The sequence below is a fragment of the Sphingopyxis sp. LC81 genome (assembly GCF_000756375.1).
GTDB lineage: Bacteria > Pseudomonadota > Alphaproteobacteria > Sphingomonadales > Sphingomonadaceae > Sphingopyxis.
Genome location: NZ_JNFD01000019.1, coordinates 1 through 57,671, shown reverse-complemented (window position 1 = coordinate 57,671; position 57,671 = coordinate 1). Strand labels below are relative to the sequence as shown.

Sequence of the window (57,671 nt, the reverse complement as noted above, 5' to 3'; positions counted from 1 at the left end):
TGGATGCCGCCCGCGAGCGTTACCGAAGCCAATGGCACTATGATCGCCGCGGGTCCGCTTGCGGCGGCGCTCGACACGCAGCTTGCCTCCAGTCAATCGACGAATGCGGCGGTGCGGATCGGTCTCAGTTTTGAAGACAAGGCCGGCCGCTATTGCCGCAGTTTCGAAAGCCGGTCGCTGAGCGGCATCGGCTGCCGCGACGACGGCGGCTGGCATCTTGAAAGGACGATGCGGGGACAGGCGGGCACCGCTTATCGTCAGGCGTCGTCGGGCGAGCTCGCGGCCGCCGCGGCGGCGATGATGACGGGCGATCCGCTCGATGCTGCGGCCGAGCGACAGGCGCGCGACAAGGGCTGGGCGCGCCGCTGACGATCTTTCAGGCGCCGGCTGGCTCGTCGATGCCGAACAGCGCGGCGAAATTCGCGCGCTTGGCGAGCAGGTCGGCGAGGCTGTAACCGTCGAGCACCTTCATAAACGCCGCGAGCGCCTCGGCGAGCGCGCCCGTCAGCCCGCACGCGGGCGCGATGATGCAGCTCGCGCAATCGACGAGGTCGAAGCCTTCCTCGGTATGGCGCACCACCGCGCCGACGTTGATCTCGGCCGCGGGCCGCGCGAGCCGGATCCCGCCAAAGCGCCCACGCACGCTTTCGAGATAGCCCGCGTTCACCAGGTCGTTGACGACCTTCATCAGATGGTTCTGCGAAATGCCATAGGCGCGCGAAATCTCCGAGATCGGGCACAGCCGCGCGTCATCCTGCGCGCCCACATAGAGGAGCACGCGCATCGCATAGTCGGTGTAGCGCGTCAGGCGCATCCTGATCCTTCGAAAATGTCCGTCATCCAATAATATGCATTTTTGTTGCATGTTTCAAATCGCGATCATACATGCGCATCAGATGCATGATTGGAGCGAGTCGTGACGCAGGATGACCAGATCGATGAAGCCGCGCTCGAGCGCCTGATCCCGGCCTTTTACGACCGCGTGCGCGCCGACGCCGACATCGGCCCGCTGTTCAACGCCGCGGTGCACGACTGGCCCCGCCATCTCGAAAAGCTCGTCGCCTTCTGGTCGTCGGTGATGCTGACGAGCGGCCGCTACAAGGGCAGCCCGGTCGCCGAGCATCTGAAGCACAGGGACGCGATCACCCCCGCGATGTTCGACCGCTGGCTCGCGATCTGGGCCGACACCACGAACGAGCTGCTGGTGCCTGCCGCCGCGACCGCCTTGCAGGCGAAGGCCGCGCGCATCGCCGAAAGCCTCCAGCTCGCGCTTTTCTTCCGCTTGGACGACCCCGCCGGTCGCCGCGCGGCCTGAAACCTCCCCTCCCTCTCTGACCAAAGGATATCACATGCGTACCGCTTCCGCCCACGCGATGGAGATCGTCAAGGCCACCGCCCCCGCCCTCGAAAAGCACGGCCTCGCAATCACCACCGCGATGTATGCCCGGCTTTTCGAGAATAAGGATATCGAAGCGATGTTCGACCGCGCCGCGCAGACGAGCGGCGAGCAGCCGAAGCGCCTCGCGGCGGCGATCCTCGCCTATGCGAAGAATATCGACAAGCTGCAGAACCTCGGAACCGCGGTGTCGCGCATGGTCGCCCGGCATATCGAAACCGGGGTGAAGCCGGAGCATTATCCCCATGTCGCCGAAGCGCTGCTGCCCGCGATCCGCGATGTGCTGGGCGCCGAGGTCGCGACCGACGAAGTGCTCGCGGCGTGGGGCGAAGCCTATTGGATGCTCGCCGACATCCTGATCGCGGCCGAAGCGCAGGCGTATGAGGATGCCGAGGCGGCTTGAGCCTTTCGGCCAGTAAAAAGCCCGCCGGAGCCTGAGCGCCGGCGGGCTTTTGGTATTCGAAAGCTACGCGCTTACTCGGCGCGCGCCGGGATTCCGGTCATCAGCGTGTGAAGCTCGCCCGCTTCCCACATTTCCATCATGATGTCCGATCCGCCGACGAATTCGCCCTTCACATAAAGTTGGGGGATCGTCGGCCAGTCCGAAAATTCCTTGATGCCTTGGCGGACTTCCATGTCCTGCAGCACATCGACCGTTTCATATTCGATGCCGAGGCGGTCGAGCATCGCGATCGCGCGCGAGGAAAAGCCGCACTGCGGGAACAAGGGCGTGCCCTTCATAAAGAGCAGCACGGGGTTGTCGGCGACCAGCTTGGCGATGCGGTCGTGGGTGGTCGGGTCGGTCATAGTCAGTCTCCGGGCAGGCGCGTTGCCGCGCCCCAAAATATCCATGCCCCTTATGAGGGGATTGCGGTCGTCAATTGCAAGGCATGAAGTTCGCCGCCCATGCGCCCCCCCAAGGCTGCATAGACCGCCTTGTGCTGCGCGACGCGCGTCATTCCGCGAAAGGACTCGCTCACGACATGCGCCGCATAATGGTCATTGTCGCCCGCGAGGTCGGTAATCGCGACCTCGGCATCGGGGAACGCCGCGACGATCATCGCCCGCAAATCATCTTCGCGCATGCCCATCGTTATCGCCTCAGTTCTGGCTGTCGATGAACTGGCGCCGCGCCTCGGCGGTCTTGTCGTTCAGCACCGACCGGATTTCGGCGTCGCTGATCTCGACCTGCGCCGCGGTCAGGTCGCCCGCGAGCTTGCGGATGACGTCCTCGTCGCCCGCTTCCTCGAAATCGGCCTGCACCACCGCCTTGGCATAGGCGTCGGTTTCCTCGGGGGTCAGACCCATGCGCTCGGCCGCCCATTCGCCGACGAGCCGGTTCCGCCGCGCGGTGATCCGGAACTGCACCTCCTGGTCGCGTGCAAATTCTGCCTCGAAGGCGCGTTCACGATCGTCGAATCCGCTCATTTTGTCCTCGTGCGAAGGGAAAGTCCCCTTGCAGATAGGTCGCGCGTCCCCGCGGCGCAAGCCGCCTGTGCGGCAGATCACTTCCCTTTCGCTTACGAAGGGTTTAGGGTTTCGTCCCAAGGGAATGGGTCGCACCGCAGCAATGAAGACTACGCCTTGCCGGCGTCGCGTCGGCATGGTGTTTCGACGCCTGTGTTTGGGGGATTTGTGATGACCGTTCGACGTCCGCAACTTGTGCCGATTCTGGCGGCGCTGGCTTTTGCCGCGCCCGGAACCGCACTCGCGCAGGGCATGGACCCGACGCTGCGCGACAGTTTTTCGATCGGCGATCAGGGCGGCTCGCTCTGCGAGGTGCAGGCCACCGTCCGCGACGAGGTCGTCAAGGGCATGTTCGACCGCGCCTGGACGATCGTCTGCCGCGATGCGAGCCAGCCGGTCGGCTATGTCCGCATGCTGCGCGCGACGCCCGAGGAGGCGCGCGCGCGCATCGATAACGCCATCGGACGGACGGGCGCGATCACATGCGTCAAGGATGGCGGTTGCACCGTGCACGACACCAATATCGCATGGAAGACGCGGATCGAGGCGGCGGGCGGGACAGTCTATGCCGTCGAGGGCTTCGAGGCTTATGGCGACGCGCTCGACATCGCGCTCGAATCGATCCGCCAGCGCAAGGTCGTGCCCGGCGTCATCAAGGTCGCGACCATCTCGGTCGGCGGCAACGACGGCTTCGCCCGGACGATCGCCGGAACGATCGACGTCGACAAGGCGCTGGCCGAGGGATATCGCCGCAACCACAGCGGCGACTATGCCGAGGCGGCCGAATTTTTCGAAGCGCTGTCGCGCCGCGCCGCCGAGGAACAATCGGCGGCCGACATCGACCCGACCGAAGTCACGCTGAACCGCGCGCTGCAACGCTCGAACCTTGGCGAATTCGCCGAGGCCGAACGGCTGTTCGCCGAGGTCGAGGCGATCCCGACCGGCGACCCGGTCCAGCTGCGCCTCCGCCGCAATTTCCGGGCGATCAACGCGCTCAACCAGCGCGACTATGACGGCGCCGCCGCGCGGCTCCAGACGCCGATCCCGCCGCTCACGACCGGCGTCACCGTGGCGGGCGCAGCGGTGACGCTGACGCCGCAGATCGTCGCTGGGGTCAACAGCGGCGACAACGCCCGCGTCATCCGCCAGAGCAACGATCGCGAGCGCCTGTCGCCGCTCGAACGCGCGCAGATCATCGATGCGCAGGCGATCCACCTGCTCGGCACCGTCGAACGGCTGCGCGGCAATGCGCAGGCGTCGAAGACCGCGCAGCTCAAGGGGCTGAGCGACGCGATCGCGGTGCGCGAAGGCCGCGTCACCTCGATCATCCGTCTGCGTTCGCAGATGCTCGGCGAACTCGCGCTGGCCGAAGAGGCGAGCGGCGACAAGGCCGCCGCCGACGCACGTTTCCGTGAATCGGTGAACCTGCTCGCCGTCGAATATCCCGAAACCAACGCGCTCGCCTCGGCGCGCGCGCGCTACGCCGCCTTCCTCACGCGCGAGGGACAGGACGACAAGGCGATGGGCATTTATCGCGAGGTCGTCACCGCACTCGCCAGCACCCAGCGCTCGACCGCGGGCATGGCGAACATGATGGCGCCCTATTACCGGCTGCTCGCCGCGCGTGCGGCGACCGAGCCCAAGGCGATCGAGGATTTCTTCATCGCCAGCCAGCTTCAGATCCGCCCCGGTGTCGCCGATACGCAAGCGGTGCTCGCGCGCGAACTGTCGAGCGGCAGCAGCGACGGCGCGCGCCTGTTCCGTCAGGCGACAACGCTCAATCGCGATCTGGAACGCGCGCGGATCGAGGATGCGCGGCTCGCCCAGCTGCCCGAATCGCCCGAAGTCAACGCCTTGCGCGCCGATATCAAGGCGCAGCTCGGTAATTTGTCGGTCCAGCAGGCCGAAACCGTCGCCGCGCTGTCTGCCTTTCCGCAATATCGCGTCGTCGCGTCGGGCAAGCTCGATCTTGCCGAACTGCAGCAGGTTCTGCGTCCGGGCGAGGCCTATTTGAAGATGCTCGTCGTCGGCGACGCCGTTTATGCGATGCTGGTCGAGCAAGGCGGGGCGCAGCTCTGGAAATCGGACATCAGCGCATCGGGCCTCGACACCGCGGTCGATACGATCCGTTCGACGATTTCGCTCGTCGAGAATGGCCGCCGCGTCACCTATCCCTTTGATGCCGCCACCTCCTACAAGCTCTACGGGCAGTTGTTCGGCCCCGTAGCGGCGCGCCTTCCCACGATCGCGCACCTGATCTTCGAACCCGACGGCGCGATGCTGCGGCTGCCGATCAATCTGCTCGTCACCGCCGACACCGGGCTTGCCGCCTATGAAAAGCGCCTGCTCGATCCCGACGCCGATCCGTTCGACATGCGCCAGGTCGCCTGGCTCGGCCGGACCTCACGGCCGAGCACCGCGGTCTCGACGCTCGGCTTCCGCAACGCGCGGCAGGCGGCGCCGTCGAAGGCGGCCAACCAATATTTCGGCCTCGGCGAGAATCTGCCGGTCAGCGGACGGCTGCCCTCGCTCGGCACGCGCGGCGCCGTGGCGGGCGGCGTCGACGGCGATTGCCTGTGGGATGCCGCGCAATGGGCGCGCCCGATTTCGGCCGATGAGCTGGTGACCGCGCGCAACGCAATGGGCCGCGAGGCGGGCACCTTGCTCACCGGCGGCGCCTTCACCGACAGTGCAGTGAAAAATCGCGCCGACCTTGGCGATTATCGCATCATCCATTTCGCAACGCACGGCCTCGTCACCGCGCCGCGTCCCGCTTGCCCCGCGCGCCCCGCGCTCGTCACCTCGTTCGGCGGGCAGGATTCGGACGGGCTGCTGACCTTCCAGGAAATCTTCGACCTCAAGATCGACGCCGATCTCGTCATCCTGTCGGCGTGCGACACCGCCGGCGCGGCGAGCGTCGCGGCGACGCGCGAAGCCGGGCTTTCGGGCGGCGGCAATGCCCTCGACGGGCTGGTGCGCAGCTTCATCGGTGCGGGCGGCCGGTCGGTGATCGCGAGCCACTGGCCCGCACCCGACGATTTCGACGCGACCAAGCGGCTGATCGGTGGGCTGTTCGCCGCCAATCAGGGCACAAGCGTCGCCGACGCCCTATGGGGAACGCAGCTGCGCCTGATGGACGACCAGCAGACATCGCATCCCTATTATTGGGCGGGCTTCGCGATCATCGGAGACGGCGGCCAGGCGCTGCTCCACGACGGCGCGACCACCGCCGCGCGCGCGAAGGAGGCAGCCGGCCGCGCGGCCCGCTAAGTCGATGAACGCACCCGACGTTCTTGTTCCCGCGGCCGACGCGCCCGCGCAGGACGGCCGGCAGGCCGCGGTGCCGCTGCGCAAGCGGGTGCGCCGGCTGGTCATGCAGCTCGGCCCCTCGCGGATGGCGGCGACGATCGTCTTCCTGATCATCGCGGTTCTGATCGCGCGCTTCAGCTGGCAGATGCCGCTGATCGACGCGGCCGAACGCGCGCTTTACGACGCGCGCGCGACGCTGATGGCGCCGCATGTCGAACAGGATAAACGCATCACCCTCGTCACCTATAATGACGAAACCCTGTTCAACACCGGCATCCGCTCACCGCTCGACCGCACCTTGCTCGCCAATGCGCTCGGCAATCTCGACCAGATGGGCGCGAAGGCGATCGGCATCGATATCGCGTTCGACTCGCCGCGCCCCGACGACGATGTGCTGAAGGCGCAGCTGCGCGCGATGAAGACCCCGACCTGGCTCGCCTATGCCGAACAGGCGAGCAACCCGAACACGATCTTCTACGAACAGCAGAAATATCTCGAATCCTATATCGCCGACGTCACGACCGCGAAGACCAAGCCGACGAGCGTGTTGTTCCGCACCGACGACGACAGCGTGATCCGCAACTGGCCCGACCGGCCGAAGAATTTGCCGCCTTTGATGTCCAATGCGCTGGCGCCGGTCGACGCGGCGCATGCGAATTTCCGGGGCAATATCCGCTTTCTCGTCCCCGCCCGCGCCGCCGCGGGGCAGGAAGAGCCCGTCTTCGCCAACATCCCGATCGACACCTTCGCGATGCCGATGGATGCCGAGATGCGCGCCGGTTTTTCGGAGCTGGTCAAGGGCCGCTATATCCTGATCGGCGGCGACATCATCGACAACGACCAGTTCAACACGCCACTCAGCCGCTTTCCCGACGCGATCACCGGCCAGCATGAAACGATGATCGGGCTCGAGGTCCACGCGCATATGCTCGCGCAGCAGCTCGACGGGGCGTGGACGCGGCCGATCGCGGCGCCGGCGCTGTGGGTGCTCGCGGTGCTGATCGTTCTCGCGGGCGGGCTGACGAGCCTCATCGACCTTCGCGCGCGCTGGGTCGCGCTCGCCTTCCTCGGGCAAATGGCCTTCTTCATCGCCTTCCCCTTCTGGCTGCAGGGGCGCGGTATCGACACGACGACGCTCCCGACCTTCGGTTGGGCGGTCGGCTGGCTGTTCGGTTATGCCGCGGTGGGCACCGCCGCGCGCACGATCGGGTCGCGCCAGCGCGCCTTTGCGCAATCGGCGCTCGGCAAATATCTGCCCGCCGACGTCGCGGCGCAGATCATGCGCGACCCCGACCAGCTCTCGCTCCACGGCGAGCGGCGCAATATCTTCTGCGTCTTCACCGACCTCGAAGGCTTTACGAAGCTCAGCCACGCGGTGACGCCGGAAACCGTCGCGCGGTTGCTCAACGAATATCTCGACCGCCTGTCCGACATCGTGCTCGAACATGGCGGGACGATCGACAAATTCGTCGGCGACGCCATCGTCGCCTTCTGGGGCGCCCCGCTCAGCCGCCCCGACGATGGCCCGCGGGCCGCCGCCGCCGCGCTCGCCATGTATCAGGCGGGCGAGAAATACCGCGTCGACCTCGCCGCCGAGGACGTTCCCCCGATCGGGATGACGCGCGTGGGCTTGCACGTCGGCGACGCGATCGTCGGCAATTTCGGCGGCGAGGGACGCATCCAATACACCGCGCTCGGCGACAGCATGAACACCGCTTCAAGGCTCGAGGCCGCCAACAAGGGGCTGAAAACGGGCGTACTGATCTCCGCCGAGGCCGGCGCGCGCTCGGGCCGCGGCGATCTTGTACCGATGGGCCGCGTCACGCTGCGCGGCCGCGCGCAACCCGTCGATGTCTTCACCCCGCGCCCCGACCTTGCCCCCGACCAGCGCGCGCGCATCGCCGCATTGGTCGCCGCGCACACCGCGGGCGATAAAAAAACCTATGTGACCTGTGCCACAGCAATACAGGCGGATTTCGGTCAGGATGCAGCCATCATGTTTCTGATAGAACGTCTGAATGAGACCAAAGAGGGAGAAAGCTATGTCCTTTCCTGATTTCCGGATGCGCCGCCTCGGCCTCACCGCCGCCGCGGCCATCGCCGCCATCGCCATGGTCGGCACCGCCGCCGCCCAATCGATGGTCGTCCGCTCGACCGGTCCGTCGGCGGGCAAATATCCCGCCGGTGCCAAGCTCAAGTCCGCCGACAAGCTGACTCTCGTCGCGGGCGACAAGATCGTGCTGATGCAGGCGGGCAAGACCCGCACGCTGTCGGGGCCGGGCACCTTCGGCGCCACCGGCACGGTGCAGGCGAGCCAGTCGCTCGGCGGCAACGTCACGCGTATGCTCGCCAAGGGTCCGACGATGCGGTCGCGCGGCGGGTTTTCGCGCGGTCCGGGCGATGAAACACCCGCCAATGTCCGCGCGCCGAACCTCTGGCTGCTCGATTATCGCGAGGCCGGGACCTTCTGCGTCCTCGATCCGGCCGTGCTGATGCTGTGGCGCCCCGACATGGAAGGCGACACCGCGCTCGAAATCGAAAGCGCCGGCAAAAAAGCGACGGTCGCGATCGTCGATGGCGCGAATTTCCGCAAATGGCCGACCGATGTGCTGCCGGTGCAATATGGCACCGACTATCGCCTGTCGGGCGGCGGACTCGCCAGGCCGGTGACGGTGCGCTTCGCCGCGATGGAAAATGCGCCCGACACGGTCGAGGGATCGGTCGATATGCTGATGGCGAAGGGCTGCTCGCCGCAGCTCAACCGCCTGGTCGACACGATGTCCGAAGCCGAAGCGGGATAAGGTAAATGGATGGGGCGGCGGCCATTGTCGCCGCCCTATCCGTCTGATAATCTTCTGAGGAAATTCCGCCGGTCGCGTGACGGAACATTTCCTTGGGTCGAAATTTGCGCTGCCGCTTTGCGGCAGCGCCAGTGGAGTTGGCGCATCGCGATTGTCGCGGCGCGCCCATACGCAAGGGGTGGTGATGACCGTGTCGGGGGATAGGGGACATAAGGCGATTGTTCGGCCGGGGCGCACCGCGATCCGCAGCGCGCTGGCCGGTTCGGCGGCGCTGATCGCCGCGGCTCTGCCCGCCGCGGCCTGGGCGCAGGCGACCCCGCAAATTCCGACGCGCGAGGAAATTCAGCGCCCGCCGCCGGTGCCCGCGATCCAGCCCAATGAACAGGTCGTCGCGGTCGACGACGGCATCGAGCGCGCGCCCTGCCCGCTCGCCAACCCCGAATTCGCCAACGTCCGCTTCACCCTGCGCGGGGTCGAATTTTCGAGCGTCGAGGGCATCGACAATGCGGTGCTCGCGCCGAGCTGGGCCGACCGCGTCGGGCAGGAACTGCCGATTTCGGCGGTGTGCGACATTCGCGACCGCGCCGCGACGATCTTGCGGTCAAAGGGCTATCTGGCGGCGGTCCGCGTGCCGCCGCAGACGATCGGCGACGGCGTCGTCCGGCTCGACATATTGTCGGCGCGCATGTCGCGGATCGAGGTGCGCGGCGACGCGGGCGCGAACGAAGGCCTGCTGCAACGCTATCTGTCGCGGCTCGACGACCAGCCGGTGTTCAACATCGTCGATGCCGAGCGCTATCTGCTCCTCGCACGCGACATTCCGGGGATGGACGCGCGCCTGACGCTGCGTCCCGGCGCGGTTCCAGGAGAGGTCGTCGGCGAAATCACCGTCGCCCGCACCCCCTTCACCTTCGACTTCAACGCACAGAATTTTGGCTCGCGCGACGTCGGCCGCTGGGGCGGTATCGCGCGTGCGCGCTTCGCCGGCCTCACCGGCATGGGCGACCTCACCACGGTCAGCTTTTATGCGACCCCCGATCTAGACGAGCAAAAGGTCGTGCAGGCGTCGCACGAGTTTCGCGTCGGCGGCGAAGGGCTGCGCTTCGGCGCCAGCTATACCTATGCCTGGACGCGCCCCGACATCACCGGCTTTCCGGTCAAATCGAACACCCAGATCGTCAGCCTGTTCACCGCCTATCCGCTGGTGCTGACGCAGGCGCGGCGCGTGACGATCGGCGGCGGGCTCGATATCATCGATCAGGACATCGGCCTGGCCAGCCTGCCGATCAATCGCGACCGGCTGCGCGTCTTCAACCTCCGCGCGGACGCGAGCTGGATCGACCCCGGCTCGATCGCGGGGCGCGGCGGCTACAGTCCCAGCGAACCGCGCTGGTCGCTTTCAACCTCGTTCGAGGCACGCAAGGGCGCCGATTTCCTTGGCGCCAGCGACGATTGCGGCCCCGGCGGCACCGCGTGTTTCCTGCCCGGCGCGATCCCGCTGACGCGCGTCGAAGGACAGCCCGACGCCTTCCTCGTCCGCGCCAATGCGCTTGCCGAATGGCGGCCGGCGAAACTCTTCACGTTATCGGCGGCGCCGCGCGCGCAGTGGGCGAACGATCCCTTGCTCGCCTATGAGGAGTTTTCGGGCGGCAATTTCACCGTCGGGCGCGGCTTCGACCCCGGCACGGTGATCGGCGACAGCGGCGTCGCGGTGGCTTTGGAAGCACGCTACGGCTCGTTCGTTCCCGCCAATACCGAGAGCTTCGCCTTCCAACCCTTCGTCTTTTTCGACGCCGCATGGGTGTGGAACAAGGATAGCGCCTTCGATGGGCTCGATCCGCAGAAACTCTATTCGGCCGGCGGCGGCATACGCGTCGCTTACGGCGATCTCGCGCGGCTCGACATGACGCTCGCCGTACCGCTGAACCGCGGCGGCTTCCTCGCCGAGCGGCCCGATCCGCGGCTGCTGATATCACTGACCACCCTATTCGGCGTGAGGGCGCGCTGACCATGAATTTTGCATCGAGGACAACGGATATGCGTGCCATCGCCTCCCACTCGCCCAGCGGTCCCGGCAAGCAGCGACTGCTGACAAGCTGCGCGATCGCCGCCGGGATGATGGCGCTCGCCTATGGCGGCCCCGCGCTGGCGCAGGTCGCGGGGTCGGGCACGATCACGACCCTCCCTTCGGGAACGACCGCGGGCACGGGCACGAATCCCTCGACGGTCAACGTCAGCGGGTCGCAAAGCATTGTCGACTGGACACCGTCCAACACGCCTGTCGCGGGCGTGATCGACTTCCTGCCGACGGGCAACACGTTGGATTTCGTCGGCAACACGCCGGGCTATGTCGTTCTCAACCGGTTCGTCGACGGGTCGGGCACCTCGCTTACCGACCAGATCGCGCTGAATGGCATCGTAAACAGCTATGTGGGATCGACGAGCGGCCCGCGCGGCGGCAATATCTGGTTCTATAATGCTGGCGGCATCCTGATCGGCGCGACCGGCATCATCAACGTCGGCAGCCTTGTCCTCACCACCAATGACATCGTCACGACGGGCGGTCTGTTCGGTCCGGACGGAGAGATCCGATTCAACGGGGCGGCGGGCAGCACGTCGGCGATCACGGTCAACGGCGCAATCAACGCCAATGATGCGGCCAACGCGGGCGATAGCTATGTCGCGCTGGTCGCCCCGCGCGTCGTGCAGGCAGGCGCTGTGCGCGTCGACGGCTCGGCCGCCTATGTCGCCGCCGAACAGGCCGAAATTCGTATCGATCCCCTGAACGGCCTGTTCGATATCAACGTGACGGTCGGCGCCGAGGGCGGCAACGTCATCACCCACAGCGGCACGACGACCGGCCCCGCGCATCAGCAGGGCGACAACGACGCCAGCCGCGTCTACATGGTCGCCATTCCCAAGAATGACGCGGTGACGATGCTCGTGTCGGGCGCGATCGGTTATGACGACGCGCTGTCGGCGCAGGTCGACCCCGACGGCGCGGTGCGCCTGTCGGCGGGCTATAATATTACGGCTGGCGAACAGAATCTGGCGCCGGCAAACGCGACCGCCGCGAACATTATCGTCAACGACACGCTGTTCCGCAGCAACACATTGGCTCGCGCAAGCGGCACCTTCGTCGGCGAGGCGCTCCAGCAGATTCCGGGGTCGCCTCCCCCGCTGTCGTCGGCGGGACGCATCTTCGTCGAAGGTGACGGGGTTTTCAGCGGCGACGCCGGCGCCACGCTGACAGTCGGCACGGGTCAGCAAGGCGGGGCCACGGGCAATCTGGTCGTCCGGTCGAACGGTGCCGTCGGCGCCGCCGGCAACGTGGCGGTGGCCGTCAGCGGCGGGACGCTGACGACGGGCAACCTGCTGCAGATTACCTCGCTCAGCCAGCCCGCCACGGTAACCGGCGACAGCCAGGGCGGAACGGCCAGCCTGACCGTGACGGGCGGCACCGTGACATCGCCGACGATTACGGTGTCCGCAAGCGCCGTTGCCGATACAGGAACAAATGGCCAGGCGGGCGACGCACGCGGCGGCAATGCCAGCATTTCCGTCCGAAATGCCGGCACGATATTGGACAGCGGCTCCGTCACCATCACTGCGTCGGCTTTCGGCCCAACCAATATTTCCATCCCGGCGGGCGGCGATGCGCAAGGCGGTACGGCAACGCTGACGGTCGCCGATGGCGCGAGCTTCCGCGCGACGACCGATGTTTCGATCGACGCAAACGGCGGTGGAGGATTCGGCCCGGCTCAGGCGGGCAATGGAACGGGCGGCACCGCACGCATCGAAATCCTCGGATCGAACACCGCGTTCGAATCCGTGGACACATCGATCGAAGCGCTGGGCATCGGGGGAAGTTTCTCCGGTCCGGACGACACGCTGAACGGCGGCGACGGAACGGGCGGGAGCGCCGCTCTCGTCATCAACAGCGACAATGGCGGAATCAAATCGCTAGGCGCACTCGCGCTCAATGCCACCGGACGGGGCGGCGATGCGGGCGGAGAGAATTCGGTCGGCGGCGATGCGCTGGGCGGCACGGCAAGCCTGACGGCCGACGGCGGCGCCACCGCGCAATTTGCGTCGATCGCCCTCGCCGCATCGGCCGAGGCGGGAATCGCGCTCAGCCCCAGCGGCACGACGGGGCAGTCGGGCAACGCGCGCGGGAATAATGTGACGTTGGCGGCGACCAACGGATCGACCATCAGCAGCAGCGGCCGCATCGATCTTTTCGCGGTTGGCATGAATCCCTTTCCATCAAATCCGGCCGGCGAGAATTTCGGATCGGGTACGGGCGGCAATGTCGCCGTCAACGCGACCGCGGGGGGCACGATCACCACGGGCAATAGCCTCATCGTCCAGGCGATGGGCGGAAACATGTCCAACGCCGTCACGCAAAGCGCCGGCAACGGCGTCGGCGGCAATGTCGACTTCGTCGCCGACGGCGGAACGATCGTGGCCGAGGTCTATCAGGTCAATGCCAGCAGCAGCACGGCCCATGTCGTTAGCACGGGCGGCTCCGCGCAGGGCGGGACGATCGACCTGTTTGCCCGCAATGGTGGGGAAATCCGGGCGACTCTCGACTCGACGAACCAGCTCCACGCCAGCGCGATTTCCGGCAGCAGCACCGCCGGCACCGCGGCGACGGGCGGGACGATCCAGCTGGTCGCCGATGGCGGCCGCCTCGACCTGGGCGTCGGCGCCGACCTGATCGCGGGCGGCACCTCGGGGGGTGCGATAACGGCGGGAGCGATCGCCGCGACCGGCACCGGCGGCACCATCCTGATCCAGACCGCCGCCAGTTCCGGCAGCGCAATCGACTATGGCCAGCTTTCTGCCGCGGCCGACGGCCGTACAGCGGTGGAGATCGAGGTCCCGGGCGGTCCGATCGATAGCAGCGGAAACGGCCGCGGCGGCACGGTCACGCTCGATGTCCGCGGCGGGACCCTGTCGGGCGGCTTCATCGAGCTGTCGGCGAACGGTTCCGGCCGCGGCGCCAGCGGCGGCAGCGCCAACGGCACCGGCGGCACCGCGACCTTCACCCAGACGGGCGGCGACATCTCGGTCAGCGACATGAACATCAGCGCCGACGGCATCGGCGGCATTGCCCAGGGCGTGTCGGGCACGGGCACTGGCGGGGTTGCGACGATCGACCTGTCGGGCGGGACGATCACCGCCGCCGACATCATCGCTTCGGCGAACGGCGAAGGCCTTTCGGGGACGGACGGGAATGATGACGATCCGGCCAACATCATCGCGGGCGGCACCGGCGGTGCGGGTGTCGGCGGTAATGCCGTCATCAACATCGGCGGCACCGCCGTCGTCGATGCGAGCGTCATCGAGGCCTATGCCAATGGCACCGGCGGCACCGGCGGCGGCTTCACCGGGGGTTTCGGGTCCCCACCCGGAACGCCCGGCAATGGCGGAAACGGGTCCGGCGGCACCGCCAGCGTCAACCTGACCGGCGGCTCGGTCACGGCGAGCAACGTGACCGCCGATGCATCGGGCATCGGCGGCGAGGGCGGCTCCTCCTTCTTCTCGAGCAGTTCGGGCAGCGCGACCGGCGTCGGCGTCGGCGGCCGCGGCGGCATCGGCCGGGGTGGACGCGCGACAATTGCGGTGGCCGCGATTTCGGGCACGATCACCGACGTCAGCGCCGTTGCGCAGGGCACCGGCGGTCTCGGCGGCGCGTACAATGTCGGCGGCGCGGGTGGCGATGGCTATGGCGGCATCGCGCAGGCGATCATCGACGATTTCGACGCCGGAACGCTTGCGATCAGTCTCGATTCGACGGCGGAAGGCGGCGACGGCGGCGATGCCGACGACGGACGCGGCGGCAACGGCGGCAATGCCTTTGGCGGGACATCGAGCGTCCTCGCCGACGGCCCCAATGCGATCGTCGAGGTCACGCAGGCCAATTTCGTCACCGGTGCGACCGGCGGCAATGGCGGCAACGGCAACTTGGGCTTCAGCTCGTCGGCGGCGATCGCGCCTTCGGGCGGCGATGGCGGCGGCGCGCAGGGTGGCGCGATCGAGGTCATTTCGCGCGATGGCGCGACGATGACGCTCGGCCTGGCCGCCGGCGACGTCGTGGAACTCGGCAGCACGGGCACGGGCGGCAACGGTGGCAACGGCAGCACCGCCGATTTCGGCGCCGGCAATATCGGCGGCGATGGCGGGCTCGGCGGCGGCGGGGGCGGCGGATCGGTACGGCTGATCGCCGACGGCGGCACGATCACGACCGCCGGCGAGTCTCTGGAAATCGTTGTCAGCGGTCAGTCGGGAATCGGCGGCAACGGCGGCCTTGCCGGCGGCGGTGGCAGCCTGCCCGGCACAAACGGCGGTTTTGCGGGCACCGCCGGCGGGCGCGTCCATATCGATGCGCTGACGACCAACGCCGGCCCCGGCCTGATCGACCTTGGCAACACCAATATCTTTGCCAGCGGCGATACTGCGGGCCGCGTCGAAATTCGTAGCGACAGCCGAGTCGCCTTCACCAGCCTCGACGTCGAGGTGCGCGGCCTCGCCAATCCGACCAACAACGACACCGCCACAGCGCCCGCGGGCATCTTCCTGGGCGCGACCGGCGGGACGATCGAAGCCGGCAGCCTGACGCTCGGCACCGACGGCTCGATCGGCCTTTATGCAGAGGGCGCGGGACGCGTGACCGTTGGCGAAACGGCGCAGCTGCAGGCGGGCGACCAGATCGATATCCGCCATGACCTGCGCGGGGCCAATGCGGCACCGACGATCGAGGCCACCGACGATCTGTTCATCGTCGCGGGAACCAGCATCAGCGGCGCGCCGGGCAGCCTGCTCGCCGCAGGGGGCACGCTCTCGCTGACCGGCGAAGGCCCAGCCGCGACGATTGGTGTCGATCGGCTCGATGCCACTGACATCGCGATCAACGGCAGCGGCGCTGCGAGCGTCGAACATGCCGAAGCGGTCAATGATTTCGCCGCAAGCGCCGCCAGCTTCCGCACCGGGCTGAATTCGATCATCACCGGCGGCGACATATCGATCGCCTCGCCCGGCGCCGTCGATCTCGGCAACTCGACCGCGGGCGGCTTTGTTCAGGTCCAGGGCCAGTCGATCGCCTTCAATTCGATCACCGCCGGCCTGTCGGTCGGGCTTTCGGCGGACGGGACGACCGCCGGCGCCGAAGGCATCCGCGGCGGGTCGATCAGCGCGGGCGAGGACATCAACCTCTTCGCCAACAGCATCGCGCTCACCGGCAATGTCACGGGCGCGGCGTCCTTCTTCGCCTTCGGCACCGGCGGCGCGGTTGCGGTGAACAATGCCGACGTCGATGGGAACATCTCGATCTTCTCGGCGGCTGACCTTTCCGGCACCTATGTATCAGGCGGCAACATCTTCCTGAACTCGGACGCGAATATCAACGCCTCGGCGCAGGCGAACGGCGGTTATGTCGACCGCAACGGTATTGCAGCGGAGGGCAATCTGTTCGTTGTCGCGGCAGGCAATGCGGCGCTGACCGACAGCTCGGCGGCGCGCATGTTCGGCGTCAACGCCGGGGCCGCGGCATCGATCGATGGCGGCACGGCGGGCGAAGATGTCCTCGTCATTGCGGCAACGACCGCCAGCCTGACCGACGTCACGGGCGGCGACGACATCACCGTCCGCGCCGCGGGCAATATCGACGCGCTTAACGTCCGCACGACGGGCGCGGGCACCGACACGCATATCCTCGATTTCTCGACGACGTCGGGCAGCCCGACCTTTACCATCGGCACCGGCGAAGGATCGCAAGGCATCAACGGCGCCGACATCGTGATGGCGTCGACCGCCGGCGCGATCGGCGCGGCGACGCTGTCGGCCGGCGACGACATCCTGCTCAACGCCGCGAACAGTATCGCGGTCAACGGCGCGACGACGCTCGGTCTCGGCACCACGGGCGGCGACAGCAGCATCCGCACGCAGGGTGGCGCAACGACGCTCGCAGGCCTGGGTGCCTTCAGCGACGTCGTGGTCGACGCGGCGGGTGTCGCCAGTCTGACCGGCGCCGTGGCGGCGGGACGCAATGCGACGATCACCGCGCAGGGCGTGACGCTCGCGGCGCTCACCAGCCCCGGCGGCTCCGCGCTTCCGACGCTGAGCGCCGACGGCGATGTCGTCGTCAATTCGTCCGCGGGCATATCGGGCGGCGGCGTCCGCGCGCTCGGCAATGCGACGCTGACCGCAACGACGGCGATCGGCATCACCGCGGTCGAGGGCCAGAATGTCGCACTGACCGGCGCAAACGGTATCGACGTCAACACCGTCACGGCCCTCGGCACGACCAGCCTCGATAGCGGCAACGGCAATGTCCGGGTCGGCGCCCTTGCCGCCTCGGGCGCCATCAATGCCAGCGCCAATGCGATCCGCATCGAAGGCGGGAGCGGGATGAATTTCGCGGCGCTCACGACCGATGTCGGCGACGCCTATGTCCGGGGAACCGGCAACCTGACGGTCGGCAACGCCAATGTGGCAGGTGCCGCGGACCTCCGCACACAGGGCGCGACGATGGCCATCGGCAGCCTCACTGCGGCCAATGCCACGCTTGAAAATACCAGCGGTTCGCTGACGCTCGGCGGCGTGGCCGTCGCGGGCAACCTCGCCGCGACGGCGCGGACGTCGCTCGGCATCAACGGCGTCGTTACGGGGCAATCGATCTCGCTCGCGTCGGGCGCGATCGATATCAGCTCGGCCGGGCGCGTCGGCACCGCGGGAGTTACCCAACAACTGTCGGTCGCCAACAATAACAGCGCCAACCAGACCTTCGTCGGCGGCACCGGGTCGCCCGGCAGCTATCATCTCAGTGCCGACGAGATGACGCGCCTCTATGGCACACAGATCGAAATCTTCGCGCCCGAGGTACAGACAGCGGGCTCCCTTTCGGTCGGGTCGGCCGCCCCGCCCGACGTCGTCGTCGACACTTTCACCATGACCGGCGGTGCGTCGAATTCGAATCTGGGTGCCAATGGCGCGCTGACGATCCGCACCCCGGGCAAGATGCGCGTAATCGGCAATGTCCAGCTGACGGGCCTGACCGACACCAACGCGCTCAACCTCGCGGCGGGCGATGCGCTCGAAGTCATCCTCGGCCGGGGCAGCGTCCGGTTGCTCGGGGCAAACAATGCGCCGGGCGGACAGCTCAACATGGCATCGGACGACATCATCGTCGCGACCGAGGCCGCCATTACCGCGGTTGGCGCGGCGACGACGACCGACGCGATCAATACGCGCCTCGGCCAGAATGACGGCGTCACGCTCGACGAGGGCGCGCTGTTCGCACGCGGCATCCGCGCCAACGTCGTCGGCGGCTTCTATGTCCAGAACAGCGGCGCGGGCACCGACTTCGCGCAGCGCCGCGGGCTGACCTTCGGCGCCGGCGGGCTCGACGTGCGGACGCAAGGAACGTCGCGCATCGTCATCAACGGGGTACAGCTTGGCGCGGGCGGGCAGATCACCGGCATCGACACGGTCCCGCTGCTGACGATCAATGGCGCAGCGCCGGTCGTCGGCAGCTATGATCGCCGGTCGACCTTCAACGGCTGCCTTATCGCCAGTCCGAGCGGCTGCACGACCGTGAACTTCGATTTCGAGACCAATTTCCCGGTCCAGGATATCATCGACGAAGAGGTCGAAGATGACGGGCGCGGCGAGGGCAATAACTTCCCGCAGCCGCTGATCACGATGCGCGATATCGATCCGATGACCGGCGAGCCGCTGCTCGACGATCCGGTGACCGGCGCGGGCAATGACGATCTGTGGACGCCGCCGCAGCAATAAGGCTTTCGGTTGACGCCGGCGGGCGGAGCAAGGCATGGGCGCGGTTATGACCGCCGCCCCCGCCTCCCCGCTCAAGCTGTTCAACAGCCTGACGCGCAGCCTCGAACCGTTCGAGCCCGTCCACCCCGGCGAGGCGCGTGTCTATTCGTGCGGGCCGACGGTCTACAACTATCCGCATATCGGCAACATGCGCGCCTATGTCTTCGCCGACACGCTCGGCCGCACACTGTCGTACAAGGGTTATAAGCTCACCCACGTCATCAACATCACCGACGTCGGCCATCTGACCGACGACGCCGATGCGGGCGAGGACAAGCTGGAAAAGGCGGCGGCCGAGCGCGCGCAGTCGATCTGGGACATCGCGAAACATTATACCGAGGCCTATTGGGCCGACGTGAAGGCGCTCAATATCCGACAGCCCGCGCACTGGTCGATCGCCACCGATTATGTTCCGGCGATGATCGAATTCGCCAAGACGATCGCCGGCAAGCATTGCTACGAGCTGGAGGGCGGCCTCTATTTCGACACCACGACGGTCGCCGATTACGGCCGCCTCGCGCGCCACGGCACCGATGAAGGCGAAAGCCGCATCGACCCCGTCGACGGCAAGCGTCATCCGGCCGACTTCGCGATCTGGCGCAAGACCCCCGCGGGCGAGACGCGCCAGATGGAGTGGGACTCACCGTGGGGCCGCGGCGCGCCGGGCTGGCACCTCGAATGCTCGGTGATGTCCGAAGCGCTGCTCGGCTTCCCGTTCGACATCCACACCGGCGGCATCGACCATCGCGAGATCCACCATCCGAATGAGATCGCGCAGAATCAGGCGCACGGCTGCAGCGACGCCAGCGGCGCGCGGATGTGGATGCACAATAACTTCCTCGTCGACCGCAGCGGCAAGATGTCGAAGTCGAGCGGCGAATTCCTCCGCATCCAGCTCCTCATCGACAAGGGCTACCACCCCCTCGCTTATCGCCTGATGTGCCTGCAGGCGCATTATCGCAGCGAGCTGGAGTTCAGCTGGGACGGTCTTGGCGCCGCGCTGACGCGGCTCAAGCGGCTCGTAATGGCAGCGGCGTCGGCGCGCGACGCGGAAGCGGCGGCGCCGACCGACCGCCGCGTCACCGATCTGCTGGCAAAGTTCGACGCGGCGATGTCGGACGACCTCAACACGCCCGTCGCGCTCACGCTGCTCGAAGAAACGGCGGCGATGAAAAAGATCGACGCGGGCCAGAAGCGAGCGGCGCTCGCCGCTATGGATGCCGTCCTCGGCCTTAACCTGCTGACGACCGCGCGCTCCGACCTGCGCGTCCGTCCCAAGACCGCGACGATCGGCGAGGACGAGATCGAAGCGACGCTCGCGCGCCGCAAGGACGCCCGCGCCGCCAAGGATTTTGCCGCATCCGATGCGCTGCGCGACGAACTCGTCGCCGCGGGGGTTGACGTAATGGACGGCGACCCGCTCGGATGGGACTGGCAACCCGGCGCCAATTAGAGGCTTGTCGCAGGCCCGCGGGCTGCTAGCCTCGTTGCATGTCGCAACTGATCTGCTGGCTGCTCGTCGGCCTTGTCCACCTGATCCCGGCGCTGGCTTTGTTCCGGCCGGCGCTGATCACGCGGCTCTACGGTATCGCATCGGACAGCCCGCTCTTTCTGCTGATGCACCACCGCGCCGCGCTGTTCTTCGCGGTGCTCGTCGCCTGCGTGTGGGCGGCGTTCGACCCCGGCGGCCGCAAGCTCGCGACCTTGCTCGCCGCGATCTCGATGCTCAGCTTCCTGTTTCTCTACCAGTCCTACGGGCGCCCCGCGGCGCTCGGCACCATCGCGCTCGTCGATCTCATCGGCCTCGTCCCGCTCGCCTGGGCGGGCTGGCACGCATTTCAGCAGTAGGAAAATCATGACCAAGACCGTCACCGTCCTTTCGGGCTTGATCCGTCCGCTTGTCGAAAACCGGCTGCCCGACTGGATCGAACCCAAATTCTTCGCGTCGAAGGAAGAGGCGCTCGAACTCGCGCCGCAGGCCGAGATCGGCTGGTTCGACATGTACGACAAGAAGGACATGGCCGCGGTCATCACCGCCGCGACCGGGCTCAAATGGCTCAATTCGATCTATGCCGGGGTCGACGGCATGCCGCTGGACCTGCTGCGCGAGCGCGGCACCGTCCTGACCAACGGCGCCGGGATCAACGCGATCACCATCGCCGAATATGTCGTGATGGGGATGCTCACTGTCGCCAAGGGCTACCGCGATGTCGTCCGTGCGCAGGAACGCCGCGAATGGCTGATGGACTCGCCGGGCAAGGTCGAGCTGTTCGGGTCGAGGGCGCTGCTGCTCGGCTATGGCGCGATCGGCAAGCTGATCGAGGAACGGTTGAAGGCGTTCGCGGTCGATGTCACCGTCGTCCGCCGTTCACCGGGGCCGAATACGCTAACGCCCGACCAGTGGCGCGCGCAGCTCGGTGCGTTCGACTGGGTGATCCTCGCGGTCCCCGCGACCCCCGAAACCGACGGCATGATCGGCGCGGCGGAGCTCGCCGCGATGAAGCCGACGGCGACGCTCATCAACATCGCGCGCGGCAGCGTCGTCGATCAGGCCGCGCTGGTCGCGGCGCTCGATGCGCAGCAGATCGCCTCCGCCTTCCTAGACGTCACGACGCCCGAACCGCTCCCCTCGGACGATCCGCTGTGGAGCCTCGACAATGCGCATATAACGATGCACCTGTCGGGCCGCGCGCAGGACAAAATGTTCGTCCGATCGGCGCAGCGCTTCCTCGAAAATCTGGACCGGTGGAAAAAGGGCGAGGCGGTCGAGCCGCGGGTGGATTTGACGCTCGGCTACTGACGCGGCCGCTCGGCCTTCAATTCGCGCACCAGCGGTTGGAGCCGCTCGTCATATTTGGCGAGCATCGTGTGCGCGCCGGCGTGATCGTAGAAGCTGACGAGTTCACGCCCGTTCCAGCGGTGGAGCGCATAAGCGGGATCTTCGGCGACGATCATCGGCCGGTCATCGGGCTTGTTCTCGTCGATGGGCCTCAGGTCGAGCGAGACCTGCGGCGCGGTCGACGAACAGATCGCAATGGTGCGGCCTTCCCATGCGACGGTGACGCTGCGGTGGAGATGGCCGCAGATCAGTCCGCGAACCTGCGGATGCCGCCGCACGACGTCGGTGAAGACCGCGACCCACGGCTCGTCCGGGTCGGTGTTCATCCACTCGATCCCGCTTTCGATCGGCGGATGGTGCATGACGATATAGGTCGGCTTGGCGCTATCCTTCGCCAGTTCGGCGTCGAGCCAGGCGGCGCGCCGGTCGCAAAATGCGCCGCCGTGGCGCCCTTCCTCCAGCGTATCGATCGTCACCAGCCGCAGTTCGGGGAGTTCGATCGTGTACTGAACGAAACCGTTGCCATCGTCGAGACCCGGAAAGCGGGCATGGAAATTGTCGCGCAGGTCATGGTTGCCGACGCTCGGCCACACCGGAAAGGGGCAGCGTGAAAAGGCGGTCGCGAGGCGGCGATAACTGTCGTCGTCGCCGCGATCGGAAAGATCGCCGGTCGCGAGCAGCAAGTCGGGCCGGTTCGGCCCCTCGATCAGCACGTCGAGCACCTCGTCGAGGCGCTTGCGGTTATATTCGGCCGGATTGTCCGGATCGAACCCGATATGGATATCTGTGATCTGCGCGATCAGCATATCCGTCCCCCGTTCCGGTCGGCTGGTCCCGACCCATAAAACCTCACCCGCCCCGCCTTGCCCCGTGCAAGGGAGGTGTGCGCCACGTCACATCGTAAAGGCCCCGCCCCCCGGTTCCTGTGATCATGCTCACACTATAGGTAGCAGCAAGAGGTTTATTTGTGATTGCGGCGGTGTTTTTCTTGGCTCTGCGCGGCGGCATCCACGGTTTGCCGCCGTCCGAATGATATTCGTGGCACATCGCGCAGGGCGATTCGGTCGCGGTTTCGACCTTTACGACGCGCGCCCCGCCCTCACCGACATGGCAATCGCGGCACTGACGCAGCCCCGGCACGAGCAGGTCGGTCGAGGCTTTCGATGCCGGCGCGGCGGTATGACAGTCGGCGCATTCGGTTTCCTTATGCGCGTCATGGTCGAACCAGCCCTTTTGCAGGTAGCGCGGCGTCTGGCTGACCGCCGCGACCCGCCAGCTGTTGCCCGCCTGCGGCGCAAAGATCGTGTGGCAGTCGTAACAGGCGCCGCCCTTTGAGAAGACCGCGCGCACCGCATCCTGCGCACGGCTGGGCCGTGTCGCGACTTCGTTGAAATAGATGTTGTAAACCTGCCCCTCGGCATAGGCGCCCGGACGCCGCCGCTGCATGCCGCCAAGCTGGAGCGGTCGCCCGGGCGGGGTCGAGCGGTAATAGGCGGTGAGATCGGCGACGACCTGGTCGGGCTCGCCATGGCGCAAAGTCCGCGTCACCCCGCCGACGGTTTCGAAGGCAAGGCTGTGGCACATCGCGCAGTCGCGCTCCATCTCGACCGGCTTGACGCGCACCCCATCGGCCTCGACGCGGTGGCAGTTCGCGCACTCCAGCTTCTTGCCGAAATCGTAGCGGCCGCGGAAACTCGCCGCCATGCGCGCGACCCCGCCGGTCGCCTGCAAATGCATGTCGTGCGGGAATTTGAGGCCGTTATAGTCGACGGTGCCTTTGGCCAGCGTCGTGCGCACCAGCTTGCCGCCCGGCGCGGGACGCACGAGCGGGCGGAATTCGGGATGACTCGTGCCGAAATCGGCGGCATCGGCGAGCGTCGTCGGATGCCCGGCGGTCTTCAATCGCGCCGACATACCATCATGGCAATCGGCGCAAAATTTCTGCGGCGTCGCCGGCATCGGCCCCGCGCCCTCATGCTCGGTATGGCATTCGACGCAGCGCCCCTGCGGTTTGTTGAAGGTCTTGGCAAAGCCATCGAGAATCTTCTCACCCACCCCCGGCGGGTGGCGCGCGGCGAGCAGCATTGCGGTCGGCGCACCCGCGTGCGCCATGCTCATCGCCTTGTGCTCGCCGGTGTGGCAGCCGACGCACGCCTTGTCGGTCACCGCGACGAACGGTTCGACATGGCACGACTGGCAGTCGTTCTTCAGGCTGGCATGTGCGCTCGATAACGGGCCCGAGAGCCATGCGCTGTCGGCATGATAGCCATCGGGGCGCTCATTCACATTCTTGTAGCTGTACCACGCCCAGATCGGCCCGATCAGGAAGGCGAGCAGCATCAGCAGGCCGAACAGCCACGCCCCCATGCGCTTGCCGAGCATGACACCCTGCAGCGAAAAGGCCTTTACCTCATCAACATCCTTCGACGATTGCGACAGCTCGTCGATCCGCTCGACGAGCAGGATAATGGCATCGCCTTCGCGCGCGATGGTCAGCCGGTGGCCGCCGAAGCGCAGCTCGGCACCCGCGGCGCTGTCGACGTCCGCCGCATCGACGGTGCGGCCGTTGAAATCGAACCCCAGCCCTTCGCTCGCCCGCACGCGGACGTGGCGCCCGTCCGCGCTGCTGATCGTCGCATGCTGCGGATTCACCGCGAGATCGGCGACGTGGATGACGTTGCTGCCCTCGCGCCCGAGCGTGATCATGTCGCCCGGCAGCGCCGTATCGCGAATGATCTGTTTGCCGGTCTTCGTCGTCGAAATACGGCGCAGGATGAAGCTCATGGTTCTCCTCCCCGCCTTACCAGTAGAAGAAGACGCTGATGATGTGCGCCGACAGCGCCGCGATCAGCGCAAAGGTCAGCGGCACATGCACATAGAGCCAGATTTCGAGCAGCCCGCGGATGCGAAGATGTCGGCGCAGGCGCGTCAGAGCGGCTTCCTTCTGCTTAAGCAGCCCGACAACCTTCTCGCGCGCCTCGCGGTCGCTGCCGTTCGAGACCGACAGCGTGCGCAGCGCCGCCGCAGTCGCGCAATTCGGATAGCGGCCCGACAATCGCGCGCCGATGCCGCCCGCGAACGGATCCTCGTCGAGCGCCGCGAGCACCGGCGCGGTGTCGGCGGGCGTCAGCGGTTGCGCCGCGCTGTGCAGCTGGCGATCGAAGGCACGGATCGCCTCGAGCATCTGCATCTGCGTCATCTCGTCGCGGTTGTTCGACAGCGCCGTCGGCAAGGTCGCATAGGCGATGACGCCATAGAGCCCCGACAGGATCACGAGCATCATCAGCGCCCACGCGAGCGTATGGACGTTCCAGCCGAGCTGGAACCCGGTGTGCCAGGTACCGATGACGATCAGGCTGAGCCCGAGATAGACATGCGCCGAGGTCCATGCCTTGAGCGACCAGTAATCGCTCGTCATCTTGCGCTTGCGATAGCCCAATGCGGTGAGCCAGAGGATCAGCGCGGCGCCGATCGTGCCGAGCGTATAGCCGTACCAGCTGCCGCCATTATGCCGCGGCGTCACGTCGACCAGCGCGTAGGAAACGATGACCAGGAAGCAGAGCGCGCCCGAAATCTTGGCCCAGCGAAACCCCGCGTAGCGCAGAAAACCTTCATGCCTCCGCTCGCGAACGCGCTCGGTCTGGGTCGCCTTGGTGCGGCGGCGCTGGAAGAGGCTTGCCATCAGTCGGCGTCTTCCTGAAGCCGCGCGATCGACAGGAATTCTTCAGGCGAAACGCGGATCGCCGCGCCGGTCGGACAGGCGCGCACGCACGCGGGGCCGCCCGAAATGCCTTTGCACATGTCGCATTTGACCGCGATTTTCTTGGGCTTCTCGTCGCCCAATTGCTTCTTGGTCCATTTGGGCGATGGCTCGCCCGGGCCGGGACCGAAGCCCGTGAGCAGCCAGCGCAGCAGGCTCGGCTTCTCGGGCGGCGCGGCCTCCATGCGGATCACGCCATAGGGGCAATTGCGCATGCAATTGCCGCAGCCGATGCACCCCGGCTCCATGAACACCTCGCCGTCGGGGCCGCGGTGGATGACGTTCGGCGGACAATCGGCCATGCAATGCGGATGCTCGCAGTGACGGCAGCTCGTCGGCACATGGAGGTGGGCGAAGGTCTTGCCCGCCTCGCGGTCGAGCCGCGACAGGCCTTCATGGCTGTCAGCGCAGGCCTTTTCGCAATTGTCGCAGCCAACGCACAGATTCTCGTCGATCAAGAGCGCGTCGGTCGCCTCGCCGAGCCCCTCCTTCATGATGAAGCTGGCGGTGTCCGAATAGAGATCGACCGCGCTCGAATAGCTCGCTTTCCGCGATTCGATGAAGCTGTTCATCGCCGCGCGTTCGGCGACCGCGGCCTCGGTCGCTTCGCGCACCTGCGGCCGCTTGGCGAGCATCGCCTTGAATGCGTCACCCTTGAGCTTGATGACCTCGCTTGCGACGGCCGCCTTCACCGTCGCGTTGCGCGGCGCGCCGCTGAGCACCGCCATTTCGCCAAAGAAGCTGCCGGCGGGCAAATAGCGCAGGAAGATCGGTTTGCCGCCAATATCCTTCTCGACGACCATCGACCCCGATCGGATGACATAGACATCGTCGCCCTCGTCGCCCTCGGCGAGCACGACCTTGCCCGCGGGGACGCGTTCGATCGCGGGGTCCTCGACGATCGGTTCGAGATCCTCGACCGTCAGCCCGCCCTTGAAGATCTGCAGCAGCTGGCGTTCGAGCGAGATGCGGTTGATCACGCGTTTCGCGCCCGGAACCGCCGCCATCAGCTTGAGCGCCGCGGTACGCGACACTTCGACGAAGATGCTGTCTTCGCCGGCACGGATCGTCGCGCCGCGCTTGCGGCCCGAAATCAGACCGACCTCGCCGAAGATCGAGCCCTCCTCGATCGGCACGGAGAAATCGGGGCCGACCTCGACCACCGCATGGCCGTCGGCGATCGCAAACAGCGACGATCCCGGCTCGCCCTTTTCGAACACGATGTCGCCCTTCGAATAAAAGGCGACCTTCGAATCGAGCATGAATTCGCGCATCTGGAGCGGCGAGACATCGGCGAAGATGCGGATGCGCGTGCGCAGATATTCGAGCCACTCGCTGACCGATTTCTGCTGCGGCAACCCCGCGAAGATCGCCGCGAGATCCTTTTCGTCGGCGGGGGTCAGCGCCTTGTTGCCGTTCAGGAACTCGACGACGTCATAGCCCTGGTTCATGCAATGCTTGATCAGCGGATAACCCGCGAGCGCGCCGATGACATAGAGGCCGGGCACCGTCGTCTCGAATGTCGGCGATAATTTCGGAAAAGCCTCCCGATCGGGACCGGTGAACTCGATCCCCATCGATTCGACGAAGCCGCGCGGCGCGACCGAGCCCAATCGCGCGACGATGATGTCGCATTCGATCCGCTCCTCGCCGGTCGGGGTTTCGAGCGTCAGCCAGCCCGGCTCGACCTTCTTCGGCTGCGTTTCGGTGCGGATCGACATGAAGCCATTTTCGCCCGCCTCGGTCATGTCGGCGACATTCTTCGCCTTGGCGCGCGCGAAATCCTTTGAGCGATTGAGGATGGTGACGGTGTTCTCAAGCGCTTCCTCGGCGACACCGAGCGCATTTTCGATCCCCGCGTCGCCCGACCCGACGACGGTGATATGCTTGTCCTTGAAATCCTCGGGATCGTCGACCTGATAGATGATGTGCGGCAGGTCGGCGCCCTCGCAGCGCATCCGGTTCGGATTGCCCTGCGTCCCGATCGCGAGCACGATATTCTCTGCGGTGTAGACGTCGCCCTTCGCGGTCCTGATCGCGAACGCGCCCTTTTCGCCGGTCACTTCGGCAACCTCGGCGTGATACGCCACATTCACCTTGTTGTTCGCGGCGTCCTCGTCCCAATTGCCGAGGATATATTCGCGCGCGCCCTCGGCGAAACGGCAGTCGGAGCGCAGGTCGAGCCGCTCGGGGGTCGCGAGCACACGCTTGCCCTTCTGATATTTGAAGATGGTGTCCGACAGATGGTCGGTTTTTTCGAGCAATATGTGGCTGAGCCCGAGCTGCGCGGCGCGCGACGCGGCGCTGAGCCCCGCGGGACCCGACCCGATGATCGCAACCTTGACCGGATCGCTCATGCGCGCGCCATCGCACGGCCGGAGCCGCACCTGCTGTCACTAACCGTGATGCTGAACGCGCGCACGGGCATCCTTTCCCCCTGTCGCCAGCCCCCCCGGCGAATTCATAACGGATGCGACCCGGACTTATGTCCTGGGCGCAAAGCTATGCCCTTGAAAGCGAGGAAAGGTCAACCAGTGGAGGCGAGAAACCAGCCGTTGCGAGCCATTCTCAACAACGGGCAGCCGGTGCGATCAGGCGAGCTCGAACATCGCGGCAATACGTTCGGACTGGGTCGGCTCGAAGCGCGACCATCCATCGGGGCCGAGCTTTTCGAGCGGACGGAAGCGCGCCTTGTACGCCATGCGCGCCGACCCTTCGATCCAGTAACCGAGATAGACGTAGGGAAGTCCCGCCCGCGCCGCGCGCTGGACATGGTCGGCGATGATATAGGTGCCGAGCCCCTCACGCATCGGATGCGCCGCGTCGAAGAAGCTGTAGATCATCGACAGCCCGTCGCCCTGCCGGTCGGTCAGGCAGCAACCGACGAGACGGCCCTTGCTGCCATCCGCGGTCGGCTCGCGATATTCGATCATATAGCTATCGACCGGGGTCTGCTCGACCATGTCGGCGAAATCCTGCTCGTCCATATCGGCCATGCCGCCATCGGGATGGCGCGAACCCAGGTAGGAGCGCAGGAGGGCATATTGCTCTTCGGTCGCCCACGGCTTGCACGCGGTGGCAACAAGGTCGCCGTTGCGGCGCAGGTTGCGTTTCTGCGAGCTGCTGGGCGTGAATTCGGTCGCGCAGACGCGTACCGACACGCAGGCCGAGCAATCGGCGCAGCTCGGGCGATAGGCGACCGACTGGCTGCGGCGGAAGCCGATGCGGCCGAGCGCATCGTTCAGCTCGTTCGCCGAGTTGCCGCTGAGCTCGGTGAACACCTTGCGCTCGGTCTTGCCCGCCAGATAGGGACAAGGCGCCGGGCTGGTGACAAAAAAGCGCGGAAAACGGAACGGTGCGGACACGCGGGAAAACCTCCGGACTGGCGAATGCGGAGCCCCCCGACGCGGGTCCGACGCGCTACTTGCACCAACTATGCCGCGCAGCGTCAATGGTGCAAAGTCCATTTACCATTTTTAAACGTCCCGAACTGAATCAACCCGAAAATTTTGTGAATCAGCCGGTAACTTTTGTGCCGATTTGAATCGACTAGGGTCCGAATCCTAACTGTAGCCGCGCAGCTCGTCGCCCGTGAGCGTCGCCACGTGGAGCACGTTGGTCGACCCCGGGGTGCCGAACGGAACCCCCGCCATCATCACCAGCTTCGCGCCCGCCTTGCAGATGCCGTGGCGCAGCGCCATGCGCTTACCCTTGGCTATCATCTCTTCGAAGCTGCCGATGTCCTTGGTCGGCACGGCATGCGCGCCCCACAGCAGGCCCATACGCCGCGCCGCCTCGCGCTTCGGCGTGAGCACCAGCAAAGGCGCACCCGGCCGCTCGCGCGCGACGCGGCGCGCGGTCGAACCCGATGCGGTGAAACAGATGATCGCATCGGCGGCGATCGTCGTAATGATGCTGCCCGCCGCCTCGGCCAGCGCATCGGCGGTCGTCGCGTCGGGCGCGGTCTCGGTGAAATGCAGACGGCGAAAATAATCGGGGTCGCTTTCGACCGAACGCGCGATCGAATCCATCATCGTCACCGCCTCGACCGGGAAGGCGCCCGCTGCGGTTTCGGCCGACAGCATGATCGCGTCCGCCCCGTCATAGACAGCGGTTGCGACGTCGGACACTTCGGCGCGCGTCGGCGACGGCGAGACGATCATCGATTCGAGCATCTGCGTCGCGACGACGACCGGCTTGCCCATGCGGCGCGCGGTCGCGACGATCTTTTTCTGAAGCGGCGGCACGGCCTCGGGCGGCAGTTCGACCCCCAGGTCGCCGCGCGCAACCATCGCCGCGTCTGCAAGCTCAAGGATTTCCTCGATCCGCTGCACGCCCGACGGCTTCTCGAACTTCACCAGCAACGCCGCCTTGCCGCCGATCAGCGTGCGCGCCTCGGCGACGTCCTCGGGACGCTGCACGAACGACAGCGCGATCCAGTCGACATGCTGTTCGAGCGCGAAGGTCAGGTCCTTGCGGTCCTTTTCGGTCAGCGCCGCGAGCGGCACGACGACGTCGGGCACATTGACGCCCTTGCGGTCCGAAATCTTGCCGCCGACCTCGACCACCGTCTCGATCTTGTCCGGCGCGACGCTCTTCACGCGCAGCACCAGCTTGCCGTCGTCGATGAGCAAGCGCGTGCCGGCTTCGAGCGCCGCGAACAATTCGGGGTGCGGCAGGTAAACGCGCGTCGCATCGCCCGGCGTCTTGTCGGTATCGAGGGTGAAGCTCTTGCCGTTCACCAGCTCGGCCGGGCCGTCCTTGAAGGTGCCGACGCGCAGCTTGGGGCCTTGCAGGTCGACGAGGATCGTCGTCGGACGTCCGGTGTCCTTTTCGAGCGCGCGGATCGCCGCGATCACCTTGGCATGACCCGCATGATCGCCGTGGCTCATATTGACGCGAAACGCATCGGCACCCGCGCGATGCAGCGCGGCGATCATCTCGGGGTTGGCGCTTGCGGGGCCAAGGGTCGCCAGGATGCGCACCTTGCGCTGGCGGGGAGTAAAATTCTGGACCACAAAAGCTCCGATAACAGGGGGACGCTAGGGCAATGCCGGCTTGCTGACGATGGCAATGCCGCCTTGATGATAGGAAGGCAACCGCCGTATAGCTATTCAATCATTCAACGGAGGAACCATGTCCTGCAGCGACGATCAGACGACCGGTAACGATGCGCTCGACAGCCTCGACGATGCGGTCGCCGCCGCGGCCTTCCGCCGCCTCGTCCGCCTGCTCCAGCATCGCAGCGACGCGGCGAACATCGATTTGATGGGGCTCGCCGGATTTTGCCGCAACTGCCTGGGCGACTGGATCGCGGAGGCGGGCGACATGGACAAGGAGGCCGGGCGCGCGATCGTCCACGGCATGCCGACCGCGGAGTGGAAGGCGCGCCACCATACCGCCGCCACCCCCGAACAGCTCGCGCGGATGGAAGAAAGCATGGCCAAAAATCCCGGAGCCGATTAGGGACGCGCCAGGCGCGATTCTCGCGCCGCATCATCCCAATCACCGGAGCCAAAAATGAGCGAAGCCACCGTATCCGACGAACAACTGCGCCTTTTCATCGAGCGCATCGAGCGTCTGGAAGAAGAGAAAAAGGGCATCGCCGACGACATCCGCGACACCTATAATGAATCGAAATCGCAGGGTTACGACCCGAAAATCATGCGCCAGATCGTTCGCCTGCGCAAACTGCCGGTCCACGACCGCAAGGAAATGGAAGCGATTCTCGACGTCTATAAGTCGGCGCTCGGAATCGACTGACGCCCCCAGCCAGGAGAGTGACGATGTTCAGCACCACCACCAACAATGTCGAGGGCCGTCCGGTCCGCGAATATCTGGGCATCGTCACCGGCGAAGTGATCGTCGGCGCAAATTTGTTCCGCGACCTGTTCGCGAGCATCACCGACATCGTCGGCGGCCGCTCGGGCAAATATGAGGACGTCCTTGCCCGCGCGCGCAAGGAAGCGATCGGCGAAATGGAAGCCGAGGCCGCGCGCCTCGGCGGCAATGCGGTGATCGGCGTCGACCTCGACTATGAAGTGCTCGGGCAGAATGGTTCGATGCTGATGGTGTCGGCGAGCGGGACGGCGGTGACACTGGCGTGAGTGTGGCCATCCGCCCGGCGACCTCAGCCGACGCGGCGCGATGTGCCGAGATTTACGCCCCCTATGTCACGGACAATTGGGTCAGTTTCGAATGCGATCCGCCCGATGCGCCGGAAATGGCGCGCCGGATAGAGAATTATGGCGTGAGACATGGCTGGCTGGTTGCGGAGGTCGAAGGCAAAATCGCGGGATACGCCTATGGCTCCCCTCACCGCGCGCGAGAAGCCTATGCGACCTCGGCAGATGTCGCGGTCTACCTTGATCTGGCTTTTGCGCGTGCCGGAATTGGGCGGCAGCTTTATGAGGCGCTGTTTCCGATTTTGGCCCATCGCAATATCCACGCCATCTTTGCCGGGATTGCCTTGCCGAATGACGCCAGCATCGGCTTGCATGAGGCGATGGGCTTTACGCCGATCGGTATCTACCGCGAGGTCGGCTGGAAAATGGGCGGCTGGCGCGATGTCGGGTGGTGGCAGCGGTTGCTTTGACATTCGGTCCTGATGTAAGCGCGCGCTTCCAGATTCCTTCCAGCCGAAAAGAAGAGAGCCATGGCCGGCCATAGCAAATTCAAGAACATCATGCACCGCAAGGGTGCACAGGACAAAAAGCGCAGCACGCTTTTCTCGAAGCTCGCGCGCGAAGTCACCGTCGCGGCGAAGATGGGCCTGCCCGATCCCGACGCCAACGCCCGCCTGCGCGCCGCGGTCAACGCCGCCAAGGCGCAGTCGATGCCCAAGGACAATATCCAGCGCGCGATCGACAAGGCTGCGGGCGGCGAAGGCGAGAACTACGAAGAAATCCGCTACGAAGGCTATGGCCCGGGCGGCGTGTCGCTGATCGTCGAGGCGCTGACCGACAACCGCAACCGCACCGCGACCAACGTCCGCACCGCCTTCTCGAAAAACGGCGGCAACCTTGGCACCAGCGGCAGCGTCAGCCATGGTTTCGACCGGCTGGGCATGATCAGCTATGCCGCCAAGGCGGGCGATGCCGACACGGTGTTCGAAGCCGCGCTCGACGCCGGCGCCGACGATGTCGAATCGTCCGAGGACGGCCACGACATCTGGACCAGCGTCGACAGCCTGCACGAAGTCGCAAAGGCGCTCGAAGCCAAGCTCGGCGAGGCCGAAGGCGTCAAACTCGCATGGCGCCCGACGCTGAAAAGCGAAGTCACCGAAGAGAGCGTGGCGCAGAGCCTGTTCAAGCTGATCGACACGCTCGACGACGACGACGATGTCCAGACCGTCTGGGGCAATTACGAAATCCCCGACGCCGTGATGGAAAAACTGGGGTGAGCGATCCCGCGGCAGCGGGCGGCGAGGACGAGGTTCGCCGCGTCCTCGAAGCCTATGCCGCGGCGTGGAAATCGGGCGATCTGGCGGCGATTGCCGCGCTGTATCACGACGATTTCACTCTGCACTATGGCGGTGCCAACGCGCTGTCGGGTGTCCATGCCGGAAAAGTCGCCGCGCTGGCAGTGCTCGCCGATTTCTCGCGGCGCACCGGTCGGCGGCTTCTCGACATCGTCGACGTCATGGCGGGGCCGCGCCGCGGCGCGATTGTCGCGCGCGAACGGCTGGGCTTGGGCGATGCGGCGGTCGAGGTCGAACGCCTGCTTGTCTATACCGTCGCCGACGGCCTGCTGCGCGAATGCTGGGTTTACGACGCCGATCAAGCGCTGATCGACCGGCTGATCGGCCCGGCCTGACCCCATGATCATCCTCGGTCTCGATCCCTCGCTCAGCTGCACCGGCTGGGGCGTCATCCGCGTCGAGGGCAGCCGGATCAGCCATATCGCCAACGGACAGGTGAAGACCGACGCCAAGGCGCCGCTGCCCGACCGGCTCGCGCATCTCGACACGGTGCTCACGGCGGTGATCGCCGATCATGCGCCGCAATGCGCGGCGGTCGAGGAAGTCTTCGTCAACGACAATCCGCAATCGACGCTCAAACTCGCGCACGCCCGCGGCGTCGTGCTGCTTGGCTGCGCACGCGGCGGGCTGACGGTCGCCGAATATGCGCCGCGGCTGGTCAAGAAGGCGATCGTCGGCACTGGCGGCGCGGCGAAGGAACAGGTGCAGGCGATGCTGCGCGTGCTGCTGCCCGGCGCGAAGGTCGTCGGCGCCGATGCGGCCGATGCGCTGGCGGTCGCAATCTGCCATGCGAACCATCGGCCTCGGCACTAACACTTCGTCACCCCGGACTTGATCCGAGGTCCACGCGGCGATGGATGCCGGATCAAGTCCGGCATGACGAAGAGGGGATATTCCCGACGATGAGGGGAAATTGATTCCCTTTTCGTTCTCCCCGCGCTAGGCACGGACCATGATCGCGAAACTGACGGGGCGGCTGGATTCGAGCGGCGCAGGCCATGCGGTGATCGACGTCGGCGGCGTCGGTTATCTGGTCGAGGCATCGGCGCGCACGTTGGACGCATTGGGCCCGGTCGGCGGCGCCGTCACCATCCACACCGAAATGCTGGTCGGCGAGGATTTCCTGCGCCTGCTTGGCTTCGCCAAGGCCGAAGAACGCGACTGGTTCCGCCTGCTCACCAGCGTGCAGGGCGTCGGCGCCAAGGTCGCGCTCGCGATCCTCTCGGCGCTCGAGATCAGCGACCTGCAACGCGCGCTCGCCAGCGGCGACAGCGCGATGATCGCGCGCGCGAACGGCGTCGGGCCGAAGCTCGCGCAACGGATTACGCATGAACTGAAGGATAAGGCTGGGGCGCTCGGCGGGATCGCGGGAAGCGGGCCGATCCTCTCGGCCGCCTCCGGCCCGCTGGGCGACGCTGTCACCGCCCTCACCGGCCTTGGTTTCAAACCCGGCGAAGCGAGCACCGCGGTTGCGGCTGCCAACGAGGAACTGGGCGCGGGCGCGAGCCTCGACGCGCTCGTGCGCGTTGCGCTCAAGAAAGCGGCGAAGTGAGCCCCTCCCCACATTGCCGTATGCCAGCGCATTGGACGCTTGATCCAAGCCAATGTTGGTATGACTGGCAAACGCTAATTGGTGGGGTCTTGGCGGTCGGCGCCGCAGCGGTCAGCGTCTATTTCCTCAGAAAACAGATTTCGCAAACCGAATTGCTTCATCAAGCCGAGCTAGCGCGGCAGCATAACGCTGTGAGAACCGTGACGCCGATTGCTCTCTCTTCGATTAGTGATTTTTGTCACGTAATCTCAGATGAAATTTGCGATGAAATCGAGCGCCGCGCAAACGCGCCGCTAATTTTGGATGCCGACGAAAACGAGAAAAAACGACTTTCACCGCAGCATATCCCAAACAACGTACTTCCTACGATGCAGGGGTTGGTGGAAACATTGTCCGAAAAATCCAAGATAAAACATGTAGCAGAATTAGTTGGAAGTCTTCAAATTCTGCAATCTAGGTACAACGATCTTGACCTGCGCCAGGCAGGTTCGGATATCAATTTATATGGACTATTGATCGATTGCGCAAAGGTGAAACTCCTAACAGATAGCATATTTAACTATAGTAGATTTGTCGACGAAGGGAATTTCTCGTTATTCAATGGTCAGGATTCAGAAAAAGTATGGGACGATATTCATAGAAAATCACAAAGCTTGGTTTTCAGCAGAAGCGTTCCAGACCTGTTTTTCCCTACACTTGCGAAAAAAATAGAGTCGTACAAGACGCATAAAATTTCTCCTTGGATGGAGAAATTTGAATGACGACCGACCGCGTCCGCCACGCCTCCTGCCGCTGCGGCCAGGTCCGCATCGCCTGCACCGGCGAGCCGATCCGCGTGTCGGTCTGCCATTGTCGCGAGTGCAAGGCGCGGAGCGGCAGCGCCTTTGCCGCGCAGGCCCGCTTCCCTGCCGAGCAAGTCCGCACCGAGGGCGAGGCGAAGATGTGGCAGTACACCGGCGACAGCGGCAACACCGCCGACTTCTTCTTTTGCGACACCTGCGGTTCGGGTATCTGGTATCGCGCGCGGCCCTATCATGACGCCTATGCGGTGCCGCTGGGCAATTTCGAACCCGGGCACGGCTTCGTGCCCGACTATTCGGTCTATGAAGACCGCAAGGAGCCTTGGGTTTCGATCAGCGGCGATGCAATAGAGCATTATGACTGAACCCGTCGCCCTCACCACGCCGATCCGCACCCCCGAGGATGCCGACGCCGCGCTGCGGCCGAAGACGCTTGCCGAATTCGTCGGGCAAGCGGCCGCACGCGAAAATTTGCGGATTTTTATCGAGGCGGCGAAGTCGCGGTCCGACGCGCTCGACCATGTGCTTTTCTATGGCCCGCCGGGGCTCGGTAAGACGACGCTGGCACAGATCGTCGCGCGCGAGCTGGGCGTCGGGTTCCGCTCCACGTCGGGCCCCGTGATCGCGAAGGCGGGCGACCTCGCCGCGTTGCTCACCAATCTCGAGGATGGCGACGTGCTGTTCATCGACGAAATCCACCGCCTGTCGCCCGCGGTCGAGGAGATCCTCTATCCCGCGATGGAGGACCGTGCGCTCGACATCATGATCGGCGAGGGGCCGTCGGCGCGCTCAGTGCGGATCGATTTGCCCAAATTCACCCTCGTCGGCGCGACGACGCGGCAGGGCCTGCTGACCACGCCGCTGCGCGACCGTTTCGGCATTCCAGTGCGGCTCAATTTCTACACGCATGGCGAGCTGGAGCAGGTGATCACGCGCGCCGCCCGATTGCTGGCGCTCCCCATCGCGTCCGACGGTGCGCTCGAGATCGCGAAGCGGTCGCGCGGGACGCCGCGCATCGCCGGGCGACTGCTGCGCCGCGTGCGCGATTTCGCGACCGTTGCCGGGCATAAGATCGTCGATGCCAAGGCCGCCGATGCCGCGCTCAACCGGCTCGAGGTCGATGCACTCGGGCTCGACGCGATGGACCGGCGGTATTTGACGATGATCGCCGATATCTATCGCGGCGGGCCGGTCGGGGTCGAGACGATGGCGGCGGGGCTGTCCGAACCGCGCGACACGATCGAGGATGTGATCGAGCCCTATCTGCTGCAGGTCGGGTTGATCGCGCGCACCGCGCGCGGACGCATGCTCAACGCGAGCGCGTGGAAGCATCTCGGGCTCAATCCGCCAGCGGGTTCGCAGGACGGACTTTTCGATCAGGCAAAATAGACGGATTTCCGCGGATTTCATTCCACCAACCGGCCCCGATCCGCGACGAACCGTTGGTTAGGGGTTTGCGACGAGTCGAAGGCCCGCTATCGGTTGGGATAATGGTAAACGCCCCGCCCCCCTTCATCCCCGGCGCCTTCGTCGGGGCTGAGCATCATTTCCGGGCGCGCGTCTACTTCGAGGACACCGACCTGTCGGGTATCGTCTATCACGCCAATTACCTGCGCTATATGGAGCGCGCGCGGTCGGACATGCTGCGCATCGCGGGCATCGACCAGCGCGCGGCGATGGACGCCGGCGAAGGCAGCTGGGCAGTCACCGACCTTGCGATCAAATACCGCCGGCCCGCGCGGCTCGACGACGATCTGCTCGTCGTCAGCATGGTCGAAGCGGTGCGCGGCGCGAGCGTGATTATTTCGCAGCGCATCCTTCGCGGAACTGACACGTTAAGCGGCGAGACATTGACGGACGGGCAAGTCACCGCCGCCTTCCTGTCGCCCGAAGGCCGGCCGCGCCGCCAGCCAGCGGGTTGGGCCGACCGATTTACCGCCATCATGAATGGAGAGACTTTCCCTTGCTAGACAATATCTCGCTGGCCGCCGACGCGGCGACTTTGTCCCCCGTCGCGCTGTTCCTGCAGGCCGACATCATCGTGAAGGCGGTGATGATCGGGCTGCTCGCCGCGTCGATCTATGTCTGGGCGGTGATCTTCACCCACGGCCGCAGCGTCAACAAGCTGATGAGCGCGTCCGAACGCTTCGAGCGCGATTTCTGGCGCGCCGACAATATCGACAAATTCTTCGACAAGAACGGCAGCGAGGAATTGCCGAGCGCCAAGGTGCTCGGCGCCGGGATCAGCGAATGGCGCCGTTCGACCAAGACCAAGAATGTCGACCGCGACGGCACGCGCGAACGCCTCGGTATCGCGATGAACAGCGCGGTTGCGGGCGAAGTCGACCGGCTCGCCGAGAAGATCGGCACGCTGGCGACCATCGGCTCGGTCGCTCCTTTCGTTGGCCTGTTCGGTACGGTGTGGGGGATCATGCGCAGCTTCACCGCGATCGCGGCGGAGAATAACAGCAGCCTTGCCGTCGTCGCCCCGGGCATCGCCGAAGCGCTGTTCGCGACCGCGATCGGTCTGTTCGCCGCGATCCCCGCGGTGATCGCCTACAACGCCTTTTCGCAGCGCCTGAACCGGCTCGAATCGCGCCTCGGCCGCTTCGCCGACGGGCTGCACGCGACCTTCAGCCGCGAACTCGAGGTCGAAGCCTGATGGCGATGAGCGGTCCCTCGGGCGGCATCGGCGGACGGCGCGGGCGTGGCCCGCGCCGCGCGCCGATGGCCGAAATCAACGTCACCCCGCTCGTCGACGTGATGCTGGTGCTGTTGATCATCTTTATGATCACCGCGCCCTTGCTGGCATCCGCGGTTCCGATCGACCTGCCCGAAAGCCGGGCGAAGCCGGTCGAGACCGAGGATCAGGAGCCGGTGCAGCTGTCGATCAACGCCGACGACACGCTCTATATCGGCGAAGAGGTGGTGCCCGAGGCCGAGCTTCCGGCGCGGCTCGACGCGATCGCACGCGAGAATGACGGGCAGGACAAGCCGCGCCAGATCATGCTGCGCGCCGACAAGGGGCTCGATTACGGCCGCGTGATGCGCGTGATGGGCGAGCTCAACCGCGCGGGCCTGACGCGCATTTCGTTGGTGACGACGGGATCGGAGGGCACCGCCGACAGCGCGCCCCCCGCGGTCACCGACGGTTCAGAAACACAGCCCTAGGTTAAGACGATGGCCGAACAACGGGCAGTAAGGGGGAATGAAGGACGCGGCATCGCCGTCGCGGTGGCGGCGCATGTCGTCATCATCGGCCTGCTTTCGGTCCAGTGGACCGCGGGCGAGCGCCGCTTCGACAATCCGCCGATGGAAGTCGACCTTATCGCCGAAAGTGCGGTTCAATCGACCGCGCCGGTGATCAGCGAGACGCCCCCCGCCGCGCGGCTCGGCGAAGAGGACAATGTCGATATCGCGGCGCCCGAACCGGTGCCCGCGCCGCCGCTGCCCGAACCGGTGGTGCGACCGACACCCGCACCGACACCCAAGCAGGTCGCGAAGCCCAAAGTGGCACCGCAGAAGCAACCTCCCGCCGCGCAAAAGGCGCAGCCCAAGGCGGCACCCAAAGCACCGCCCGCCAAAAATCGCCCGGCGCGTCCGACCGGCCGCCTAGACGGCATCGCCGAGGGGCTTTCGAAGTCGCAGCCCAAATCACCCGCGAGCAAGGGCGCACCCGCCGCGGCGACCGCCGCCGAAGTCCGGCGATCGATCGACGTCAGCATCAAATCGGCGGTCGCGCCGCGCTGGAACGGCTGCCGCATCTCGGGGGTCGATGTCGACCAATTGAAGACGGTCGTGCGGTTCCGCCTGACCCAGTCGGGCGCGCTCGCGGGCTTCACCGGCGTTTCGACGACCGGCCAGAACGACAGCAACAAGTTCCAGGTCCAGCGGCACCAGGAATGTGCCAAACGCGCGGTCGAGCTGGCCGCGCCTTTCGACTTGCCGGAAGAAAATTACAGCTACTGGCAAAACTATACCTTGGATTTTGACAAAGCGAGATGAGCATGACCCTAGTGAGATATTTGATGGCAGGGGTTCTGGCGACAGCGTCTCTCCCCGCGATCGCCCAGGACCAGAGCACCGCTCAGCCGCAGCCCACCATCCAGCTGCCGCAACCCGAGGGTCCGCGCGAATCCATAACGGGGACATTGTCGAACGAGCGCACGGTCATCGCAATCCCCGCGCTCGCCACCTCGTCGGTGCAAAACGTCGCGGGACTGCGCACCGACAGCCTCGGCCGCCAGATCGCCGAAGTCATCGCCGCCGACCTTGAACGCAGCGGCCTCTACGATCCGATGGGACCCAGCGGCATTCCCGCGATCAGCCGCACCGAGGTGCAGGCCCCGCGCTTCGCCGAATGGCAGGCGCGCAACGCCGAAAATGTCGTCCACGGCTTCGTCGATGCCAGCGGCACCGGCGGCCTCGTCGTCGGCTGTTATCTCTACGACACCGCGCTCGGCAGCGAGCTTGTCCGCAAGGGCTTCGAAATCCAGCCCGGCGACTGGCGCCGCGCCGCGCACAAATGCGCCGACGCCATCTATTCGCGCCTGTCGGGCGAGGCGCCCTTCTTCGACAGCCGCGTCGCTTATATTGCCGAGAGCGGCCCCAAGGGGAACCGCATCAAACGCCTCGCGATCATGGACAGCGACGGCGGCAACCACCGTTTCATCACCAATGGTCAGGCGCTCGCGATCAGCCCTCGCTTCTCGCCCGATTACAAGAAGATCGTCTACGTTTCCTATCTGAACAACCGCGTCCGCGTCTTCATCTATGACGTCGCGGCGGGTTCGCAGAAATTGGTGACCGAAAGCTCGAACGCGACCTTCGCGCCGCGCTGGTCGCCCGACGGCACGCAGATCCTCTATTCGATGGCCGTCAACGGCAACACCGACATCTATCGCATCTCGGCGAACGGCGGCACCCCGGTGCGGCTGACGAGCACGCCGGGCATCGATGTCGGGGGCAGCTTCTCGCCCGACGGCAAGAAGATCGTGTTCGAAAGCGACCGGTCGGGCGGTCAGCAAATCTATACGATGAACATCGACGGATCGAACCAGCAACGGATCAGCTTTGGCGGCGGGCGCGCCGCGACCCCCGAATGGTCGCCGCGCGGCGATTTGATCGCCTTCACCCGCATGGGCGGCGGCGAGTTCCGCGTCGGGGTGATGACCCCGTCGGGCGGCGGCGTGCGGATGCTGACCAACAGCTGGCAGGACGAGGCGCCAACCTGGTCGCCGAACGGCCGCGTCATCCAGTTCTTCCGCACCACCCCGGGCCGCGAAGGCAAATCGAGCCTGTGGCAGGTCGACCTGACCGGCGTGAACATGCGCCGCCTGCCGACCCCGCAAGACGGGTCGGATCCCAGCTGGGGCCCGGTACTTCCCTGAGGAAAACCGGAACCAAAAAGGCGCGATCGGGTTCAACTATCGCGTCCTGAACGGGCCAATTCGGCCGCACGAACGATTTTCAACAACAAGAGGACAGAGACATGACGATACGCAAAAGCACCGCAATGATTGCGGCGATCACCATGCTTGCTGTTGGCGCCTGCGCGAAAAAGGCCCCTGACACGCTCCCCCCCGCCCCCGAAGGCACCGGCACCGATACGGGCGCTGGCACCGGCACCGGCGTCGTCCCCGGATCGCAGGAAGATTTCCTCGCCAGCGTTGGCGCCATGGGCGACCGCGTTTTCTTCGACTATGACCAGTATAATGTCGACGCGCAGGACCAGGCGACGTTGCAGACCCAGTCGCAGTGGCTGCAGCGCAACCCCGCGGTGCGCGTCACGCTCGAAGGCCATGCCGACGAACGCGGCACGCGCGATTACAACATCGCGCTCGGCGAGCGCCGTGCAAATGCCGCGAAGAATTATCTCGCATCGCTCGGCGTCGACCCGTCGCGCATCCAGGTCATCAGCTATGGCAAGGAACGCCCGGCCGAAATCGGTTCGACCGAGGAAGCCTATGCCAAGAACCGCCGCGCGGTGACCGTCGTTATCGGGCGCTAATAAGCGGCCAGAGCGGCACCGCGGCAAAGGCGGCGGTGCAGGCAAAGACACCGAAGGGGACCCGTTGCTCGGCGAGCGGCTGGTCCCCTTTTCGTTGGGCAACAAGCGCCCAGACAATCCCGCCCAGGCTCGCGAGCAGCAGCATCAGCGGCAGCACCTGCCAGCCGAGCCAGGCACCGATCGCCGCGACGAGCTTGGGATCGCCGCCGCCCATGCCTTCGGCGCCGCGCGCGCGCCGATAGGTCCACGCGATCAGTGCGAGTAGCAACCCTCCGGCCAAAGCGCCGATCCAGCGGTCGATCAGCGATGTGCCGAGCATCGGCCCCGCAACGAGCAGGCCGGCGATCCCGAGCAGCAGGTTGAGGCGGTCGGGTAACCAGAAATGGCGCGCATCGAGCAGCGTCAGCGGCAGCAGTAGCCAGCCGAACAAGGCCCAGAGCCAGCCCGCCGTGCCCGGCATGATCGCAAGCGCCGCGGCACCGATCAGCGCCGAGCCCAGTTCGACGCGCCAGTGGAAAGGATCGATCGCCGCGTTGCACGTTCGGCAGCGCCCGCGCGAGCTGAGCGTCGACAGCAGGGGGACGAGATCGAGCGCAGTGAGCGGCCGCCCGCAGCCGTCGCATTGCGAGCGCCCCAGCACCGAGCGCCCCGCGGGCCAGCGCAGCACCAGCGTCGCGATAAAGCTGCCGAGCGCGAGCCCGATCAGCGCTGCAAAGGCGACACCCGTGCCGAAGGGCAAGGCATCGAGGATCGTCACGTCAGAAGCGGCCCGAGGTCGCCAGCACGAAACCGGTGGGTCCGGCCTTGAATCCCAGTGCGGCGAGCGCGCCCGCCATCGCGGGATCGCGGTCGACATTGATCGCGAACTGCGCGCGGTACGCACCGCTGCCGTCGAACGACAAGGTCAGCCGTTCCATGCCCGACTGGCTGGCGAGCGACGCCTGCGCGCGCCCGTTCGCGCACGCCAGCGGGCCCGACAGGCCGCGCGAAAGGTCGAGCCCCGCGATGGGGGTGGAGACCGTAAGCTGGATGCGCCCGCTTGCCGCGGCGCATTTGCCCGCATCATCGAAGCGTATCGTGGCGCCTTCGAACCGGATGGTATCGACGGGGATCATGCCGAGCCCGCCCGACATCGACGTCGTGCCGCTGACGTCGGAGACGCCGCGCGGGTCGCTGCCATGCAGCCGGCCCGCGAGAGCGCCGAGCCGTTCGTCGGCGCGCGAGAAAGCGAGTTCGGTGCGGGCGCCGAGCAGCGCGAGCGGCGACAGGCTGGCGCGCACCGTGCCGAGCGGCAAGACGCCAAGCCGCGCATCGACGAGTTCGCCCGACCAGACCGACCCGCGAATTTCGCGCGCGGTGATGCCCGCATCGGTCGCACCCGACCAGCCGAGCGCGAGCCGCATCGGGAAGGTCGCGACAATCAGGATCAGCGCGAGCAGCAGCGCCGCAATCGTCCAATGCCGGCGCACGCTCATTGTCCGCCCTTCCGAAGTTCGGCGGTCAGACCGACGGTGCCGTCGGCGGCGGGGGTGATCGTCAACTGATCGACGACAAAACCCTGCCCCTCGAGCGAGGCGAGCCAGTCGGTGAGCACCGTCGCGCGTGCGGTGGCGATCGCGATCGTCGCCTGCCCCTGCCCACGCGCTTCGTTGCGGTCGAGCGTCAGCCCGATCTCGCCCGCCGACTGCGCGAGATATTGATCGATCGCGACCGCATCGACCGCTGCGGCAACCGATTTCGCCGGACGCTGCGCGAGCAATTGCATCTTGGCCGCCATGCGCCCCTCGCGCTCGATGGCGGCGCGATGCTGGCTCTCGAGATCGATGAACGCCGCGACCGCCGGACGGCCGAGCCCCCACAGGATGACGCCCAGCGCCAGGACGCCCGCGATACCGACGAGCCAGCGCTCGCGCGTCGACAGGGCGATCCACCAATGCTGCAGTCGCTCGGTCATGGCACCGCCCGGATCGTGATATTGGCCATTTGCTGCCCGTCGCTGCCCGCCATCGGCTGCGCGGTGATGCGATAGCCGCGCGCCTGCAGCGCGAGCAGCACCTTGTTGATATCTTCGACGCGCGGCGCCGCGAGCGTCGTCGTCAGCGTCCCGTCGGTGCGGTGCGACAGCGTCCTCAGCGTCACACCCGGCGCATCGCCCATCGCGTCGTAGAGCGCCGATGCCGGAACCGAGAAAGCGAGCGGCCCGCCGCCGGCAGCGGCGAGGCGGCGGTCGAGTTCGGCTTCCGCCGCGGTCGCATCGGGCGCGGTCACCCCGGCCTTCTTCGCCATCGCGACGACCGCATCGTCGGCGCGGCCGGTGTCGGACGACAGGCGCACCGCATAGATGACCGGGATAAGCAGGCTCACGGCAACGAGAGCGATGGCGAGGCGCTTCGCCAGCCGCAGCATCGCCGGATCGACCGCCCAGCTGCGCTTGGGCTTCCACCCGCCGCTCAGCAGGTCGAGCGGCGGCGCGGCGAGCGTCAGCAGCAGCGCCTCGCGCATCCGGTCGGCGTCGAGCGGCAAAGCGGTGTGCCCGCCCGCGATCAGCGGATCGAGCTCGGGATCGGAGACATAGGCGCGGTCGGCGGTGCGGACGATCCGCTCGCCGCCGACTTCCGCTGTCCACAGCGTCTCGGGCTCGGGCGGCGGCACCGCCACCGCCGCCGGGATAATCGCGGCCGGCGTCAGATCGCGCGCCTTCAACCAGTCGGTCCAGGCGGTCATCGCGGCGTGCGTCGTCACCGCAACCGCGACCGCCTGCCCCGTTTCCGCGGGCTGGCCCGCGACGACGTGGAGCGCCGCGGCGTCGCCTAAGCTATTCTTCAGCGCGTCGATGCGTGCCGCGGCGGCCGCCTGTGTGGGCGCGGCGTCGGGATAATGCAGCCAGCGTAGCGGAACATCGGCGACCGGCGCCAGTGCGACCAAGCGGTCGTCGGTGCTATCGTCGCGGGGCTTTTCCCACGCGCCGACCCAGCCATCGTCCTGCCCGCTATCGACGATCACGCCGTCGTCGACGCGCAGCCAGGCGGGCTGGGGCGCATTGTCTTCGCCAAGCACCGCCACCGGAGGCAGCCAGAGAACCAGCGTGCGCGTCATATCAGTCGCTCTCGCCCCAATCGCGGCGCACGATCACCGGCGGCGTCATGCCTGCAGACGGCGCCCCGCCATTGGCATCGATCAGCGAAACTGCGGTCAAGAAACCGTCCCCCATCGTCACATTCGTCGTCAGCGCCAGCCAGCGGCTGTTCACGCCCGCCTGTTCGGCAACTTCGTTCGGCGGCTTCCGTCCTTCGAACGGACCCGCCTCCCAGAATCGTACGCTGCTGCCATAGCCGCCAGCGGGGCGCGCCGCCAGCACCGCCCGCGCTTTCGCGACGCCGATCTCGCCGGGCACCAGCATCGCGACCAGCGGCGCCTGTTCGGGCGTCAGCGTGTTGACGTTGAGCTTCACCGGATCGGTCACCGGCAGCACGCAAATCCAGGGTTTGAGCCGTGCATAGATTTTCGGCGTCACCCCGCGCACCGCGCGGAGCTCGCTGACATCGGCCATCTTGCGGTTCGCGGGCAGATAGGCGCCCGGCATCCCACGATAGGCATTGTCCTCGGCACCGAGCGGGCCTTCGTTACTATCGCTGTCGATCCAGTCGGCGGCCGCGCCCGCGATCGCCTGCGCCTGCCCCGGATCGATCCCCAGCAAGGTCATCAATTCGCCGAACTGGCGCATCGAACCCGATCGCTGGCTGAACCGCCCCGGCACGGTTTCGGCGACGAGGCTGTTGAGGTTGAAGCAATTGTTCGCGTCGGTGAGCTTCGCGCGTCCCTCGCCGCCCGGAAGCGGCAGGGTAAAATCGCGGTCCAGCCAATTGCCGGCGAGCGTCAGTTTTGCGGGGTCTCGGCCAACAAGATCGGCGACGCGGCGCAGCGCAATCTGTTCGGCGGCAAAAGCGTAAGCGCGTCCCTGATCGACTGTCGCTGCGCTGCCCGCGATGCGCGTCGCGAGCGTCAGCCGATCGAGCGCGGTCGCGGCGATCACCGCCATCACCGCGACGAGCAGCAATACGGTGAGCAGCGCCGCACCGCGTTCGCCTTTCGCGCCGGGCTTCATGGTGCGGGCGCGCCTTGCACTGGCGGCGGCGGCAGCGTCGGCGCGGTCAGGAAGAGCATTGTCAGCGCCTCGCGTCCCGTCCGGGTCACTCGCACCTCGACGGCGCGCGGCAGGCGGTCACCCGGCTCCGAACTCCAGATCTCGCTCCAATTGCCCCGTTCGTCGCGGTATCGCACCGCGACGCTGGCGACGTCAGCGATCAGCCGGTCGCCCTCGCCGAGCGCGGTGCCGTCGAGCATCGGCTGCGTCGCGCGCCGCCACTCGTTGCCGACGCGTGCATAGGCAACGCGCTCGACGCTGGGACGGCGGCTGCCATCCGCCGAACCCGCGCCGCCATGGACGAACGCGAAGCCGGTCGACGATCCGATGAAGGCGGGAACCGCTTCCCCCGCAGGCCCGCGCGTCGAACGCTGGACCGCTTGCGCGAGATCGTTCGCCATCACGGCGCGAAGGCGGTTGATCCCGCCCATCGCCTTCAGCCGTTCCTGCACCGCATCCTGCGTATCGATGCTGCTGCGAAGGAGGCCTACCCCCATCGCCGCGATCGCCGCGAAGATGGAGAGTGCGACGAGCATCTCGACAAGGGTGAAGCCGCGCTCGTCCCTCATCGCGACGGCCGGATGATCGTCAGCGCCGCCTGCCCGCGCCCGCTTTCGGGGCGGACGAGAAGGTCGATGCGAAGCAGGGCGTCGTCGGCGGTCTTCGCGACGCGCTGCTCGATGCGCCAGTTGCGCCCGGCGTTCGCGACACCAACGGCACTGTTGCCGATCGTCGGCGGGGCTGGATCGGTCCACAGTTCGACCGCGCGGTTCTGCGCGACGATGCCCGCCATCGTGCTTTCGTCGAGGTCACCCGCGGTGCGCACCGCATAGGCGTCGAGGCGGATGAGCGCGAGCGCGGCGATGCTGATGACGCTCAAGGCCACCAGCATTTCGAGCAGGGTGAAGCCCCCTTCGCCGGATGGCGAACGACGAACAACGTCATTGGCCACGGCTGACCTCCCCGGTTGCCGAGACGCGCACGATCTCGCGCGCATCACCGCCCGTGAGCACAACCGCCTGCGGCGTCGGACTGATGCCGACGCGGTCGAACAGGATGCGTGCCGCGCCCTGCCCGTCGCCCGCCGCAAAGCGCACGTCGCCGGGCCAGTTGCGCTGTTCGAACGCCCGGCCGGGGAGCGGTTGCCATTCGCCCGAAATCCGCCGTTCGAAACCATAGCCCGACGGCGCGAAATTGACCGCGACGCTGCGCCCCTCAATCACCGCGACATCGCGCGCAGCGGCGAGCCGCGCCGCAAGCCGGTCGGCCTCGCTGCGCACGGCGCGTTCTTCGCCGGGAATGGTAAGCACGACCGCGGTCGCGGCGAGCGCCATGATCGCGAGCACGATCATCAGTTCGACAAGGGTAAAACCGCCCTGCCCGCGCCGCGCGCGCGCGTCAGCCGTCGCTGCGAATATCCGCATTGTCGTCGGTCCCGCCGGGGGCGCCGTCGGCACCGAGCGACCAGACGTCGAACGCCTTTCCGTTCGGCCCCGGCGCCTGGTAATTATAGGGGCGGCCCCACGGATCGGCGGGCAGCTTCTTGATATAGCCGCCGCGGCGATAGCGTTCGGGCTGCGCGAGCGCCGGCGGCGCGACGGTCAGTGCGTTCAGCCCGTCGGTCGATGCCGGATAGGTCAGATTGTCGAGCCGGTACTGCTCGAGCGCATTTTCGAGCGTCGCGATATCAGCCCTGGCCTTGGTCACCATCGCGCGGTCCTGGCTGGGCAGGACGTTGATCATCACCACCGTGGCGAGCAGCCCGATGATGAAGATCACGACCATCAATTCGGTCAGCGTGAAGCCGCGCTCGTCCGTCTTGCGGCGCCCGGCCGGCGGCCGGCCCCGATCAGAATAGGATGTATCGAGCATCAGGCGAAAGATTAGCTTCATCAGCGACATTTTCATAGTCCGGCTAGGTTCTGCAACTGAAGGATCGGAAGCAGAATGGCGAGGATGATAAGGGCCACGCACGACCCCATAACGACAATTATGACAGGTTCGAGAAGCGCCATCGACGCGGCCGTAAACCGGTCGAATTCACGCTCGAGATAATCGGCGGCGCGTTCGAGCATCTGTTCGAGCCGCCCCGCGCTTTCGCCGCTGGCGGTCATGTAGACGAGCAAGGGCGGGAAGACGCCGGCGTCGCGGAGCGCGGCGGACAGGCTGCCCCCGGCGCGCACCTGATCGACGATGTCGGCGGTCGCACCGGCGAGCGCGGCGTTGCGGATGGTCGGGACGGTGAGTTTCAGCCCTTCGACGAGCGGCAGGCGGCTCGACACCATCGTCGACAGCGTGCGCGCAAAGCGCGCGGCGTAGAGATCGCGGAGCAGGCGCCCGAGGAGCGGCAGGCGGAGCAGCCGCGCATCGACGCGCGCCTTGAACGCGGGGCGGCGCATCGCGGTGACCCAGGCAAAGCTCGCCCCGGCGACCAGCAGCGCGATCAGCCACCACCAGTTCGCGGCAAAGCCGGAAATCGCGATCACCGCGCGCGTCAGGAAAGGAAGCTGCTGGCCGACGTCGGTGAATTGTTCGACGACGCGCGGCACGACGAAGATCATCAGCGCGGCGACGACGCCGATCGCGACGACCGCGAGCACGATCGGATAGGCGAGCGCAGCGATCAGCTTGCCGCGCACCTCGGCCTGCCGTTCGAGCAGGTCGGCGAGACGCGCGAGGATGGTGGTGAGGCTGCCCGTCGTTTCGCCCGCCGCGACCATCGCACGGTAAAGCGGCGGGAAGCTTCGCGGCTGACGCCCCATGGCGTCGGCAAGGCGGCGGCCCTCGAGCAGGCCCGCATGGACGTCGCCGATGACATTGCGCGCGCTCTCGGCCTCGCTCTGGCGCGTCAATGTGCGCAGCGCTTCTTCGAGCGGCGCGACTTCGGCGAGCGTTGCGAGCTGGCGCGTGAAGAGCGCGAGTTCCTTGCTGCCCAATTTATTCTTGCGGAAAGCGAGCAGCGAGCGGCCGGCAGGCTTCGCGCCCGCTGCCTCGACCGCGACGACATGGAATTTGCGGCGAACCAGATCCGCGCGCGCCGCATCGTCGTTCGCGGCGGTCAGCCGTCCCTTGCGCTCGCGGCCCTGCGGATCGATCGCCACATAGCGATAATCAGGCATCGACATCCTCGCGCCGCGCGATGCGGATCGCCTCCTCGGCGGTCGTCAGCCCCTTCGCGACCATCGTCCGCGCCGCCGACGCCAGCGTCGGCGATTTGAGGAAGGCGTGCTTGGCGATCATCGCCTCGTCGCCGCCGTTGTAGATGTAGCGGCGGACGGTCTCGTCGACCTTGATCGCCTCGAACACGCCGATCCGTCCCTTATACCCGCTATGGCCGCACTGGTCGCAGCCCTTCGGGCGCCAGATCACGGTGCCGATGTCGAGGCCGAGGATCGCAGCGACGCTGTTGTCGGCCTGCACCGGTTCGCGGCAATGATCGCACAGCTTGCGCACCAGCCGCTGCGCGAGCACCGCGCGGAGCGTCGAGGCGAGGAGGAAGGGCTCGACCTTCAGATCCTTGAGGCGTGTGATCGCGCCCACCGCATCGTTCGTGTGAACGGTCGAGAGCACGAGATGGCCCGTCAGCGACGCCTGCACCGCGATATCGGCGGTCTCGCGGTCGCGGATTTCGCCGACCATCACGACGTCGGGATCCTGGCGCAGGATCGCGCGGAGGCCCGCGGCGAAGTCGAGCCCGACCTTGCTATTCACCTGCGTCTGACCGACGCCGTCGACGGCATATTCGACCGGATCCTCGACGGTGAGGATGTTGCGCTGGCCATCGTTCAATTGCTTGAGCGCCGCATAGAGCGTCGTCGTCTTGCCCGAACCGGTCGGGCCGGTGACGAGGATGATGCCATTGGGTTCGGCGAGCGCCTCGCGCAAAATCTGGTCGGCAGCGCCGGTCAGGCCGAGGATGTCGAAATCGATCCCCGCGGCGTCCTTGTCGAGGATACGCATCACGACGCGTTCGCCCGCACGGCTCGGCAGCGTCGACACGCGCACGTCGACCGCTTTGCCCGCGAGCGTCAGCCCGATGCGGCCGTCCTGCGGCACGCGGCGTTCGGCGATGTCGAGGCGCGCCATCACCTTGATGCGGCTGACGACGACTGGAGCCACGTGCGGCGGCATGCGCAGATGTTCGCGCAGCACGCCGTCGGTGCGCATGCGCACGACGAGTCCGCTTTCATAGGGCTCGATATGGATGTCGCTGACCCCCTGACGCACCGCTTCGGCGATGATCGCGTTGATCAGGCGGATCGCGGGGGCGTCATCGGCGCTGTCGAGCAGATCCTCGGCGCTCGGCAGGCTGAAATCGATATCGCTGCCGTCGAGCGACCCCGCCATCGCAGCGGCCGTGCTGTCGACCGCATAATGGTCGGAGAGCAGCCGGTCGAAATCGGCAACACTCGCGGTCGCGACGCGCAGCGGCTGCGCAAGATAACGTTTCACCTCGATCAGCACCGCGGGGTCGGCGCCCTCGCGCAAGGTCGCGAGCCAGGCGCCGCCCTCGCCCTCAGCGATGACGACACCGTGCGTACGGGCAAAGCCGTAAGGAATATCAACCGGCGCCGGGGGAGGCGCCGCCGGTTCGATGTCGGTCACGGATAGTCTCCGGCGGGCGGCGCGGGCGCCTGTGAAATCGAGGGCGGGACGTCGGTCGCTGTGACGCTGCCGTCGGGTCCGCGCAATTCGGGCAGGTTCACCGGGCCGACGGTGATGTCAGCGGACGTGGCTGCGCTCGGCACCGGCGGCACCGCGCCCAGATAGTCGCGCACCAGCGTATCGATCGCGGGTTCCACATCGGGGTTCCGCTGGAGCTGGAAGTCGCGGATATAGCCGTAACGACGCGCGGTGAGCGCGGCATTGTCCTCGCGATTGCGCAGGATCGTCGGACGGATGAAGACCATCAAATTGGTCTTCGATCGCGTGCGGCTGCGCGATTTGAACAATTCGCCCAGCAGCGGAATGTCGCTGAGCAGCGGGATGCGCTCGATCGTCTTGCGCTCGTCGTCGTTGAGTAGCCCGCCGATTGCCAGGATTTCGCCATCGTCGACGGTCAGCACGGTTTCGAACGCGCGTTTGTTGAGGATGAGGTCGCTGTTGCGCGACGAGACGGGGCCGGCGACGCTCGACACCTCCTGGCGCAGGAACATTTTCACTTCGCCGGCGCCATTGACCTGCGGGGTCACTTCCAGCTTGATCCCGACCTCTTCGCGCTGGACGGTGCGGAAGGCGTTCTCGAAATTGTCGCCCAGCTGTTCGCCGGTGGTGATCGGCACGTCCTGCCCGACGAGGAATTTCGCCGCCTGATTGTCGAGCGTGACGATATGCGGGGTCGCGAGCAGGTTCGACGTCGTGTCCGACTTCACCGCGTTGATGATCGCGCCGAAGATCGTGTTCTTGCCGATGTCGCCCGCGAAACCCGCGAACCCGCCGCTCGCGGCGAGCAGCGACGCCGCCGCGGCTTCCTGCAGGCTGTTGCCGAGCGAGCTCGTCGTCTGGGTAACGACGGTTTCGCCGTCGACCGTCGTCTTGTCCTGCGTCAGCTTGGTCGCGGCATAGGCGCCGCCGAGCGTCAGGATATTGGGCTGCGCGTTGCTGTAGCTCGTCGCGACGAAGGGGATATTCTTGCCGCCGAGCAGGAACTGGACCCCGAGGCGTTTCGCCGCATCGTCGCCGATCTCGACAACGATCGCCTCGACGAGAACCTGTTGGCGGCGGCTGTCGAGCTGGCGGATCAGTTCGCCGAGCATCCGCTGCACTTCGCTGTTGGCGGCGACGATGATCGCGTTCGCGCCTTCGTAACGCGTGATGATCGCGGGGCCGCGGGTCGAGATGCTACCGCTTCCGCCGCCACCGACCGAGGTGGGGGCAGCCTGGGCGGCGGCAGCCGCCGGCGCACCGTTGCCGTTCGACGAAGACATCGACGAAGAGGAAGCGGGCGGAAGACCCGCCTTCTGCACCGGGTCGCTGCCGCCGCCAATCAGCTGTTGCAGCGTCGGCAGCAAGGTTTCGGCATTGGCATGTTCGAGCCAATAGACGCGGAGCTCGGTGCCGCCCGCGGCCTTCGCGTCGAGATCGTTCGCCATCGAGACGAAGCGCGCGACCATCGCCTGATCACCCCTAAGAGCAATCGCATTGCTGCTGTCGATCGGCACGATCGCGACGGGTTTCTGCGCGCCCTCGCCCGCCGCCGGGACGAGCGCCTGCAGCGCGGCGGCGATTTCGCGCGCGCCGGCATTTTTCAGCGTGACGATCTGGCTGGTCGAGCTGTCGCGGTCGATGCTCGACGCGAGCGCGCGGATGCGGCGGATATTGTCGGCGAAGTCGGCGACGACGAGACTGTTGGCGTTGCGGTTCGCGGTGAGCGAGCCCTGCGCGCTGACGAGCGGGCGCAATGTTTCGACCGCCGAGACCGCATCGATATAGCGCAGGCGAATGATTTCGGTGACGAACTGGTTCTGCGCCGCGCCGCGGCTGCCGATCCGGCCGGGCTGCGCCGCGGCGCCGTCGATCGGCTGGACGCGGTAGCTGCCGTTCGGTCCGGGGACCGCAACGAGGCCGTTCGAACGCAAGGTCGCGAGGAAGATCTCGAAATATTCGCTGCGCGACAGCGGGCGGTCGGTGACCACCGACACCTTGCCGTTAACGCGGCCGTCGATGACGAAAGTCCGGCCGGTGACCCGCGCCGCATCCTGGATGAAGGCGCGGATATCGGCATCGCGAACGTTGAGCGTGTACTGGGCGAACGCCGGTCTCGGCGTGGCGGAAACCAGCGCGGCGGCGAGCATCAGGGACAGTTTGAGACGCATAAAACCTATTGCTTCGAAAGGAAAATGGCGACGGGAACGACGCTGGCGCCGCGCTCGACTTCGAGCGCGATGCGCGCGCCCGGCGTAAGTTGGTTGGCGAGCGCGGCGGCGTCGCTCGCCGATCCGATCGGGCGTCCGCCGACCGAACGGATGACGTCGCCGGGGCGCAGGCCTGCGGCGCGGAACGCCGCGCCGTCGCCCTGCGGCTGGACGACGATGCCGGTGACGCGGCCCTCTTCGGTGCGCGGGGCGAAGCCGACGCCGGCCTTGATCGCCGCAGGGGTCATTTCTCCGCTCGCACTCGCGCCGCCCGAGGCAGCCCCGATCTCGGGCGTCGGCGCGGGCAGCGGCGTCGCGGGATTTGCGACCGGCGCTTCGCCGCTCTGGTCGAGAAACAGACTTTCGCGCGCGCCGCCGCGGTCGAGCAGGACATGGTCGAAGGCGATGCCGGCAAGCTTCAACCCCGGCGCGATCTCGTCACCGACGGCATAGCTGGTCTGGATGCCATCCTCGCCCGCGATGATCGCCGAGCCGCCGCCCGTCGCTTCGTTGAGGTTGATGCCGAAGAGCGTCAGGCCCGCCGAAGTGACGGTAGTCGACGCGGGCCCCTGCGCATTGCTGCGAAAGAAGGGGTCGAACTGGGAAAAGAGTGCGCGCCGTTCGGCGGGCGATGCGATCACCGCGGCCTGCGGCTGCCACGCGCCGAGCGGCGACAGCGGCGTGAGCAATGTCCAGAGCAGGCGGACGCATTGCCATACCAACAGCGCGCCGAGCAGGCCGGCCAGCAGCATCGGCCAGATCTCGCGCGGCGAGCGCTTCCCGGCGCGGAGCCATGCAGGCAGCGCACGCGGCAGCCGAACGGCCGATCCGGACATCAGCGTTGCCATGAAATGTCTCTGTCCCCCCAGACTGAAAAAACCTGTCTCGCGAATCGCCTAGGGGCGAACGGTGACAATCAGTTGACCGGAAGATTACAGTTTTTTGACGGTCGAGCGAGTCTGCTGAGGCGACCCGAAAGGATCTTCCCTTGCCGCAGGGGGCGGAAAGATGAGCCCTCCGAGGGGCTGACGGAAGGGCCGGGACGACCAGCGACCCTTCCATCCAATGCCGGTTCGGGCGGCCCCCTCCCCATCGCTTTGCGACGGGGAGGATTTTGACTTTAGAACTTCAGCGACGCGCTGAGCGAAAAGGTACGGCCCAGCTTGTAACGGTTGAGGAAGATGCGATTGTCGCCCGACGTCTGCACTTCCTCATAATTGCGGCCGGTCAGGTTGCGCGCCTCGAACTTCAGCTCGATTTCCTTGTCCAGCAGCGAGATGCCCTGACGCGCGACGAAGTCGAGCGAGATGCCCGGCTTTTCGCGGATATCGGGCTGACCCGACGGGCCGCGGCTGGTGACGCGCGGGCTGGCATAGGTCAGGAGCAGCGTCTGCTGCGACAGATTGTCCTGATCTTCGAGCCCGATCTGGATGTTGACCAGATGGTCCGACTGGCCGGTGAGCGGCGCGCCGTCGAAGAAGAAGTTGCTGGCATCCTGCACCACGCCGTTGATCACCGTGGTGTCACCCGCGCCGACCTGAATTTCCGACTTGGTGTAGGTGTAGTTGCCGATCAGCACCAGGCGGCGGCTTGCCCAGAAGGCCGCGTCCGACAGCGTGTCGAGCGCGAAATATTTCTGCACCTCGACCTCGCCGCCGTAGAGCAACGCCTTGGGCGCGTTGGCGAAGCTGGTGTTGGCGATCGAATCGGTGCTGAGCGAGGTGTAGGCCTCGATCGGGTTCTCGATCTTCTTGAAGAAGCCCGCCGCGGTGAAACGCTGGTCCTTGGCGAAATACCATTCATAGCGCAGCTCGCTGTTCCAGAGTTCGCTGTCGGCCAGCGACGGGTTACCGCGGAACTGGCGGTTCGATTCGGGATCCTGATAGATTTGCGCAATCAGTTCGCGGAACTGGGGGCGGGCGATCGTGTTCGCGGCGTTGAGGCGCAGCTGCATATCGGGCGCCACTTCCCAGGTCAGCGTCACGGCGGGCAGCCAATAGTCGTTCTTGAGATTGGTTGCGGCAATCGCGCTTCCGCCGGTGCCGAACAGGTCGATCGGCACGACGGTCTGCTTGCCGTCCTCATAGCGCACGCCGACGTTGACGTTCATGCCCGACACGATCTCGGCCTGAAGCTGGGCATATCCGGCGTGGGTGGTGAGCCCGGCGTCGAACGCCGCGGTGCCGTCCTGCGCCGACGTTTCGACCAGCGTGATGTCATAGAGCTGGATCGACGCATCGGAGAGCAGATAGTCGGGGCGCAACTGCGTCACCGGCACCGGCAGGCCCGAGGCACGGAACTGGAAGGCGCGGCGCACGGCGGTACGGCTCGTGTCCGAATAGGCGTAACCCACGGTCGCGGTGATCTGCGGGGCGAGCTCGTACGACAGGTCGACGCCGCCCGACCACAGATCCTCGTTGAGGTCCGAGAAGGCAATTGTCGCGTCACCGCGGTTGCCGCCAAGGTCGTTGACGAACTTGTTGCCCGTGGGGTCCTGCGCGGTCGGCAGGTTGGTGCGCACATAGGTGAAGCCGCGTTCATAGGGCGCCTCGCGCTGCGAATTGGCGTAAGCGCCGCGCAGATCGACCTTCAACGCGTCGAAGTGGAATTCGCCGACGAATTGCGTGTTGATCAGCTGGCGCTCGTACCAGGCGGTGTCCTGCTTCATGATGTCACGGCCGACCTGGTTCGCGTCGGTGCCGAGGCCGAGACGCGCCTGTTTCAACGTGTCGCGAATAAAAAGGTTGGTCCAGCGCAGCTTGTGTTCGCCGATTTCGAGGCCGAAACCGAGCAGCGCGTTCACGACGATGCGGTTGTCGGTGATGACGCGGTTGTAGCTGGTCTGCGGATCGCCCGACAGATCCTTGTTCAGCGACGTCTGCTGCAACGTGTCGCGGGTGCGCCACTTGTTGCTGATCCCCGCGGTCGCGATGATGCCGAGCTCGCCGTCGGCGAAGGGGATCGTCGTGCCGCCGGTGATGCCAGCGGACCAGTTGATCGGGATATGATCATTCTGCTGCAGCAACGCCGTGTCGCTGTTGACCAGCTCCATCTGGATAAATTCCAGATCTTCCTGGGAGAAATCGGCGCCTTCGAGGATCGGCTTGCCGCTCGCGAAGGCGGCCTTCAGGACCGACGGGACATCGCGGCTGCCGTCGTCGAAGCCGGTGACGTCGGTGTCGCTGCCATAATAGGTATAGCCAAGCTGGTTCGTCGTCTCGCTGTCCCAGCCGATGCCGCCGCTGAAAGTGATGAAGGGTTCGCGCGGGATCGCCTTGGTCGTGAGGTTGATCACGCCGCCGCCGAATTCGCCGGGGAAGTTCGCCGAATAGCTTTTCTGGACGAGCGTCGAATCGATGACGTTCGACGGGAAGATGTCGAGCGGAACGACGCGTTTCAGCGGCTCGGGGCTCGGCAGCGGCGAACCGTTGAGCAGCGCGAGCGAGTAACGGTCGCCAAGGCCGCGGACATAGACGAAGCCGCTGCCGACGACCGACAGGCCGGTGACGCGCTGGAGCGAGCCCGAAATATCGCCTTCGCCGGTGCGGGCAATATCGGCCGACGACAGCACCGAGACAACCTCGGGGGTCGCGCGGACGACGTTGGGGGTAAAGCGGCCGGTGACGACGATTTCCTGATCGGCGCCGCCGGGGATCGAGACGTCGCCCTGTTCGTCGTCCTGAGCCGCAGCATCGTCGGTCGCGGGCACTTCGGCCGTGACCGGGGGCGCGTCAGGCGCGGGCGCGCCCATATCCTGCGCCAGAGCGGCAGGCGCGACGAGAGCGGAACTGAGGAGAAGCAGGCTGGCAAAGATCGGCCGCTTGGTCATGATGGAAAGTCCCCAAGGATATGCAGGAAGGGAGCGGGCCAGCCCGTCAGGCGTGCCCGCTCCCCAATTGGATCGCGAGCGATCAGGTCGTCGGAATGGCGCTGCAGGCGCGGCTCGTCGTGCCGAAGTTCGCGGTCGACGAGTTGCAGGTCCAGCCCTGATACCAGGTGTCGTTGGCGTCGCGGACGGCGCCGACATAGGCGGTGGTGTCGAAGAAGGCGTTCAGCGTCTTCGCGTTGAAGGGCGTGAAGCCGGTTTCGGTCGCCCCGTTGATGAACAGGCTGGTCAGCGACGGCACATAGTTCGAACGGTTGTTCGTGCCGGCTTCGAAAATCGACTGCACCTGCGCGTCGGTCACGCCGCTCGTGCCGCGGAACGGGGTGGCGTTGCACTGCAGCGAGACCGAGAAGAACTTCGGCGGGCCGGCTTCGTCGAGCGCGGGGTTCGCCGGGTTGATCGTCGTCGCGCTGTTGAGGCCAAGGCAGCGGAAGCCCGGAGCGACGATCAGGCCGTTGGCGAACGTATAGTCCGCGCCGCCGCGCACCAGGATCGACACGCCGTTACCCGCCGCATTGTTGCGGTGGATATAGGTGAAGTTCGAGATCGCGACATTCTGGCGCGGAACCGCATCTTCGTTGCCGTTCGAGTCGATTTCCATCATCGAGTCGCCGACCGCGCCGCCTTCGCGCTGCACGCCGATGACGTACTGGATGTTGCCCTTGTAACCGACGTCGGTGTCGAGACCGTCGTCTTCGGCGCCGGTGATCACCAGATGCTTCATGTTCACGCGGCCGCCGAACACTTCGATACCGTCGTCCGAGCTGTTGTGGATCTGGACATGGTCGATCTGGGTGCCCGAACCGGTGCCCGAAGGCGTCAGCCCCTGAAGCTCGCTTGCCGCCGACAGGATGAAGCCCGAATAGCGGATCTGGACATAGGACAGGCGGCCCGAGTTATCGCCCGGCTGCGCGCCGCCATAGAGCGCGTTCGACGTGCCTTCGGTGTCGCGTTCGCACGCCGCGGTGCCCGGCGCCGCACCCGGTGCAAGGCAGTCGGTGATCGGCGCGCGGCCGAGCAGGACGACGCCGCCCCACAGCTGCGACGTCTGGTCGCCCGCCGAGCCGACGACGTTGCCGCGGCCGGTGAAGATGATCGGCTGCGTCGGCGTACCGACCGCGTCGATGCGGTTGCCGCGGTTGACCGCGAGGAAGGAAACGCCCGTTGCACCAAAGATGGTGACGCCCGGATCGACCGTCAGCGTGACGACGTTATTGGTGCTCGTTGCACCCTGATCGGTGCCGACATCGACGCGGCCAGGAAGCGAATAGATGACGCCCGGAGCCTTCGGAATCGCGGTCGTCGCGGTGAAGCGCGTCGGGAAGCCGCAGTTGCGCCATTCGCCGCCGGGGCCCGAAATCGTGCCGAGGTTCGTAAGCTGGTCGGGACCGGCAATGGCCGGGCAGTTCGCGGCGGGGGTGACGGTGCCGGGCGGGGGGGGCGGAGTCGGCGTGGGGGGCGGCGGCGGCGTCGGGGGCGGGATGACGGACACGGCGGCCACCGGGGGCGGGGCGCCGGCGGCCCCGCCCGGCG

General features: G+C 66.4%; 53 protein-coding genes (1 of these 53 running past the window's edge). 28 read left to right on the top strand and 25 right to left on the bottom strand.

Annotated features, from left to right (window positions below):
* Positions 1-369: the 3' portion of an anti-sigma factor family protein gene (locus FG91_RS10195; protein WP_037514681.1), read on the top strand. It extends 333 nt beyond the left edge of the window; the window shows 369 of its 702 coding nt (coding positions 334-702); the start codon falls outside the window, past its left edge; its stop codon occupies positions 367-369.
* 7 nt (positions 370-376) lie between these two features.
* Here the strand turns inward: FG91_RS10195 and FG91_RS10190 are convergent, their stop codons facing one another.
* Positions 377-814: an RrF2 family transcriptional regulator gene (locus FG91_RS10190; RefSeq protein WP_037514680.1), complete on the bottom strand. Its 438-nt coding sequence runs from the start codon at positions 812-814 to the stop codon at positions 377-379.
* A 102-nt stretch (positions 815-916) separates the two neighbouring features.
* On the opposite strand from FG91_RS10190, the gene FG91_RS10185 reads away from it, so the two are divergent.
* Together FG91_RS10185 and FG91_RS10180 are read left to right on the top strand one after the other, a co-directional pair.
* A complete protein-coding gene (locus FG91_RS10185) occupies positions 917-1,315 on the top strand; it encodes a group III truncated hemoglobin (protein WP_037514678.1) in 399 nt (132 codons plus the stop codon).
* A gap of 34 nt (positions 1,316-1,349) precedes the next feature.
* The gene (locus tag FG91_RS10180) at positions 1,350-1,799 is read left to right on the top strand and encodes a globin domain-containing protein (RefSeq protein WP_037514677.1); all 450 of its coding nucleotides are present in this window, start codon (positions 1,350-1,352) and stop codon (positions 1,797-1,799) included.
* A 71-nt stretch (positions 1,800-1,870) separates the two neighbouring features.
* Here FG91_RS10180 and grxD read toward each other — a convergent pair whose 3' ends face one another.
* Genes grxD through FG91_RS10165 form a run of 3 tightly spaced genes read right to left on the bottom strand, consistent with a single transcriptional unit; the run spans position 1,871 to position 2,824 of the window.
* Complete coding sequence (grxD, locus tag FG91_RS10175) at positions 1,871-2,203, bottom strand: Grx4 family monothiol glutaredoxin (RefSeq protein WP_037514675.1); 333 nt, start codon at positions 2,201-2,203, stop codon at positions 1,871-1,873.
* 50 nt (positions 2,204-2,253) lie between these two features.
* A complete protein-coding gene (locus FG91_RS10170) occupies positions 2,254-2,487 on the bottom strand; it encodes a BolA/IbaG family iron-sulfur metabolism protein (RefSeq protein ID WP_037514674.1) in 234 nt (77 codons plus the stop codon).
* 10 nt (positions 2,488-2,497) lie between these two features.
* Positions 2,498-2,824 carry a DUF1476 domain-containing protein gene (locus FG91_RS10165; protein ID WP_037514673.1) on the bottom strand — a complete coding sequence of 109 codons (327 nt, stop codon included), beginning with the start codon at positions 2,822-2,824 and terminating at the stop codon, positions 2,498-2,500.
* A gap of 210 nt (positions 2,825-3,034) precedes the next feature.
* Here FG91_RS10165 and FG91_RS10160 point away from each other — a divergent pair, with 210 nt between their 5' ends.
* The 8 genes from FG91_RS10160 (at position 3,035) to FG91_RS10125 (ending at position 21,613) form a co-directional block, all read left to right on the top strand.
* A complete protein-coding gene (locus FG91_RS10160; RefSeq protein WP_052187483.1) occupies positions 3,035-6,133 on the top strand; it encodes a CHAT domain-containing protein in 3,099 nt (1,032 codons plus the stop codon).
* Between the two features lie 4 nt (positions 6,134-6,137).
* Positions 6,138-8,228, top strand: a complete 2,091-nt coding sequence (locus tag FG91_RS10155) for an adenylate/guanylate cyclase domain-containing protein (RefSeq protein ID WP_037514670.1) — start codon at positions 6,138-6,140, stop codon at positions 8,226-8,228.
* On the top strand, positions 8,215-8,973 hold the full coding sequence (locus FG91_RS10150) for a hypothetical protein (protein ID WP_037514669.1): 759 nt from the start codon (positions 8,215-8,217) through the stop codon (positions 8,971-8,973). The genes FG91_RS10155 and FG91_RS10150 overlap by 14 nt, the downstream gene beginning before the upstream one ends.
* Positions 8,974-9,157: 184 nt before the next feature.
* Positions 9,158-10,981, top strand: a complete 1,824-nt coding sequence (locus FG91_RS10145) for a ShlB/FhaC/HecB family hemolysin secretion/activation protein (RefSeq protein WP_052187482.1) — start codon at positions 9,158-9,160, stop codon at positions 10,979-10,981.
* A gap of 29 nt (positions 10,982-11,010) precedes the next feature.
* Positions 11,011-18,774: a hypothetical protein gene (locus FG91_RS20975; protein WP_052187481.1), complete on the top strand. Its 7,764-nt coding sequence runs from the start codon at positions 11,011-11,013 to the stop codon at positions 18,772-18,774.
* Between the two features lie 34 nt (positions 18,775-18,808).
* Positions 18,809-20,266, top strand: a complete 1,458-nt coding sequence (gene cysS / locus FG91_RS10135; RefSeq protein ID WP_443027739.1) for a cysteine--tRNA ligase — start codon at positions 18,809-18,811, stop codon at positions 20,264-20,266.
* A gap of 38 nt (positions 20,267-20,304) precedes the next feature.
* Positions 20,305-20,661, top strand: a complete 357-nt coding sequence (locus tag FG91_RS10130) for a hypothetical protein (RefSeq protein ID WP_037514668.1) — start codon at positions 20,305-20,307, stop codon at positions 20,659-20,661.
* A gap of 7 nt (positions 20,662-20,668) precedes the next feature.
* Positions 20,669-21,613, top strand: a complete 945-nt coding sequence (locus FG91_RS10125; RefSeq protein ID WP_037514666.1) for a D-2-hydroxyacid dehydrogenase — start codon at positions 20,669-20,671, stop codon at positions 21,611-21,613.
* Here FG91_RS10125 and FG91_RS10120 read toward each other — a convergent pair.
* The 6 genes from FG91_RS10120 to pyk all read right to left on the bottom strand — a co-directional run bounded on the left by FG91_RS10120 (position 21,607) and on the right by pyk (position 30,430).
* Entirely contained in the window at positions 21,607-22,458 is an 852-nt protein-coding gene (locus FG91_RS10120; RefSeq protein WP_037514665.1) for a metallophosphoesterase, read from the bottom strand. The two genes, FG91_RS10125 and FG91_RS10120, sit on opposite strands and share 7 nt — an antisense overlap.
* 43 nt (positions 22,459-22,501) lie before the next feature.
* Positions 22,502-24,436 carry a cytochrome c3 family protein gene (locus FG91_RS10115; RefSeq protein ID WP_037514664.1) on the bottom strand — a complete coding sequence of 645 codons (1,935 nt, stop codon included), beginning with the start codon at positions 24,434-24,436 and terminating at the stop codon, positions 22,502-22,504.
* A 16-nt stretch (positions 24,437-24,452) separates the two neighbouring features.
* Positions 24,453-25,334, bottom strand: a complete 882-nt coding sequence (locus FG91_RS10110) for a hypothetical protein (protein WP_037514662.1) — start codon at positions 25,332-25,334, stop codon at positions 24,453-24,455.
* Entirely contained in the window at positions 25,334-27,769 is a 2,436-nt protein-coding gene (locus FG91_RS10105; protein WP_037514660.1) for an NAD(P)-binding domain-containing protein, read from the bottom strand. The genes FG91_RS10110 and FG91_RS10105 overlap by 1 nt, the downstream gene beginning before the upstream one ends.
* A gap of 234 nt (positions 27,770-28,003) precedes the next feature.
* The gene (locus tag FG91_RS10100; protein WP_037514659.1) at positions 28,004-28,777 is read right to left on the bottom strand and encodes an arginyltransferase; all 774 of its coding nucleotides are present in this window, start codon (positions 28,775-28,777) and stop codon (positions 28,004-28,006) included.
* A gap of 198 nt (positions 28,778-28,975) precedes the next feature.
* On the bottom strand, positions 28,976-30,430 hold the full coding sequence (gene pyk / locus FG91_RS10095) for a pyruvate kinase (RefSeq protein ID WP_037514658.1): 1,455 nt from the start codon (positions 30,428-30,430) through the stop codon (positions 28,976-28,978).
* A 118-nt stretch (positions 30,431-30,548) separates the two neighbouring features.
* On the opposite strand from pyk, the gene FG91_RS10090 reads away from it, so the two are divergent.
* The 17 genes from FG91_RS10090 to pal all read left to right on the top strand — a co-directional run bounded on the left by FG91_RS10090 (position 30,549) and on the right by pal (position 41,254).
* Positions 30,549-30,878, top strand: a complete 330-nt coding sequence (locus FG91_RS10090; RefSeq protein WP_037514656.1) for a DUF1244 domain-containing protein — start codon at positions 30,549-30,551, stop codon at positions 30,876-30,878.
* A gap of 54 nt (positions 30,879-30,932) precedes the next feature.
* The gene (locus tag FG91_RS10085) at positions 30,933-31,175 is read left to right on the top strand and encodes a DUF2312 domain-containing protein (RefSeq protein WP_037514655.1); all 243 of its coding nucleotides are present in this window, start codon (positions 30,933-30,935) and stop codon (positions 31,173-31,175) included.
* A 23-nt stretch (positions 31,176-31,198) separates the two neighbouring features.
* Positions 31,199-31,519 (top strand): YbjQ family protein, encoded by a 321-nt coding sequence (locus FG91_RS10080; RefSeq protein ID WP_037514654.1) that lies wholly within the window; start codon positions 31,199-31,201, stop codon positions 31,517-31,519.
* Positions 31,516-32,007: an arsinothricin resistance N-acetyltransferase ArsN1 family B gene (locus tag FG91_RS10075; RefSeq protein WP_037514653.1), complete on the top strand. Its 492-nt coding sequence runs from the start codon at positions 31,516-31,518 to the stop codon at positions 32,005-32,007. The genes FG91_RS10080 and FG91_RS10075 overlap by 4 nt, the downstream gene beginning before the upstream one ends.
* 60 nt (positions 32,008-32,067) lie before the next feature.
* Positions 32,068-32,814, top strand: a complete 747-nt coding sequence (locus FG91_RS10070; protein WP_037514651.1) for a YebC/PmpR family DNA-binding transcriptional regulator — start codon at positions 32,068-32,070, stop codon at positions 32,812-32,814.
* Positions 32,811-33,227, top strand: coding sequence for a nuclear transport factor 2 family protein (locus FG91_RS10065; protein ID WP_037514649.1), 417 nt, complete (start codon positions 32,811-32,813; stop codon positions 33,225-33,227). Before FG91_RS10070 ends, FG91_RS10065 begins: the two co-directional genes overlap by 4 nt.
* A gap of 4 nt (positions 33,228-33,231) precedes the next feature.
* Positions 33,232-33,705 carry a crossover junction endodeoxyribonuclease RuvC gene (ruvC, locus tag FG91_RS10060; RefSeq protein WP_037514648.1) on the top strand — a complete coding sequence of 158 codons (474 nt, stop codon included), beginning with the start codon at positions 33,232-33,234 and terminating at the stop codon, positions 33,703-33,705.
* 139 nt (positions 33,706-33,844) lie between these two features.
* On the top strand, positions 33,845-34,444 hold the full coding sequence (gene ruvA / locus FG91_RS10055) for a Holliday junction branch migration protein RuvA (protein ID WP_037514647.1): 600 nt from the start codon (positions 33,845-33,847) through the stop codon (positions 34,442-34,444).
* The gene (locus FG91_RS21745; protein WP_152568071.1) at positions 34,441-35,205 is read left to right on the top strand and encodes a hypothetical protein; all 765 of its coding nucleotides are present in this window, start codon (positions 34,441-34,443) and stop codon (positions 35,203-35,205) included. Before ruvA ends, FG91_RS21745 begins: the two co-directional genes overlap by 4 nt.
* Entirely contained in the window at positions 35,202-35,609 is a 408-nt protein-coding gene (locus FG91_RS10050) for a GFA family protein (RefSeq protein WP_037514646.1), read from the top strand. Before FG91_RS21745 ends, FG91_RS10050 begins: the two co-directional genes overlap by 4 nt.
* Positions 35,602-36,633 carry a Holliday junction branch migration DNA helicase RuvB gene (gene ruvB / locus FG91_RS10045; RefSeq protein WP_037514645.1) on the top strand — a complete coding sequence of 344 codons (1,032 nt, stop codon included), beginning with the start codon at positions 35,602-35,604 and terminating at the stop codon, positions 36,631-36,633. The genes FG91_RS10050 and ruvB overlap by 8 nt, the downstream gene beginning before the upstream one ends.
* A gap of 101 nt (positions 36,634-36,734) precedes the next feature.
* Positions 36,735-37,214 (top strand): YbgC/FadM family acyl-CoA thioesterase, encoded by a 480-nt coding sequence (locus FG91_RS10040; protein WP_037514643.1) that lies wholly within the window; start codon positions 36,735-36,737, stop codon positions 37,212-37,214.
* Entirely contained in the window at positions 37,208-37,906 is a 699-nt protein-coding gene (gene tolQ, locus FG91_RS10035; protein ID WP_037514641.1) for a protein TolQ, read from the top strand. Before FG91_RS10040 ends, tolQ begins: the two co-directional genes overlap by 7 nt.
* Entirely contained in the window at positions 37,906-38,415 is a 510-nt protein-coding gene (gene tolR, locus FG91_RS10030; RefSeq protein WP_037514639.1) for a protein TolR, read from the top strand. The genes tolQ and tolR overlap by 1 nt, the downstream gene beginning before the upstream one ends.
* Before the next feature lie 9 nt (positions 38,416-38,424).
* Positions 38,425-39,249, top strand: a complete 825-nt coding sequence (locus tag FG91_RS10025) for a hypothetical protein (RefSeq protein ID WP_037514637.1) — start codon at positions 38,425-38,427, stop codon at positions 39,247-39,249.
* On the top strand, positions 39,246-40,634 hold the full coding sequence (tolB, locus tag FG91_RS10020; RefSeq protein ID WP_037514636.1) for a Tol-Pal system beta propeller repeat protein TolB: 1,389 nt from the start codon (positions 39,246-39,248) through the stop codon (positions 40,632-40,634). The genes FG91_RS10025 and tolB overlap by 4 nt, the downstream gene beginning before the upstream one ends.
* Before the next feature lie 101 nt (positions 40,635-40,735).
* Positions 40,736-41,254: a peptidoglycan-associated lipoprotein Pal gene (gene pal, locus FG91_RS10015; RefSeq protein ID WP_171013523.1), complete on the top strand. Its 519-nt coding sequence runs from the start codon at positions 40,736-40,738 to the stop codon at positions 41,252-41,254.
* Here the strand turns inward: pal and FG91_RS10010 are convergent.
* The 15 genes from FG91_RS10010 to FG91_RS09940 form a co-directional block, all read right to left on the bottom strand.
* Positions 41,241-42,011, bottom strand: coding sequence for a prepilin peptidase (locus FG91_RS10010; RefSeq protein WP_235212005.1), 771 nt, complete (start codon positions 42,009-42,011; stop codon positions 41,241-41,243). The two genes, pal and FG91_RS10010, sit on opposite strands and share 14 nt — an antisense overlap.
* 1 nt (position 42,012) lies before the next feature.
* Positions 42,013-42,729 carry a type II secretion system protein N gene (gene gspN / locus FG91_RS10005; RefSeq protein WP_037514634.1) on the bottom strand — a complete coding sequence of 239 codons (717 nt, stop codon included), beginning with the start codon at positions 42,727-42,729 and terminating at the stop codon, positions 42,013-42,015.
* The gene (gene gspM, locus FG91_RS10000; RefSeq protein ID WP_037514632.1) at positions 42,726-43,208 is read right to left on the bottom strand and encodes a type II secretion system protein GspM; all 483 of its coding nucleotides are present in this window, start codon (positions 43,206-43,208) and stop codon (positions 42,726-42,728) included. Before gspM ends, gspN begins: the two co-directional genes overlap by 4 nt.
* Positions 43,205-44,350 carry a type II secretion system protein GspL gene (gspL, locus tag FG91_RS09995; RefSeq protein WP_037514631.1) on the bottom strand — a complete coding sequence of 382 codons (1,146 nt, stop codon included), beginning with the start codon at positions 44,348-44,350 and terminating at the stop codon, positions 43,205-43,207. The genes gspM and gspL overlap by 4 nt, the downstream gene beginning before the upstream one ends.
* Before the next feature lies 1 nt (position 44,351).
* The gene (gspK, locus tag FG91_RS09990; protein ID WP_037514629.1) at positions 44,352-45,359 is read right to left on the bottom strand and encodes a type II secretion system minor pseudopilin GspK; all 1,008 of its coding nucleotides are present in this window, start codon (positions 45,357-45,359) and stop codon (positions 44,352-44,354) included.
* The gene (gene gspJ / locus FG91_RS09985; RefSeq protein ID WP_037514628.1) at positions 45,356-45,967 is read right to left on the bottom strand and encodes a type II secretion system minor pseudopilin GspJ; all 612 of its coding nucleotides are present in this window, start codon (positions 45,965-45,967) and stop codon (positions 45,356-45,358) included. Before gspJ ends, gspK begins: the two co-directional genes overlap by 4 nt.
* Positions 45,964-46,350, bottom strand: coding sequence for a type II secretion system minor pseudopilin GspI (gene gspI, locus FG91_RS09980; protein ID WP_037514627.1), 387 nt, complete (start codon positions 46,348-46,350; stop codon positions 45,964-45,966). Before gspI ends, gspJ begins: the two co-directional genes overlap by 4 nt.
* Positions 46,340-46,822, bottom strand: coding sequence for a GspH/FimT family pseudopilin (locus FG91_RS09975; RefSeq protein ID WP_037514625.1), 483 nt, complete (start codon positions 46,820-46,822; stop codon positions 46,340-46,342). Before FG91_RS09975 ends, gspI begins: the two co-directional genes overlap by 11 nt.
* Positions 46,797-47,300 carry a type II secretion system major pseudopilin GspG gene (gspG, locus tag FG91_RS09970; protein WP_081940521.1) on the bottom strand — a complete coding sequence of 168 codons (504 nt, stop codon included), beginning with the start codon at positions 47,298-47,300 and terminating at the stop codon, positions 46,797-46,799. Before gspG ends, FG91_RS09975 begins: the two co-directional genes overlap by 26 nt.
* Before the next feature lie 2 nt (positions 47,301-47,302).
* A complete protein-coding gene (gene gspF, locus FG91_RS09965; RefSeq protein ID WP_037514694.1) occupies positions 47,303-48,517 on the bottom strand; it encodes a type II secretion system inner membrane protein GspF in 1,215 nt (404 codons plus the stop codon).
* Positions 48,510-50,003: a GspE/PulE family protein gene (locus FG91_RS09960; RefSeq protein WP_037514622.1), complete on the bottom strand. Its 1,494-nt coding sequence runs from the start codon at positions 50,001-50,003 to the stop codon at positions 48,510-48,512. The genes gspF and FG91_RS09960 overlap by 8 nt, the downstream gene beginning before the upstream one ends.
* The gene (gene gspD, locus FG91_RS09955; protein ID WP_037514620.1) at positions 50,000-52,213 is read right to left on the bottom strand and encodes a type II secretion system secretin GspD; all 2,214 of its coding nucleotides are present in this window, start codon (positions 52,211-52,213) and stop codon (positions 50,000-50,002) included. The genes FG91_RS09960 and gspD overlap by 4 nt, the downstream gene beginning before the upstream one ends.
* Before the next feature lie 5 nt (positions 52,214-52,218).
* Positions 52,219-53,100 carry a type II secretion system protein N gene (locus FG91_RS09950; protein ID WP_052187480.1) on the bottom strand — a complete coding sequence of 294 codons (882 nt, stop codon included), beginning with the start codon at positions 53,098-53,100 and terminating at the stop codon, positions 52,219-52,221.
* Positions 53,101-53,372: 272 nt separating this feature from the next.
* Positions 53,373-56,081, bottom strand: coding sequence for a TonB-dependent receptor domain-containing protein (locus FG91_RS09945; RefSeq protein ID WP_037514618.1), 2,709 nt, complete (start codon positions 56,079-56,081; stop codon positions 53,373-53,375).
* A gap of 82 nt (positions 56,082-56,163) precedes the next feature.
* The coding region (locus FG91_RS09940) for a hypothetical protein (protein WP_052187486.1) at positions 56,164-57,671 on the bottom strand (1,508 nt) is incomplete at its 5' end.

Excerpts from the sequence above, each read along its gene's own strand:
- FG91_RS10125 (WP_037514666.1), top strand. The coding sequence starts at position 20,669 with ATGACCAAGACCGTCACCGTCCTTTCGGGCTTGATCCGTCCGCTTGTC.
- ruvB (WP_037514645.1), top strand. The coding sequence starts at position 35,602 with ATGACTGAACCCGTCGCCCTCACCACGCCGATCCGCACCCCCGAGGAT.
- gspG (WP_081940521.1), bottom strand. The coding sequence starts at position 47,300 with ATGTCGCTGATGAAGCTAATCTTTCGCCTGATGCTCGATACATCCTAT.
- tolB (WP_037514636.1), top strand. The coding sequence starts at position 39,246 with ATGAGCATGACCCTAGTGAGATATTTGATGGCAGGGGTTCTGGCGACA.
- FG91_RS10190 (WP_037514680.1), bottom strand. The coding sequence starts at position 814 with ATGCGCCTGACGCGCTACACCGACTATGCGATGCGCGTGCTCCTCTAT.
- cysS (WP_443027739.1), top strand. The coding sequence starts at position 18,809 with ATGGGCGCGGTTATGACCGCCGCCCCCGCCTCCCCGCTCAAGCTGTTC.
- ruvC (WP_037514648.1), top strand. The coding sequence starts at position 33,232 with ATGATCATCCTCGGTCTCGATCCCTCGCTCAGCTGCACCGGCTGGGGC.
- FG91_RS10150 (WP_037514669.1), top strand. The coding sequence starts at position 8,215 with ATGTCCTTTCCTGATTTCCGGATGCGCCGCCTCGGCCTCACCGCCGCC.
- tolR (WP_037514639.1), top strand. The coding sequence starts at position 37,906 with ATGGCGATGAGCGGTCCCTCGGGCGGCATCGGCGGACGGCGCGGGCGT.
- gspJ (WP_037514628.1), bottom strand. The coding sequence starts at position 45,967 with ATGAGGGACGAGCGCGGCTTCACCCTTGTCGAGATGCTCGTCGCACTC.
- FG91_RS10080 (WP_037514654.1), top strand. The coding sequence starts at position 31,199 with ATGTTCAGCACCACCACCAACAATGTCGAGGGCCGTCCGGTCCGCGAA.
- grxD (WP_037514675.1), bottom strand. The coding sequence starts at position 2,203 with ATGACCGACCCGACCACCCACGACCGCATCGCCAAGCTGGTCGCCGAC.
- gspF (WP_037514694.1), bottom strand. The coding sequence starts at position 48,517 with ATGCCTGATTATCGCTATGTGGCGATCGATCCGCAGGGCCGCGAGCGC.
- FG91_RS10115 (WP_037514664.1), bottom strand. The coding sequence starts at position 24,436 with ATGAGCTTCATCCTGCGCCGTATTTCGACGACGAAGACCGGCAAACAG.
- FG91_RS10165 (WP_037514673.1), bottom strand. The coding sequence starts at position 2,824 with ATGAGCGGATTCGACGATCGTGAACGCGCCTTCGAGGCAGAATTTGCA.
- gspM (WP_037514632.1), bottom strand. The coding sequence starts at position 43,208 with ATGACCGAGCGACTGCAGCATTGGTGGATCGCCCTGTCGACGCGCGAG.
- FG91_RS10090 (WP_037514656.1), top strand. The coding sequence starts at position 30,549 with ATGTCCTGCAGCGACGATCAGACGACCGGTAACGATGCGCTCGACAGC.
- FG91_RS10110 (WP_037514662.1), bottom strand. The coding sequence starts at position 25,334 with ATGGCAAGCCTCTTCCAGCGCCGCCGCACCAAGGCGACCCAGACCGAG.
- FG91_RS20975 (WP_052187481.1), top strand. The coding sequence starts at position 11,011 with ATGCGTGCCATCGCCTCCCACTCGCCCAGCGGTCCCGGCAAGCAGCGA.
- gspN (WP_037514634.1), bottom strand. The coding sequence starts at position 42,729 with ATGAGCGTGCGCCGGCATTGGACGATTGCGGCGCTGCTGCTCGCGCTG.
- FG91_RS10170 (WP_037514674.1), bottom strand. The coding sequence starts at position 2,487 with ATGGGCATGCGCGAAGATGATTTGCGGGCGATGATCGTCGCGGCGTTC.
- FG91_RS10050 (WP_037514646.1), top strand. The coding sequence starts at position 35,202 with ATGACGACCGACCGCGTCCGCCACGCCTCCTGCCGCTGCGGCCAGGTC.
- FG91_RS10120 (WP_037514665.1), bottom strand. The coding sequence starts at position 22,458 with ATGCTGATCGCGCAGATCACAGATATCCATATCGGGTTCGATCCGGAC.
- FG91_RS10070 (WP_037514651.1), top strand. The coding sequence starts at position 32,068 with ATGGCCGGCCATAGCAAATTCAAGAACATCATGCACCGCAAGGGTGCA.
- ruvA (WP_037514647.1), top strand. The coding sequence starts at position 33,845 with ATGATCGCGAAACTGACGGGGCGGCTGGATTCGAGCGGCGCAGGCCAT.
- FG91_RS10105 (WP_037514660.1), bottom strand. The coding sequence starts at position 27,769 with ATGAGCGATCCGGTCAAGGTTGCGATCATCGGGTCGGGTCCCGCGGGG.
- FG91_RS10025 (WP_037514637.1), top strand. The coding sequence starts at position 38,425 with ATGGCCGAACAACGGGCAGTAAGGGGGAATGAAGGACGCGGCATCGCC.
- FG91_RS10040 (WP_037514643.1), top strand. The coding sequence starts at position 36,735 with ATGGTAAACGCCCCGCCCCCCTTCATCCCCGGCGCCTTCGTCGGGGCT.
- FG91_RS10145 (WP_052187482.1), top strand. The coding sequence starts at position 9,158 with ATGACCGTGTCGGGGGATAGGGGACATAAGGCGATTGTTCGGCCGGGG.
- FG91_RS10085 (WP_037514655.1), top strand. The coding sequence starts at position 30,933 with ATGAGCGAAGCCACCGTATCCGACGAACAACTGCGCCTTTTCATCGAG.
- FG91_RS09975 (WP_037514625.1), bottom strand. The coding sequence starts at position 46,822 with ATGCGGATATTCGCAGCGACGGCTGACGCGCGCGCGCGGCGCGGGCAG.
- gspK (WP_037514629.1), bottom strand. The coding sequence starts at position 45,359 with ATGAAGCCCGGCGCGAAAGGCGAACGCGGTGCGGCGCTGCTCACCGTA.
- gspL (WP_037514631.1), bottom strand. The coding sequence starts at position 44,350 with ATGACGCGCACGCTGGTTCTCTGGCTGCCTCCGGTGGCGGTGCTTGGC.
- gspD (WP_037514620.1), bottom strand. The coding sequence starts at position 52,213 with ATGCGTCTCAAACTGTCCCTGATGCTCGCCGCCGCGCTGGTTTCCGCC.
- FG91_RS09945 (WP_037514618.1), bottom strand. The coding sequence starts at position 56,081 with ATGACCAAGCGGCCGATCTTTGCCAGCCTGCTTCTCCTCAGTTCCGCT.
- FG91_RS10130 (WP_037514668.1), top strand. The coding sequence starts at position 20,305 with ATGTCGCAACTGATCTGCTGGCTGCTCGTCGGCCTTGTCCACCTGATC.
- FG91_RS10180 (WP_037514677.1), top strand. The coding sequence starts at position 1,350 with ATGCGTACCGCTTCCGCCCACGCGATGGAGATCGTCAAGGCCACCGCC.
- pal (WP_171013523.1), top strand. The coding sequence starts at position 40,736 with ATGACGATACGCAAAAGCACCGCAATGATTGCGGCGATCACCATGCTT.
- FG91_RS10155 (WP_037514670.1), top strand. The coding sequence starts at position 6,138 with ATGAACGCACCCGACGTTCTTGTTCCCGCGGCCGACGCGCCCGCGCAG.
- FG91_RS10160 (WP_052187483.1), top strand. The coding sequence starts at position 3,035 with ATGACCGTTCGACGTCCGCAACTTGTGCCGATTCTGGCGGCGCTGGCT.
- FG91_RS09950 (WP_052187480.1), bottom strand. The coding sequence starts at position 53,100 with ATGGCAACGCTGATGTCCGGATCGGCCGTTCGGCTGCCGCGTGCGCTG.